This window comes from Frankia nepalensis (genome assembly GCF_016786325.1).
Lineage (GTDB): Bacteria > Actinomycetota > Actinomycetes > Frankiales > Frankiaceae > Pseudofrankia > Pseudofrankia nepalensis.
Map to the genome: position 1 here is coordinate 1 of NZ_JADWYU010000097.1, position 56641 is coordinate 56641.

General features: G+C 73.7%; 52 protein-coding genes (1 of these 52 cut by a window edge). 15 read left to right on the forward strand and 37 right to left on the reverse strand.

The features are described 5' to 3' along the window. Positions 1-58: 58 nt before the first annotated feature. Positions 59-556 carry a GNAT family N-acetyltransferase gene (locus tag I6A81_RS08895; RefSeq protein ID WP_203003125.1) on the reverse strand — a complete coding sequence of 166 codons (498 nt, stop codon included), beginning with the start codon at positions 554-556 and terminating at the stop codon, positions 59-61. 189 nt (positions 557-745) lie between these two features. Between I6A81_RS08895 and I6A81_RS08900 the strand changes: the two genes are divergently transcribed. Beyond that, a complete protein-coding gene (locus tag I6A81_RS08900; RefSeq protein WP_203003124.1) occupies positions 746-1876 on the forward strand; it encodes a glycosyltransferase in 1131 nt (376 codons plus the stop codon). Here I6A81_RS08900 and I6A81_RS08905 read toward each other — a convergent pair. The 12 genes from I6A81_RS08905 to I6A81_RS08960 form a co-directional block, all read right to left on the reverse strand. Continuing rightward, a complete protein-coding gene (locus I6A81_RS08905) occupies positions 1863-2984 on the reverse strand; it encodes an NDMA-dependent alcohol dehydrogenase (RefSeq protein ID WP_203003123.1) in 1122 nt (373 codons plus the stop codon). The two genes, I6A81_RS08900 and I6A81_RS08905, sit on opposite strands and share 14 nt — an antisense overlap. A 52-nt stretch (positions 2985-3036) precedes the next feature. Then, positions 3037-4161 carry an ABC transporter substrate-binding protein gene (locus tag I6A81_RS08910; RefSeq protein ID WP_203003122.1) on the reverse strand — a complete coding sequence of 375 codons (1125 nt, stop codon included), beginning with the start codon at positions 4159-4161 and terminating at the stop codon, positions 3037-3039. Continuing rightward, positions 4161-5300 (reverse strand): phosphotransferase family protein, encoded by a 1140-nt coding sequence (locus I6A81_RS08915; RefSeq protein ID WP_307874545.1) that lies wholly within the window; start codon positions 5298-5300, stop codon positions 4161-4163. Before I6A81_RS08915 ends, I6A81_RS08910 begins: the two co-directional genes overlap by 1 nt. A gap of 204 nt (positions 5301-5504) precedes the next feature. Next, positions 5505-6836, reverse strand: coding sequence for an ABC transporter substrate-binding protein (locus tag I6A81_RS08920; protein WP_307874546.1), 1332 nt, complete (start codon positions 6834-6836; stop codon positions 5505-5507). A gap of 77 nt (positions 6837-6913) precedes the next feature. Further along, positions 6914-8128, reverse strand: coding sequence for a CaiB/BaiF CoA transferase family protein (locus I6A81_RS08925; RefSeq protein WP_203003120.1), 1215 nt, complete (start codon positions 8126-8128; stop codon positions 6914-6916). Positions 8129-8191: 63 nt separating this feature from the next. Next, entirely contained in the window at positions 8192-9346 is a 1155-nt protein-coding gene (locus I6A81_RS08930; protein ID WP_203003119.1) for an amidohydrolase family protein, read from the reverse strand. A gap of 61 nt (positions 9347-9407) precedes the next feature. Further along, positions 9408-10568 carry a thiolase family protein gene (locus I6A81_RS08935; protein WP_203003118.1) on the reverse strand — a complete coding sequence of 387 codons (1161 nt, stop codon included), beginning with the start codon at positions 10566-10568 and terminating at the stop codon, positions 9408-9410. Beyond that, complete coding sequence (locus tag I6A81_RS08940) at positions 10555-11028, reverse strand: Zn-ribbon domain-containing OB-fold protein (protein WP_238429088.1); 474 nt, start codon at positions 11026-11028, stop codon at positions 10555-10557. The genes I6A81_RS08935 and I6A81_RS08940 overlap by 14 nt, the downstream gene beginning before the upstream one ends. Beyond that, the gene (locus I6A81_RS08945; RefSeq protein WP_203003117.1) at positions 11025-12284 is read right to left on the reverse strand and encodes a cytochrome P450; all 1260 of its coding nucleotides are present in this window, start codon (positions 12282-12284) and stop codon (positions 11025-11027) included. The genes I6A81_RS08940 and I6A81_RS08945 overlap by 4 nt, the downstream gene beginning before the upstream one ends. A 49-nt stretch (positions 12285-12333) precedes the next feature. Further along, entirely contained in the window at positions 12334-12816 is a 483-nt protein-coding gene (locus tag I6A81_RS08950; protein WP_203003116.1) for a nitroreductase family deazaflavin-dependent oxidoreductase, read from the reverse strand. Then, positions 12813-13034, reverse strand: coding sequence for a ferredoxin (locus I6A81_RS08955; RefSeq protein ID WP_203003115.1), 222 nt, complete (start codon positions 13032-13034; stop codon positions 12813-12815). Before I6A81_RS08955 ends, I6A81_RS08950 begins: the two co-directional genes overlap by 4 nt. Positions 13035-13053: 19 nt before the next feature. Beyond that, positions 13054-14541, reverse strand: coding sequence for an aldehyde dehydrogenase family protein (locus tag I6A81_RS08960; RefSeq protein WP_203003114.1), 1488 nt, complete (start codon positions 14539-14541; stop codon positions 13054-13056). Between the two features lie 257 nt (positions 14542-14798). On the opposite strand from I6A81_RS08960, the gene I6A81_RS08965 reads away from it, so the two are divergent. Beyond that, positions 14799-15491: a TetR/AcrR family transcriptional regulator gene (locus I6A81_RS08965; protein WP_203003113.1), complete on the forward strand. Its 693-nt coding sequence runs from the start codon at positions 14799-14801 to the stop codon at positions 15489-15491. 84 nt (positions 15492-15575) lie between these two features. Here I6A81_RS08965 and I6A81_RS08970 read toward each other — a convergent pair whose 3' ends face one another. The 4 genes from I6A81_RS08970 to I6A81_RS08985 all read right to left on the reverse strand — a co-directional run bounded on the left by I6A81_RS08970 (position 15576) and on the right by I6A81_RS08985 (position 18983). After that, positions 15576-16352: an SDR family NAD(P)-dependent oxidoreductase gene (locus I6A81_RS08970; RefSeq protein WP_203003112.1), complete on the reverse strand. Its 777-nt coding sequence runs from the start codon at positions 16350-16352 to the stop codon at positions 15576-15578. A 190-nt stretch (positions 16353-16542) separates the two neighbouring features. Next, positions 16543-17562 carry an LLM class flavin-dependent oxidoreductase gene (locus I6A81_RS08975; protein ID WP_203003111.1) on the reverse strand — a complete coding sequence of 340 codons (1020 nt, stop codon included), beginning with the start codon at positions 17560-17562 and terminating at the stop codon, positions 16543-16545. Next, positions 17559-18158, reverse strand: a complete 600-nt coding sequence (locus tag I6A81_RS08980) for a nuclear transport factor 2 family protein (protein WP_203003110.1) — start codon at positions 18156-18158, stop codon at positions 17559-17561. Before I6A81_RS08980 ends, I6A81_RS08975 begins: the two co-directional genes overlap by 4 nt. A gap of 45 nt (positions 18159-18203) precedes the next feature. After that, complete coding sequence (locus I6A81_RS08985; RefSeq protein WP_203003105.1) at positions 18204-18983, reverse strand: SDR family NAD(P)-dependent oxidoreductase; 780 nt, start codon at positions 18981-18983, stop codon at positions 18204-18206. 145 nt (positions 18984-19128) lie between these two features. Here I6A81_RS08985 and I6A81_RS08990 point away from each other — a divergent pair, with 145 nt between their 5' ends. The 4 genes from I6A81_RS08990 (at position 19129) to I6A81_RS09005 (ending at position 24131) form a co-directional block, all read left to right on the forward strand. Next, the gene (locus I6A81_RS08990; RefSeq protein WP_203003103.1) at positions 19129-20637 is read left to right on the forward strand and encodes an acyl-CoA carboxylase subunit beta; all 1509 of its coding nucleotides are present in this window, start codon (positions 19129-19131) and stop codon (positions 20635-20637) included. Further along, a complete protein-coding gene (locus I6A81_RS08995; protein WP_203003102.1) occupies positions 20634-21683 on the forward strand; it encodes an LLM class F420-dependent oxidoreductase in 1050 nt (349 codons plus the stop codon). The genes I6A81_RS08990 and I6A81_RS08995 overlap by 4 nt, the downstream gene beginning before the upstream one ends. 88 nt (positions 21684-21771) lie before the next feature. Continuing rightward, positions 21772-22662 (forward strand): enoyl-CoA hydratase-related protein, encoded by an 891-nt coding sequence (locus I6A81_RS09000; protein WP_203003100.1) that lies wholly within the window; start codon positions 21772-21774, stop codon positions 22660-22662. A gap of 95 nt (positions 22663-22757) precedes the next feature. Further along, the gene (locus tag I6A81_RS09005) at positions 22758-24131 is read left to right on the forward strand and encodes an ABC transporter substrate-binding protein (protein WP_203003098.1); all 1374 of its coding nucleotides are present in this window, start codon (positions 22758-22760) and stop codon (positions 24129-24131) included. A gap of 304 nt (positions 24132-24435) precedes the next feature. Here I6A81_RS09005 and I6A81_RS09010 read toward each other — a convergent pair whose 3' ends face one another. After that, positions 24436-24939 carry a MarR family winged helix-turn-helix transcriptional regulator gene (locus I6A81_RS09010; protein ID WP_203003096.1) on the reverse strand — a complete coding sequence of 168 codons (504 nt, stop codon included), beginning with the start codon at positions 24937-24939 and terminating at the stop codon, positions 24436-24438. A 186-nt stretch (positions 24940-25125) separates the two neighbouring features. Here I6A81_RS09010 and I6A81_RS09015 point away from each other — a divergent pair, with 186 nt between their 5' ends. Both I6A81_RS09015 and I6A81_RS09020 read left to right on the forward strand, forming a co-directional pair. Next, on the forward strand, positions 25126-25488 hold the full coding sequence (locus tag I6A81_RS09015) for an ArsR/SmtB family transcription factor (protein WP_203003094.1): 363 nt from the start codon (positions 25126-25128) through the stop codon (positions 25486-25488). Then, on the forward strand, positions 25485-26753 hold the full coding sequence (locus tag I6A81_RS09020) for a malic enzyme-like protein (RefSeq protein ID WP_203003092.1): 1269 nt from the start codon (positions 25485-25487) through the stop codon (positions 26751-26753). The genes I6A81_RS09015 and I6A81_RS09020 overlap by 4 nt, the downstream gene beginning before the upstream one ends. A 131-nt stretch (positions 26754-26884) precedes the next feature. Here I6A81_RS09020 and I6A81_RS09025 read toward each other — a convergent pair whose 3' ends face one another. The 9 genes from I6A81_RS09025 to I6A81_RS43125 form a co-directional block, all read right to left on the reverse strand. Further along, a complete protein-coding gene (locus I6A81_RS09025) occupies positions 26885-27322 on the reverse strand; it encodes a type II toxin-antitoxin system VapC family toxin (RefSeq protein ID WP_203003090.1) in 438 nt (145 codons plus the stop codon). Continuing rightward, entirely contained in the window at positions 27319-27582 is a 264-nt protein-coding gene (locus I6A81_RS09030; protein ID WP_203003089.1) for a hypothetical protein, read from the reverse strand. Before I6A81_RS09030 ends, I6A81_RS09025 begins: the two co-directional genes overlap by 4 nt. Before the next feature lie 283 nt (positions 27583-27865). Beyond that, the gene (locus tag I6A81_RS09035) at positions 27866-28639 is read right to left on the reverse strand and encodes an SDR family NAD(P)-dependent oxidoreductase (protein ID WP_203003088.1); all 774 of its coding nucleotides are present in this window, start codon (positions 28637-28639) and stop codon (positions 27866-27868) included. A 433-nt stretch (positions 28640-29072) separates the two neighbouring features. After that, positions 29073-30218: a thiolase C-terminal domain-containing protein gene (locus I6A81_RS09040; RefSeq protein ID WP_203003087.1), complete on the reverse strand. Its 1146-nt coding sequence runs from the start codon at positions 30216-30218 to the stop codon at positions 29073-29075. After that, positions 30218-30628, reverse strand: coding sequence for a Zn-ribbon domain-containing OB-fold protein (locus I6A81_RS09045; protein WP_203003085.1), 411 nt, complete (start codon positions 30626-30628; stop codon positions 30218-30220). The genes I6A81_RS09040 and I6A81_RS09045 overlap by 1 nt, the downstream gene beginning before the upstream one ends. Positions 30629-30883: 255 nt before the next feature. Further along, on the reverse strand, positions 30884-31405 hold the full coding sequence (locus I6A81_RS09050) for a nuclear transport factor 2 family protein (protein WP_307874547.1): 522 nt from the start codon (positions 31403-31405) through the stop codon (positions 30884-30886). After that, the gene (locus tag I6A81_RS09055) at positions 31396-32343 is read right to left on the reverse strand and encodes a TIGR03619 family F420-dependent LLM class oxidoreductase (RefSeq protein ID WP_203003076.1); all 948 of its coding nucleotides are present in this window, start codon (positions 32341-32343) and stop codon (positions 31396-31398) included. The genes I6A81_RS09050 and I6A81_RS09055 overlap by 10 nt, the downstream gene beginning before the upstream one ends. A gap of 22 nt (positions 32344-32365) precedes the next feature. Then, positions 32366-33412: an alpha/beta hydrolase gene (locus I6A81_RS09060; RefSeq protein WP_203003074.1), complete on the reverse strand. Its 1047-nt coding sequence runs from the start codon at positions 33410-33412 to the stop codon at positions 32366-32368. A gap of 214 nt (positions 33413-33626) precedes the next feature. Beyond that, a complete protein-coding gene (locus tag I6A81_RS43125) occupies positions 33627-35123 on the reverse strand; it encodes an ABC transporter substrate-binding protein (protein ID WP_285223055.1) in 1497 nt (498 codons plus the stop codon). Positions 35124-35243: 120 nt separating this feature from the next. Here I6A81_RS43125 and I6A81_RS09070 point away from each other — a divergent pair, with 120 nt between their 5' ends. Continuing rightward, positions 35244-35756, forward strand: a complete 513-nt coding sequence (locus tag I6A81_RS09070) for a hypothetical protein (RefSeq protein WP_238441474.1) — start codon at positions 35244-35246, stop codon at positions 35754-35756. A gap of 416 nt (positions 35757-36172) precedes the next feature. Here I6A81_RS09070 and I6A81_RS09075 read toward each other — a convergent pair whose 3' ends face one another. Together I6A81_RS09075 and I6A81_RS09080 are read right to left on the reverse strand one after the other, a co-directional pair. Beyond that, a complete protein-coding gene (locus I6A81_RS09075) occupies positions 36173-36979 on the reverse strand; it encodes a response regulator transcription factor (protein ID WP_203005446.1) in 807 nt (268 codons plus the stop codon). Positions 36980-37049: 70 nt separating this feature from the next. Continuing rightward, positions 37050-38405: a DUF5685 family protein gene (locus I6A81_RS09080; RefSeq protein ID WP_203005447.1), complete on the reverse strand. Its 1356-nt coding sequence runs from the start codon at positions 38403-38405 to the stop codon at positions 37050-37052. Between the two features lie 245 nt (positions 38406-38650). On the opposite strand from I6A81_RS09080, the gene I6A81_RS09085 reads away from it, so the two are divergent. Next, the gene (locus I6A81_RS09085) at positions 38651-39364 is read left to right on the forward strand and encodes an MBL fold metallo-hydrolase (RefSeq protein ID WP_203005448.1); all 714 of its coding nucleotides are present in this window, start codon (positions 38651-38653) and stop codon (positions 39362-39364) included. 98 nt (positions 39365-39462) lie between these two features. On the opposite strand, the gene I6A81_RS09090 is transcribed toward I6A81_RS09085, so the two are convergent. Both I6A81_RS09090 and I6A81_RS09095 read right to left on the reverse strand, forming a co-directional pair. Further along, positions 39463-40971, reverse strand: coding sequence for a M28 family metallopeptidase (locus tag I6A81_RS09090; protein ID WP_238429956.1), 1509 nt, complete (start codon positions 40969-40971; stop codon positions 39463-39465). 50 nt (positions 40972-41021) lie between these two features. Beyond that, positions 41022-42335: an aminotransferase class V-fold PLP-dependent enzyme gene (locus tag I6A81_RS09095; protein WP_203005449.1), complete on the reverse strand. Its 1314-nt coding sequence runs from the start codon at positions 42333-42335 to the stop codon at positions 41022-41024. Between the two features lie 175 nt (positions 42336-42510). On the opposite strand from I6A81_RS09095, the gene I6A81_RS09100 reads away from it, so the two are divergent. After that, positions 42511-43476, forward strand: coding sequence for a quinone oxidoreductase family protein (locus tag I6A81_RS09100; RefSeq protein WP_203005450.1), 966 nt, complete (start codon positions 42511-42513; stop codon positions 43474-43476). A gap of 224 nt (positions 43477-43700) precedes the next feature. Further along, positions 43701-44780, forward strand: a complete 1080-nt coding sequence (locus I6A81_RS09105) for a 2-dehydropantoate 2-reductase (protein WP_203005451.1) — start codon at positions 43701-43703, stop codon at positions 44778-44780. An 18-nt stretch (positions 44781-44798) separates the two neighbouring features. On the opposite strand, the gene I6A81_RS09110 is transcribed toward I6A81_RS09105, so the two are convergent. The 4 genes from I6A81_RS09110 to I6A81_RS09125 all read right to left on the reverse strand — a co-directional run bounded on the left by I6A81_RS09110 (position 44799) and on the right by I6A81_RS09125 (position 49077). Continuing rightward, positions 44799-46100, reverse strand: coding sequence for an L-2-hydroxyglutarate oxidase (locus I6A81_RS09110; protein ID WP_203005452.1), 1302 nt, complete (start codon positions 46098-46100; stop codon positions 44799-44801). Positions 46101-46438: 338 nt separating this feature from the next. Beyond that, positions 46439-47212 carry an enoyl-ACP reductase FabI gene (gene fabI, locus I6A81_RS09115; protein ID WP_203005453.1) on the reverse strand — a complete coding sequence of 258 codons (774 nt, stop codon included), beginning with the start codon at positions 47210-47212 and terminating at the stop codon, positions 46439-46441. A gap of 76 nt (positions 47213-47288) precedes the next feature. Beyond that, a complete protein-coding gene (locus I6A81_RS09120; RefSeq protein WP_203005454.1) occupies positions 47289-48581 on the reverse strand; it encodes a cation:proton antiporter in 1293 nt (430 codons plus the stop codon). 13 nt (positions 48582-48594) lie between these two features. Continuing rightward, positions 48595-49077, reverse strand: coding sequence for a cation:proton antiporter regulatory subunit (locus tag I6A81_RS09125; RefSeq protein WP_203005455.1), 483 nt, complete (start codon positions 49075-49077; stop codon positions 48595-48597). A gap of 467 nt (positions 49078-49544) precedes the next feature. Here I6A81_RS09125 and I6A81_RS09130 point away from each other — a divergent pair, with 467 nt between their 5' ends. Then, positions 49545-50057, forward strand: coding sequence for a PGPGW domain-containing protein (locus I6A81_RS09130; protein ID WP_203005456.1), 513 nt, complete (start codon positions 49545-49547; stop codon positions 50055-50057). 11 nt (positions 50058-50068) lie between these two features. Here the strand turns inward: I6A81_RS09130 and I6A81_RS09135 are convergent, their stop codons facing one another. Then, positions 50069-50593 (reverse strand): hypothetical protein, encoded by a 525-nt coding sequence (locus I6A81_RS09135; protein ID WP_307874548.1) that lies wholly within the window; start codon positions 50591-50593, stop codon positions 50069-50071. Between the two features lie 572 nt (positions 50594-51165). On the opposite strand from I6A81_RS09135, the gene I6A81_RS09140 reads away from it, so the two are divergent. Further along, positions 51166-52998 carry a glycoside hydrolase family 15 protein gene (locus I6A81_RS09140; RefSeq protein ID WP_203005457.1) on the forward strand — a complete coding sequence of 611 codons (1833 nt, stop codon included), beginning with the start codon at positions 51166-51168 and terminating at the stop codon, positions 52996-52998. Between the two features lie 285 nt (positions 52999-53283). Further along, complete coding sequence (locus I6A81_RS09145; protein ID WP_203005458.1) at positions 53284-54459, forward strand: hypothetical protein; 1176 nt, start codon at positions 53284-53286, stop codon at positions 54457-54459. A 79-nt stretch (positions 54460-54538) separates the two neighbouring features. Here the strand turns inward: I6A81_RS09145 and I6A81_RS09150 are convergent, their stop codons facing one another. Continuing rightward, a protein-coding gene (locus tag I6A81_RS09150) for a pyruvate dehydrogenase (protein WP_203010149.1) crosses the window boundary here: on the reverse strand, positions 54539-56641 show its 3' portion. The gene runs 825 nt beyond the window's last position; only the last 2103 of its 2928 coding nucleotides appear in the window; the start codon falls outside the window, past its right edge; it ends in the stop codon at positions 54539-54541.

The window sequence follows — 56641 nt, forward strand, 5'->3', positions numbered from 1 at the left end:
GCCCTGTGCCGACGGCGGCTTCACGGCTGTGTCGGCCAAACGCGGCCAGTGAATGGCGTCAGAGGCCCCGGGACATCCAGATGGACGGCTCGTCCTGGAAGCCGTGGCGACGGTAGAAACGACGGGCCGACTCGTTGGGGGCCTCGGTCTCCAGGAACACACCGAGGGCGCCGGCCGCGCGGCAGGCATCGAGAAGCTCGTGCATCGCGGCCGAGCCCACGCCACGGCCGCGGTCTCGGACGTAGAACTCGTCGATCAGGGCCTCGCGGCCGCCGGACTCCAGGCTGTAGCCCCAGCACACGACGGCATAGCCAAGCGGACCGGCACCGGCGGCGGCCGGCGCGCCCTCGGCCTCCTCGATCTCCACGGCCTCCCCAATCCCGACAGCCTTCTCGATCAGCCAGACCTGGCCATGCTCGTCGCCTTCGAGGAGCGGGCCGAGGGCGTGGGCGACCCGGGCGTCGTCGTGGTCGTGGCCGTCCACCGCGTTGAACTCCCGCGTCAGCTCAAGCAGATCCGCGAGGTCGTCCGGCCGGGCACGGCGTAGCAGCGGCATCGTGGCATTCTGCCGCCCGCGGCGCGCGGCCGGCTCGATCTGTGCCGACTCGCCAGCTTCTCCAATCTGCCGCCTTCGGCTATGGCGACACGTATGTGGAGAATGTCGCCAGAAGACCGACTTTCACGGGCCACCGTTGACCATCTGGGCTGGTCGGGACATCGGCCCGCGCTTCGCGAGGGGCGACGCATGTCAACCACCACGGGCAAGATCCTTGTCGTCACCTGGAACGGCGGCGGCAATGTCCCGCCCGCGCTGAGCCTCGCCGACGAGCTGCGCCGGCGCGGCCACGACGTCCGGGTCCTGGGCCACGGCCCCCAGCGCGCCACCGTCGAGGGCGCGGGCCTGCGGTTCGAGGCGTACCGGCACGCGGCCCCGCACTCGCCGCTGGACCGGGCGAGTTTCGCGAAGTTCGCGGCCGAGTACGTCCGCCTGTATGTCGATCCCGGCGCGGGTGTCGACCTGATGGCGTCCCTCGAGCGCGAAGGAGCCGACGTCGTGGTCGTCGACGCCCTGCTGCTCGACGCGCTGCGCGCCCTGCAGCGTCGGGGAACGCGGCACGTCGTGCTGCACCACACCCTGCTCGGCTACATGACGGGCGGCTTCGCGGCCGGGGCGGGGACGATCACCAGGACGCGCGGTCTCGCGCCCACCACCCTGTGGGGGCGGGCGGACCGGGTACTGGCGCCGGGCACCGCGTCGCTGGAGCGGCGGTCCACCCAACCCGCGAACGTGCGCCTGACCGGCCCGATGTGGCCCGTGGGGGTGTCACCCAGGCCGCACCGCGGGGAAGACCGAATCCTGGTCAGCCTCAGCTCGATCCACTACGGGGGGCAGCTCGCGGCCCTGCGCAGGATCATGGCGGCGGTGGCCGGCCTGCCGGTGCCGGTGGTGCTGACGACCGGCCGCGCCGTCGACCCGGCCGAGCTCGACGTGCCGCCGGGCGTCGAGGCGCACGGCTTCCTCCCGCACGGCGAGGTGCTGCCGAACGTGAGCATGGTCGTCGGCCACGGCGGGTTCAGCACCACCACGCAGGCGCTGGCCCACGACCTGCCGATGGTCGTGATGCCGATGTTCACCTTCGGCGACCAGCGGGTGGTCGGGGCGGCGGTGGCGCGCGCCGGCGCGGGGGTCATGGTGCGGCGCGGCGCGTCGGTCGCGGCGATCCGGGACGCCATCGTCCGGATGCTGGGCGACGGCCCGCACCGGGCCGCCGCCGCCCGCCTCGGCGCCGAGCTGCGCGCCGCGGGCGGTGCCGCCACCGCCGCCGACGAGATCGAGCTGCTTCTTCCGCGGGTGACCGCGGTCAGCCGAAGGTGACCACTCCTCGCAGGTTCCGGCCGGCGCGCAGGTCGGCGTAGCCGTCGTTGATGGTTTCCAGCGTGTACCGGTTGGTGATGAGCTCGTCGAGCTTGAGCCGGCCCTGTCGGTAGAGCGCGAGCATCGCCGGGATGTCCTTCGACGGGCTGGAGGCGCCGAACAGCGAGCCCTGGATCCGCTTCTGGTAGAGCACCAGGTGCCGCATCGACACCGGCAGGCCGAGGTCCTCGTCGGCGCGGCCCATGCCGACCAGCACGCACGTCCCCGCCTTGCGGATCGCCTCCACGCCTTCGGCGACGTGCTCGGGCTTCGCCACGCCGACGCAGACGATGGCGGAGTCGGCGCCCTGCCCGTTCGTGAAGCCCCGCGCCAGGTCGGTCGCCTCGGCCATGGTGGCGACGGCGTGGGTCGCCCCGAGCGCGAGCGCCGCCGTCCGCTTCATCTCGACCGGGTCGACGGCGATGACGACCGAGGCGCCCGCGTGCGCCGCGCCCTGCACCGCGTTGATGCCGATCCCGCCGACGCCCTGCACGATGATGACGTCACCGGGCTTGACCTCGGCGGAGCGGACGGCCGCGCCCCATCCCGTGCTCACCCCGCAGCTGGTCAGGCAGGCGGCCTCCAGCGGGACGTCCTCCGGGCAGCGCACCGCCGACTGCACCGAGACGGTGGTGAGCTCGCTGAACGTGGCGACACCGGCGGCCTGGCTCACCGGACGGCCGTCCAGGCTCATCCGGCGGCTGCCGTCGGCGCGCACCCCGGACAGCACCCGGGAGCCGTTGTCGCACAGGTTCTGCAGCCCGGCGGCGCACCACCGGCACAGCCCGCACATCGGCAGGAACGACAGGACGACCCGGTCGCCGACCTTCCAGCCGGGCGTGTGCGGGCCGACGGCCTCGACGATGCCGGCACCCTCGTGGCCGCCCGCCATCGGCAGCGACCCGTCCGCCACCGACAGGTCGCCGGTGGCGATGTGATCGTCGGAGTGGCACAGGCCCGCGGCCGCCACGCGGATCAGCAGCTCGTCCTGCCGCGGCGGCTCGAGCTCCACCTCGGTGATCTCCCACTTGCCGGGCTGTTCGAACAGCACGGCCGCCCTCGTCCGCACGGTGTTCCCTTCCTTTCCGCCGGTTCCCTGGTCGCGCTCGGGGCGTGGCCGCTCAGTAGTCGTCGGAAGGCGTGAAGAGGCCCTCGAACTCGAGCTTCCCGTCGCGGACCCGGCCGAAGTGCAGCCAGTCGCCCTTGAACAGCTGATGGTCGTGGGGCCCGCCGGCGATGTGGGTGTTGGGGCCGCCGGTGACCGCCGGCATGAACCGGATCCGCTCGAGGCCGACCTTCACGCCGGGGCCGGTGAGGACGGGCGCGCGGTGCAGCGCCTCGACGACGGCGGCGGCCATGTCGTACGCGAGGCCCGGGATGGCGTTCGGCCACATCCACGGGTCCTCGCCGTACCGGGCGACGAACCGCTCGTGGAACCGGTGCATCCGCGGGTTCTCCGGGCACCACTGGTCGATGCCGACCCAGCCCTCGAGCTGCTCGAAGCCCCAGATGTACTGCATGAACGCCGTGGTCATGATCCGCGGCGGGTCCCAGTCGATGTTCTCCAGCGCGGCCCGCACCGCTCCGGACACCACCAGGCCGCCGTAGCCGAGCCAGACCAGCGCGTCGGCGTTCGCGTCACGCAGGACCGCGAACTTTTCCGCCAGCTGGTCGGTGGTGGTCGCGTTGGTGATCTTCTCGATCGCGGCGATCGAGATGCCGAGCCGGCGGCACTCCTGGTGGAAGAACCGGACGTACTCCTCGCTGATCGGCGACCACGGCAGGACGACCGCCACCCGCCGGTGCCCGTTGCGCTTCAGCCAGTTGACCATCAGCGCCGGGTCGCCGCCGACGTCGCCGTTGCCCATCCGGAAGCAGTACTCGCCGTGGAACTGGTCGGTCCCGCACATGCTGACCAGCGGCACCTGGGCGGCGTTCGCGTGCTCGGTGAGCGCGATCGCCGAGTCGGTGTAGTTGGCGCCGACGACGGCGAGGCAGCCGGCGTCGACCAGCCGGTGGAACGCGTCGACGCCGCCCTTCGCCGTCCCCTGGGGCAGGCCCGCGTCGTCCTCGAACAGGAACTCGTAGCGGCGGTCGAGCACCCCGCGCTCGATCCCCTCGTCGAACGCCATCCGGATCTCGCGCTCGAAGCGCGCCCACTCCATGCCGAGCCAGCCGATCTTCGTGGGCTCGAGACGCAGCCAGCGGTCCTCGATCGACGGCGCCGCGGAACTCCCTGTCGTCATCACCACTCCTTGTCGTTGTCGTTCAGCACAGCGGTCAGGGCATCGTGGTCGGCGACCGCGGTCCCCAGGCGCGTCAGCAGCGCGCCGGTGATCGCCGGGTCGACCTTCAGGGTGATGCCCCACAGGAACAGGCCGTGGACGACGCCCCGGCGCACGCGCAGCCAGGCGTCGTCCCAGGCCGGCGCGTCGACGCCACCGGCGCGCAGGTGGTCCAGGTAGTGCCGGACCAGGTCCCTCTCGGCGCGGCGGCGGTCGTCGACGGTCAGCGCGGACGCGATGTGGTAGCCGACGTCGAGGTACCACGGCCCGCGCTGCGCCAGCTGCCAGTCGACGAACGACGGGCGGCCTTCGGCGTTCAGGTACACGTTGCCGACGTGCGCGTCACCGTGGATCACCGACCAGGGCGCCGCGGACGCCGCGTTCTCGGCGAGCCGCCGGTAGGCGTCGACGAGCCGGTCGGCGTCCCGGACCTCGACCGGCACGCCCGCGCCGATCGGGCCGGCGAAGTTGGCGCGGATCTCGGTCGCCCCGCGCTGCACGAGATAGGTCGACAGCCGGGGCGCGAGCCAGCGCGCGTCGGCGAGCGCCGGGGCGCACCAGGTGGCGGCGTGCAGCCTGGCGAGCTCGGCCAGGCTTTCGGCCGTCTGGTCCGGTGTGTAGGGGGTGAGCGCGTCGAGGAAGACGGCACCCTGGGTGGCGACGTCCTCGGTGAGGACGACGCCGTAGCGGGTCCGCGGGTCGAAGTCGGCGTACACGGCGCGCAGCGTGCGCATTCCGGCCCAGCCGGCCACGTCCCGGTAGAAGCAGGCCTCCGGCTCGCCCGCCTGCCGGAAGGCGCGGCCGGCGGCGGTGAAGTAGCCCTTGCCGCACAGGTCCAGCGGCAGCCCGTCCGGCGCGGTGCCGTCCGCGCAGGTGATCCGGAAACGGGCGTTCGTGGCGACCCGGCTGATGACCGGGCCGGGCGTGACCGCCGTGACCTGGACGCCGGGGAAGCGGCGGCCAAGCGCCGCGGTCAGCCAGGCCGGCGACAGCATCTCCTCGAGGGAGTCGGGCACCCGCGGCGCGGTGCCGGCGGACGCGGTGCCGGCGGGCGCGGCGGTGGCGGACGCGGCGGTGGTGTGGTCCCCGGCCGCGGTCACGGCGCGGCTCCGGTGCCGGCGGGCGGCGACGCGGCGCCGGGCGCGCGGCCGCCGGCGCGCGGCCGGGGCGCGAGATCGGTCAGGACCTGCGGAGGCATGTTGAGTTCTCCCTCTCGGGTCGCGGGCGCGGGCCGCCTGGCGGCCGCGCGTTCCGCTCCCGGTGGCGGACGGCGCGGTGGCCGTCCGCCACCGGGAGTGACCTCGCTAGTTGTTCGGGTACAGCGGCGTGCAGGCGAGCTTGACGGCCTCGGTGTACTTGCCGCCGGCAAGGTGGACGACGGAGGCGCACGGGGCGGCCGCGTTGTGGTTGACCGGCCACTGGGTCTCGCCGACGGCGCCGGGGACGTGGTAGCTGTAACTGCCCCCGTTGAGGGTCTTGAGCAGGTTCGCGACCGTGAGGTCGGGGCCGGTCTTCTCGATCGCGTCGAGGAAGAAGTCCGCCGACCAGTAGCCGGCCATCGCGGTCAGGGTGATCGGCTGGCCGGGGGCGTACTTGGCGAAGTCCGCCTCGAGCTGCTTGACGCCGGCCGAGCCGCTCTCCACGGGCGCCCACTGCACCAGGGTGTAGGTGTCCTCCAGGTCCTTGAAGCCTGTCAGCCGTGGGTCGTAGCCGAGCGGGGTGAGGATCTTGCCCTCGTAGCCGGCCGCGCGCAGCGCGGTGATGAGCTTGATGGCGGGCGCGAAGTCCACGATGGTGACGATCAGGTCCGGCGGGGCGCCCTTGTCGGCGGCCATCAGGTCGTTGACGAGTGCCGTGGGGTCGTTGAGCCCAGCCGCCGGCACGGGGTTCTCGGAATAAGGCACGGAGAACCCGGCGGCCTTGACGCCCTTCGCGGCCAGGTTGATGCCGTTGACCGCGGAGTCGATGTCGACGCCGACGAACGCCACGCTCTTGTCCGTGATGCCGCCGAGGATGCCACTGGCGGCCATCGCCCACGTCGTCGAGATCGTCGGCCCGTCCGGCTCGGCGACCAGGCAGCCGGTCACACCGAAGCCGATGGCGGTGTTGCAGTAGGGCGCGCTCACTCCCCAGCCGAAGAACGGCGTCCCGGACTTGCAGAACGTGTCGGCGAAGTTGCCGGTGCGGACGACGGCGGGCACGGCCGCGAAGACGCCGTCGGCGACCAGGGACTGGGCCTCGGTGAGGGTCCGGGCGGAGTCGGCGCCGTCGTCCCGGGTGCCGATGTAGTTGATCTTTCGGCCGTTGATGCCGCCCTCGTCGTTGGCCCGGCTGAACCGGGCCTTCGCGCCCACGTCCATCCCGGCGTTCACGGGCCCGCTCGTGCTGGACTGGGTGATCAGTCCGCCGATCTTGATCTCGGTGTCGGTGACGCCGCGGGCCGGCTCGCCGCCGGGCGCGGTGCAGTCGAGCTTGGCCGCGTCGACGGTGATGCCAGAGTTGCTCCAGCCCGAGTCCGGTCCCGCCTCGAACGCCTCCGGGCCGAGGGCCTGCGCCGACGCCGAGGGCTGCGCGCCACCGCCGGCTCCGTCGTCGTCCCCGCCGCCGCACGCGGCGACCAGTAAGAGCGCCGCCACGGCGGCGATGGGGACGAGTCTTCGGGAGCTATGCATTGCTGAACCTCCGTTGTGGTGCGGTGCGTGGTGGCGCGTCCTCAGAGGACGGCGCCGGATTCCTTGAGGCGCAAGATCTCGTCCCAGGTGAAGCCGTGCTCGAGCAGAACCTCGTCGGTGTGCTCGCCGTGGGCGGGGGCCGGGGTCAGGGCCGGGGGTGTGTCGTCGAACTGGGCGGGGCTGGCGACGAGTGGGTAGTCGTGGGAACCCTTCTGGACGGTCGTCACGAAGCTGTTCGACACCGCCTGCGGGTCGCCCGCTGCTTCTCGGGCGGTCTGCACGAGTGACCACGGCGTCGCGAGCCGCCCGAGCAGTTCGGTCCAGTAGGCGAGGTCGCGGCCCGCGAAGATCTCGTCGAGCGTCTCGATGCAGGCCGCCGCGTTGGCGGCCCGGGCCGCGGCCGTCGCGAACCGTGGGTCGTCCAGCAGCTCCGGCCGCTCCACCTCCCGGAAGAACTCCTCGACGTGCTTCTCCGTCTGGATTCCCGACAGGTAGATGAGCCGGTCGTCTCGGGTCAGGTAGGCGGCGACGAAGGGGTTCGGCAGCCGTCGGTGCCGGTTGCGCGGGATGGCGTCGACGTCGTAGAGCTGGCTCGCGACGACGGCGGGCGAGAACATCCACATCCCGGACGACAGGAGCGAGACGTCGACCACCGCCCCCTGGCCGGTCCGTTCCCGGCGGAAGAGCGCGGCGGCGATGCCGCCGGCGAGGAAGGCGCCGGAGGCGAGGTCGCCGAGGGCGGGTCCGGGTTGTGGGACGAACTCGTCGCTGACCTGGCTGGCGGCCTGTGCCATGCCGGTGCGGGCCCAGAAGTCGGTGTGGTCGAAGCCGCCCGCGTCGGCTTCCGGGCCGCGCGGCCCGTGCCCGCTCGCCCTGGCATAGATCAGGTTCGGTTTGACGGCGGTGAGGTCGCCGACGTCGACCCGGAACCGGCGCCGCGCGCTGGGCAGCAGGTTGGTGATGAACACGTCGGCCGAGCCGACCAGCGCGGCCATCACCCGCTGGCCCCCGTCGGTGCGCTGGTCGACCCCGACGCACCGCTTACCACGGTTGGTGATCTCCCACATGAAGGCGACGCCGACCTCGCGGTCGGGTAGTCCCGCGACCGGGTGGCCGTTCATCGGGTCCAGCGTCCCGGGTGGCACCACCTTGATGACGTCGGCGCCCCAGTCGGCGAGCACCGCCCCGGCTGACGGCGCGAAGGCGTACATCGACGCCTCGACGACGCGAACTCCGGCGAGCAGGTTGTAGGGCATGGCACTCCGTCGATCTCGTGTGGGTCGATTTCGTGTGGGTCGGGTGCGAACGGCCGGCGCCGGTCAGCTGCCGAGCAGCGCGCGCAGGTTCGTCTCGGCGATCTTGGAAGCGTCGCCGTCCGGGACGTCGGCGAGTGTCTTCTCGAGGTAGGCGCGGTTGTTGGGCCACAGGCCGTCGCCGTGCGGGTAGTCGCCCTCGAAGAGCAGGTTGTCGACGGGTACGTCGCCGAGGCTGCGCAGCGCGAACCGCTCGTCGACCAGGCAGGCGTACATGTGCCTGGCGAAGACCTCGCGTGGGGGGCGGGTGTCCTTGGCGCCGGCCTGGCCGATGGTGACGTCGGTGCTGATCCGGTTGTCGTGGAACGCCTTCTCGGCGCGTTCGAGGATGTAGGGCACCCAGCCGGCGCCGCCCTCGGAGAGGATCACCTTCAGCTTGGGGAATCGCTCCAGGATTCCGCTGAACAGCCAGTCGACGCAGGCCATCATCGAGTTGGCCCCGATGAGGGCGACCAGCACCGGCGGCGGGGCGTCGGGCGAGGTGGTCAGCAGCCGTGACGAGCTGCCGATGTGCATGCAGACGGGGATCTCGGCGTCGTTGGCGACGGCCCACAGCGGGTCCCAGTGGTCGGTGTGTACCGAGGGCAGGCCGAGCACGGTGGGGTTCTCGGAGAAGGCGATCGTGCGGGCGCCTTTGGCGAGGACGCGCTTGAGTTCGGCCACTGCCTGGTCGATGTCGTGCAACGGCAGGATCGCGGCGCCGAAGAGCCGGTCGCGGTCGGTCGCGCACCATTCGTCGAGCAGGTAGTCGTTGTAGGTGCGCAGGCAGGCGAGCGCCAGCTCGTGGTCGGCGACGTTCAGGAAGAACCGGTGGCCGGCGAACCGGGCGTAGTTCGGGAAGCACAGCTGCCCCCACACGCCGTCGATGTCCATGTCCTTGAGCCGCTCGTCCGGGTCGTAGCAGCCGGGGCGGATCTCGTCGAAGCGGGCGGTGCCGGGTGCCGGGGGGTAGCCGGCCTCGGGATGGCCCGGCAGCGCCCGACACGAGCCCATCGGGATGTAGGTGAGCTCGCCCTCGTAGAGCCAGGCCTGGCGGCCGTCGACCTCGACGATGCGCGGGCAGGCGTCGCGGAACCGCGCCGGCACCCGTTCGACCCACAGGTGCGCCGGCTCGATGAGATGGTCGTCAGCCGACATGATCTTCGTGGACTCGGGCAACATCAGCATTCCTCCTGTCGGGCGACGGTTCGGGCAAGGGCTCGGGTGAGGGCTCGGGCGGTGGTCATCGGGGCGCGCCGAGGAGCAGTGAGGAGGTGAACTGTTCGGCGCCGCTGGTCACGACAGCCACCTGGGGACCGGAATCGAGCTGGTGAGCGCCGGCCTCACCCCTTAGCTGCAGGCACGCCTCGAGCAGGCCCCCGTACCCGTGCATCCGGCCGCCCGAGAGCTGCCCGCCGCCCGTGTTCAGCGGCAGCTCTCCGCCGGGCGCGATCCGGGTGCCGCCGTCGACGAAGTCCGTGCCCTCGTACGGGCCGCAGAAGCCGAGCGCCTCCAGCCACCGGATCGCGTACACCGTGAACCCGTCGTAGACCTGGGCGACGTCGACGTCGACCGGCTTCAGGTCGGTGCGGGACCACATCATCGCCGCGGCCTCGTCGAAGCCGGACGCGCTGCCCAGCCCCTCGAAGGTGACCGCGCGGGCCGGATCGGGCACGCTCGCGGCGCGGGAGACGACGAACGCCACCGAGCCGTCCACCGGCACGTCGCAGTCGAACATGCAGACCGGATCGGAGATCATCCGGGCGTCCAGGTACGCCTGGAGCGTGAGCGGCTCGCGGTAGACCGCCGTCTCGGTGCGCGCGGCGTTGCTCCGGCTGACGAGCGCGACCTGGGCGAACTGCTCCCGGGTGGCGCCGGCGAGCTCCATGCGCCGCCGCATGTCCAGCGCGGCGTGGCACGGGTAGCCGATCCCGAACGGGGTGGTCCACTGCGCGAGCTCCCGGCCGAACCGGACCGGCCGGTCGGCCGTGCCCCCGCCGTCCAGCAAGGTAGCGGACCGGCTCCCGAAGCCCTGTTGCGCGGTGGACTCCCACACCGTCCGGAAGCACAGGACATGGGTCGCGAACCCGGCGGCGACGGCCAGGACGGCGTTGACGACGGAGCCCAGCTGCCCGGCGGTCTCGCCGCCGCCGCTGTGCCAGCGCAGCCGCAGCCCGAGCATCGCCCGCACGTCGTCGACACCGGCGCCGGTGATCCCCGGCGTCGACCAGAACGCCCCCGGATAGGTCGACACCCCGTCGATGTCGTCAGGGGTGAGCCCCGCGTCGGCGATCGCGGCGAGCGCCGCGTCCGCCGTCAGCACCCATGGGTCGATCCCGAGCCGGCGCCCGATCGGCGACCGCCCGACCCCGCTGATGACCGCCCGGCTCTCAGCCCGCTCCATCGCCGGCCTCCGGCCGGAAGAGCGGGATGTACGCCTCGCCGGCCCTGCTGAAGCACACCTTTACCGGGAGGCCGACGCGCAGCTCCTCCGGTGAGCAGTCGACGACGTTGGTGAGCAGCCGCAGGCCGGGCTGCTCGACGAGCTCGACGTCGGCGACCACGTACGGCGGCGGCATCGAGGGCACCCAGCCGTAGCGGTTCAACGTCCACGACCACACCGTGCCCCGGCCCGAGACCGGCGCGAACCCGACGTCGCGCCCCCGGCAGGCCGGGCAGACGGGCCGCGGCGGGTGCAGGTAGCGCCCGCAGCCGTGACAGCGGGCGATCCGCAGCACGCCGTCCGCGCCGGAGGTCCAGAACGCGGCCGTCCGCTCGGTCAGCGGCGGCGCCACCCGCTCGAACGCCTCGACGACCAGCGCCGAGCCGTCCGGTGGCGCGTCGGTCATCGGGTCCGCGGTCATCGGGCGTCCCACACGACCGGCACCGACGTCGGGCCGCGCTCGTACATCCCGACGATCCGCGGCGCCTCGGCGTCGGTGTCGAGGCGCAGGCCAGGCAGACGGTCGAGCAGCGCGTCGAGGGCGGTGTGGATCTCCGCCCGGGCGACGTGCATGCCCAGGCAGATGTGCGGCCCGCCGCCGAAGCCGAGGTGCGCGCCCGGCGGGCGGGTCGGGTCGAACTCGTCCGGGCGCTCCCAGCGGGCGGGGTCACGGTTGGCCGCGGCGAAGCACAGGTGCACCACCGAGCGGGCCGGGATCTCGACGCCGCCGAGCACCGTGTCCCTGATGGCGTAGCGGGCGAACATCGGGTCGGTCGGCAGCCAGCGCAGGGACTCCTCGATCGCCGGGCGCAGCAGCGCCCGGTCGGCGCGGACGGCCTCCAGCCAGCGCGGATGCGTCAGCAGCGCGAGCAGCGTGATGCCCATCTGCTTCCAGGTGGTGCCGGAGCCCGCGGCGAGCAGAAGGAGCGCGAAGCCCAGGATGTCGGTGTCGGACAGGGCCTCGCGGGTGCCGTCCTCGCCGGTGACCTCGGCCTGGACGAGCACGCTGATGATGTCGTCCCGCGGTTCGAGCCGGCGTGCCCTGATGATGGGCAGGAGGATCTCGGCCAGCACCGCGCGGTCACGGCCGTCGGAGGTCGCCGCCTCGCGGATGCGCAGCGCGTCGGCGGCTCCCACTCCGAAGCTGCCGCAGATCGTCAGCAGGGGGATCGCCGCGCAGAACTCGACGTTGAGGTCGGCCCGCCCGTTGCGCTCGAACGTGTTGATGAGGGCGTGTACGGTCGCGTGGATCCAGCGCTCGGTCCACCAGGCGCCGCGCTTGGGCACGAACGACCCCTGGACGAGCGCGCGGTAGCGGCGGTGCCGGTCGCCGTCGAAATAGAGCATGACCGAATCGCTCATGTCGAGCTCGGGGCCGGGCGCGGTCGGTTTCGAGACGAACGTGTCGCCGTCGCGCAGGACTTCCTGGCAGGTGGCGTAGTCGAAGACCGAGAAATGGGGCAGCTCGGGGTAGGGGAGGCCCTGGAAGAACGCCGCGCCGTGGTAGCCGACGAGCGGCCCGACGATGCCGGGGTGCACCGGTCCCGTTTCGCGGAGGCGGTGGAAGTCCGGGTACGGGTCCTTCTCGAAGGAACCGCCGCGGGTGGCGTACACGTCGCTGCGCAGGTCGAACAGTTCGCGGATCCGCTGGGGGTCCAGCGTCACGGTCTCGCTCATCTCATGCCAGCCCTTTTCCTGTCCCATTTCTTGTCAGGCGCGTTTCTCGTCAGGCGCGTTCGAGGACGACGACGGGAATGCGCCGGGACGTGCGCCGCACGTACTCGTCGTAGTTCGGCCAGCTCGCGGCCATGATCTTCCAGAGGCGCTCGCGCTCCTCGCCCTCGGCGACGCGCGCCCGCGCCTCGAACCGGTCGGCGAGCACCTGCGCCTCGACCCGGGGCTCGGCGACCAGGTTGTGGTACCAGCCCGGATGAGCGGGCAGCCCGCCCTGGGAGGCGATGACGACGTAGTTGTCGCCGTCGCGGCCGTAGATGAGAGGTGTCGCGCGGCGCTGGCCGGTTCGCCGGCCGACGGTCCACAGCACGAGGCAGGTGACGCCGTTCCAGGCATGGCCGACGGCGCCGCCGGTCTCCAGATAACGCCGGACGTGCTCGGCGCCCAGCAGCGCCAGGTCGGGTGACGTGTAGGCCGGCGAGTCCTTCCCACCGCCCTCTTCCGCGGCGTGCTCGTCCGATGCGTGCTCCGTCATGGCGTTTCCCTTCGTCTGAGCGCCCTCGACGGGCAGGAGTCGATGGCCGCGGCGACGGCGGCGGCGTCGTTGGTGTCGGCCGCCGCGTCGGCCTCGCCCAGCACGACGACCTTCATCTCGTCGTCGAGATCGAACGTTCCCGGCGCGTGGAACGCGCACGAGCCCGATCCGGTGCACAGCTCGCGGTCCACCTCGAAACCGAGGCCCGAACTCGCCATCTCGTCGCTCCCTGTGTCCCTAGCGGGCGCCGGCGACGACGACGTGCTTGAGCTCCTGGTACTCCCGGAAACCCGCGACGCCGCGTTCGCGGCCGATCCCGCTCTGCTTCACTCCACCCATCGGCGTATAGGCGTTCGCGATACCCCGGTTCACCTGCACGGTTCCCGAACGGATCCGTTCGGCCACGCTCAGGCCGAGCTTCAGGTCACCGGTGTAGATCCCGCCCGACAGGCCGTAGTCCGAGTCGTTCGCGATGTCGACGGCCTGGTCGAGGTCGTCGTAGCCCTGGATGGTGACCACCGGGCCGAACGCCTCGCGCTGGGCGGCCGGGTTGCGGTTGTCGTCGACCAGCAGGACGGTCGGCGCCACGTAGTAGCCGACGTCGAGATGCGCCGGCCGGTCGCCGCCCGCGACGAGCTTCCCGCCGGCGTCGACACCGGCCGCGACCAGCCGCTCGATCCGGTCGCGCTGCGCCGCCGAGATGACGGGCCCGACGGCCGTCTCGGGGTCGCGCGGGTGCCCGACGCGCAGCGACCGCGCCACGCCCGCCACCCGCTCGACGGCGTCCGCGAGGTTCTCCCGGGGCACCAGCACCCGGGTCTGCAGCGCGCAGCCCTGGCCGGCCATCGATCCGAAGACGGTCGCGACCCCGCTCTCCAGCCCGCCCGGCCCGAGCGCGTCCGGGAGGTACAGCGCCACCGACTTGCCGCCGAGCTCCAGCACGACCCGTTTCACCGTCGGCGCCGCCTGCGCGGCGATGCGCCGGCCGACGTCGGTCGAGCCGGTGAACGAGACGCAGTCGACCCGCCGGTCGGCGGTGAGCAGTTCCGCGCCGGCCGAACCGGCCTCGACGACGACGTTGAGCGTGCCGGGAGGCAGACCCGCCTCCCGCGCGGCGGCGCCGAGCGCCAGCGCGGTGATCGGCGTCAGCGGGCTCGGCCGCAGGACCACCGAACAGCCGGCGGCCAGCGCCGAGAACACCTTCCACACGCTCGTCTGCAGCGGGAAGTTGTACGGCGTGATCGCCGCGACGACTCCGCAGGGCTCGTAACGGCGGATGCTGAGCACCACGTCGCGGCCGGTCGGGTCGAGCGAGTCCGCCAGCGGCAGCTCGTTGTGCTCCCAGTCGGGCAACGTCGCGAACAGCTCCGGCAGCGCCCGGGCGTGCTCGAGCGCCATGTCCACCTGGGCCCACCGCGCGACCAGCGCCGTCGAGCCGGTCTCGCGGATCGCCGTCTCGACGAGCTCGGCGTGGCGCGCGGCCAGCGCGTCCGCCATCCGGGCGAGCGTGGCCGCCCGCTCGCGGGCGGGCTGCCGGCTCCATGGCCCCCGGTCGAACGCGCGCCTGGCCGCCTCGATCGCCGCGTCGACCTGCGCGAGCGACGCGGTGGGCACGGTGGTGAAGATCTCCTCGTGCGCCGGGTCCTCGACGCCAAGCGTCTCCGACGCCCCGTCGACGGGTAATCCATCGATATAGAGCTGCGCGAAACTGAGATGGTCTGCCAAGGTCGGACTCCGGTCCCTGAGCGTGGATCTGCCGCGAGGACGCGCCGGTGCACGGAGCAACCGACACGACGAATCGACGGCAGGCCGGCACGTATTTCTGGCGCGTGCCGCGCGGCGTGCCGAAAAGACTTTTCCTGGGATCGCCAACGGGGTCGTCGTCGTCTCTAGTCAACTGACTATAGCCATGTGACTAGAGCCACGCAAGGGGTCGCCGCGGACAGCGGCCGGGCGGCGGGCGAGCGGCTTACGATCCACGCGTGGCAGTTGCCGGCAACACCTCAGAACCCGCGGACACGGCTGCGCCGGAGGCATCCGGGGCGCCCGAGGCGGGCACCCCCGCGCGGCGGCCACGCGGCCGTCAGGAGGTCCGGGAGGCCCTGCTCGAGGCGGCGCAGCGACTGATCGCCGAGCAGGGGCCGGCAAATGTGCGGCTGCGTGAGATCGCGGACGCCGCCGGCGTGAACTTCGGCCTCGTCTACCAGTACCTCGGCACCAGAGAGGACCTGCTGCACGAGGTTTACCAACGGGTCGCGGTCCGGTCGGCGACCCGTTTCGAGCACATCGAGGCACTCGCCGATGTCGTCGACATCTTCCTGACGATCGCGGACGGCAGCATCGGCCGCATCATGGGCTGGGCGGCGCTCGAGGGCGGCTATTCCGTCGACGGAGTTTTCGGCCACTCGCCCGCGCAGGACCAGGTCGCCGGGATCATCTCCCGCGAGGCCCGCCAGCACGATCACGAGGTGCCGGACGAGGAGGCGCGGGTCTTCGCGGCCTTCCTGCAGGTGGTCGCCCTCGGCTGGCGGCTGTTCCGGCCGATCGGGCTGGCCACCGCGGGAGTCGACCCGGCCGCGGTCGACGCCGACGCGCTGGTCACGAAGTGGCTGCACCTGCTGTCCGACGCGGTGGTGCGCGGCGACCCGGCCACCCACACCGCTCCGCCCGCCTGACCGTCCTCCCGAAACCGGACGCCGGGCCAGGCCCTGCCGCGAGTCGGTCCTACCGCCAGTCGGTCCGGCGGATCCTGGTCGGAGTCAGACCTTGTATCCGCCGTCGACACTGATGACCTGGCCGGTGATGCCCGTCCCGTCCTCGCCGGCGAGCAGCGTCGCCATCCCCGTCAGCTCCTCCGGGGCGAGGACCCGGCGCTGCAGGTTCTCCTGACAGGCGCGTTCCTCCTCCTGCTCGGGTGTGGTCCCGCGCCGGCCCGCGATGCGCGCGAAGTCGAGCAGCGACGTGCGCGTCCAGCCGGGGCAGAGCAGGTTCACGTTGATGCCATGCGGCGCGACGTCCGCCGCCAGCTGCTTCGTCAGCCCGACGAGCCCGTGCTTGCCGGCGGTGTACGGAATGGAGCCACCAACGTGCTTCGACGCCCCGGAACCGATGTTGACGATCCGGCCGTACCGCTGGTCCCGCATGGTCGGCAGCGCGGCCGTCGTGGTCCACCAGGCCGACATCAGGCACAGGACCAGGGTCTTCTCGAAGGCGTCGTCATCCCCGTCACCGGCGAACGGGTCCACGCCGCCCACGGTCCCGCCGACGTTGTTCACCAGGATGTCGACCCGGCCGAAGCGCGCCACCGCCTCCCGGACCGGCCGGCGCGCGTCCGCGGGGTCCATCGCGTTCGCCACGACCGCCAGCCCGCGCGCCGCGCCAAGCCCGGCCGCCGCGAGAGTGGCCTCCAGGTCCTCCCTCGTCCGGGACGAGATGACGACGCTCGCGCCTTCCGCGGCGTACCGCAGGGCGATGGCCTGCCCGATACCGCGTCCGCCGCCCGTGACGACCGCGACCCGGTCATCCAGTCTCCCCATGGCAGTCTCCCTCACCCGTCCGTCCCGGCCGCGGCGACCAGCACCGGCCCCGCCAGGGTTCGCCCTGCCTCGAGGCCGGACATGATCGCCGTTCCTGCCCTGGGGAGGTCGTGACCTCGCCTTGTCCGCGACCTCCCCAGGGCACTATCGGCGATCATGTGTTGCGGGCCAACGTTCGTGGCCGCGGCGACTAGCTCTCGAGCCGGGCCGCCGGGCCGGTCGCGTCGGTGTCGCCGCCGGAGTTCCGGACCGCCTCGCGTACCGGGCCGCACCACAGCTCGACGTGGCGCTCGACCAGGTCGTCGGGCATGTCGGCGAGGCTCAGCCAGGCGAAGACATGGTGGGCCGGCAGGCCGTCGAGGCGCCGACGCAGTTCCGCTACCGCGCCCGCCACGTCGAGCACCTGGAGCGCGCCGAGCCGCCCGGTGGCGGCGAGCCGTTGGCGCACCTTGTCCTCGTCCAGCGGCGACGGGCGCGACCCGTCCGGACGGCGCATGAGCGCCCGGTAGGTGTTCTGCTGGTGCAGCCAGTGGGGGAGCAGCCGTTCGGCGGCGGCCGGGGGGTCGTCGGCCACCAGGATGTCGACGAGCCCGCCCATCCGCGCGTCGCCCGGATCGTGGCCACCCGCGGCCAGGCCCTGGCGGTAGGGCTCGAACAGGGCGCGGTCGAGGCTGAGCAGGCCCATACCGGCTCGCCCGGCCCGGTGGGCGCCCTTCGGTCCCTGGTAACCCAGCCAGAGCGGAAGCGGCCGTTGGACGGGGCCGGGGGTCACGTCGCCGGAGCCGAGCAGCCGTCTGACCTCCAGCGCGACGGAGTCGGTCCTGTCGAACCGCCGGGCCATGTCGACGTCGAAGGCGTCGTACTCGGCTTGCGCGTAGCCGGCGCCGAGGCCCAGCTCGACGCGGCCCGAGGAGATCACGTCGACCAGCGCGGCCTCCTCGGCGATGTGCCGGGGATGGCGCAGCGGCGCGAGCACGACCGCCGTGCCCAGCCGCAGGTTCGTCGTCCGCGCGGCCACGGCCGCGGCCAGCACGAGCGGCTGGGGCAGGTAGCCGTCGGCGAAGCCATGGTGCTCGGTGAACCAGGCGGCGTCGCATCCGAGTGCCTCGGCGCCCGCGAGCAGCTCCAGGGTGCGCGCGCCGTGCGCGGCCGCCGACCTGCCCGACGAGTCCAGCCGGCGGAAGTCGACGAAGAGCCCGAAGGTCGTCACGAGCCGTCCCTGGTGTGCTGAGAGCCGCCCTGCCCGGTACCGCCGTCCCGCGCGCCGCCGTACTGGGGGTCCGCGCATTCGGCCCAGAAGGCGCGCCAGGAGGGTTCGTCATACGGCACGGTGCCCACGCCGTCATGATGCTCCGGCCACCGCGCGGCGCGCTGGCCCAGCGGGCGCTCGGCCGTCTCGACCCCGAACCACAGCTCGTGGCCGCGCGAGACGAACCGCCACGCGCCGTCCACCCGGCGGTAGCTGTCCCGGTAGAGGATCGCCTGCTCGACGAAGCGCCCCGGGTGGGGACCGTCCCGGGTCTCGATGTACCCGCGGCAGTAGACGAGCCCGTGCGCCTCGTCGTCGTCGTCGAAGTCGATGAGGTGGTTGCCGACGAAGAGGACCGTGACGCCCACCTCGCTCATCGACCGGCGGAACCGCCGTTTCATCGCCTCGACGGCGGACGGTATCCACAGCTCGGCGACCGCGTCCGTGTCCCGGCTGTCGAGCCCCCAGGCATACCGATAGGCGAGCTGGCGGATCTCGTCCCGGTCCCCGACCCGCCGTAAGCGCCGCAGGTCCTCCGTGGTCAGGTCAGTGGTCATGACAGCCGTATCCCTCCGGTAGCCGGATCGCCGCGGTAGGGCGGCCTACTTGGGCTGGAGGCGGGCGCCGCCGTCGATGCGGATGACCTCGGCGTTCAGGTAGCTGTTGGTGATCAGTTCGACGGCGAGCGTGGCGAACTCGTCGGCGGTGCCGAGCCGATGCGGGAAGAGGACGTCCCGCTTGAGCTTCTCCTTGAACGCCTCGGAGCCGGGGCCCTCGCCGTAGATCGGGGTGTCGATCATGCCGGGGGCGATGCAGTTGACCCGTACCCCGATGACGGACAGGTCGCGGGCGACCGGCAGCGTCATGCCGACGACCCCGCCCTTGGAGGTGGAATAGGCGGCCTGGCCGATCTGGCCGTCGAAGGCCGCCAGCGACGCGGTGTTGACGATCGCGCCGCGCTCCCCGTCGGCCGTCAGCGGGTCGGTGGCCGCCATCGCGGTCGCGACGATCCGGATGGCGTCGAACGTGCCGATCGTGTTGACCTCGATGACCCGGCGGAACGCGTCGAGGCTGTGGGCCGAGTCGTAGGTGCCGTCCCTGCCGATGGTGCGCCCGGCCCAGCCGATGCCGGCGCAGTTCACCAGGGCGCGCACCGGCCCCAGACCCTTGGCCACCTCGGTCGCGGCGATGATGGCCTCGGTCGAGGTGACGTCGACGTGCGCGAACACGCCGCCGACCTCCTCCGCGACGGCCGCGCCCTTCGCGTCGTCCCGGTCGGCGACCACGACGCGCGCGCCCCGCGCCGCCAGCAGCCGCGCGACCGCCGCGCCCAGCCCCGACGCCCCGCCGGTGACGATCGCCACCGAGTCCCTGATGTCCACGCCGTCCTCCGGTCCATCCCGTCCGACCCGCTGGATTCCGCTGGAACTGCATTCTAGGGATGGCGGGTCCGAGAGAAGCGGAACCGGCCCGGCGCGGCACGCTGACCTCTTGCGGCGGAGAAACAGGGTTCCATACTGTGGTCGGGTGGCGGACGACTTGCACGGGTGGGGCCCGGCGCTGGCCGAGATCGGCGGCCGCAAGGCGGTGGCCGCCGCCATGGGTGGCGAGGGCCGCCTCGTCCGGCAGGCCGCGCGCGGCCGGCTGAACGCCCGCGAGCGGCTGGCCGCCCTGTTCGACAAGGACACCTTCTACGAGATCGGCGCTCTCGTCGGCGCCACGGACGACCCGCCGGCGCCCGCCGACGCGTTCGTCGCCGGTGCCGGGCGGATCGACGGGCGCCCGGCGCTCGCCGGGGCCGAGGACGTCACCGTGCTCGGCGGCTCGATCGGCACCGGCGCCGCCGACAAGCGCTACCGCCTGACCCAGCTCGCCCGCCAGGAGCGGGTGCCGCTGGTGATGATGCTCGAGGGCGCGGGCCACCGGGTCACCGGACACGCGACCGGCCGCCGTCCTGGCGACCTCGGCGGACTGGTCGAGCTGTCCGGCCTGGTGCCGATGGTCTGCCTGGTGCTGGGCGCCTCCGCCGGCCACGGCGCGCTGACCGCCCCGATCTGCGACTTCGTCGCGATGACCGCGACCGCGTCGATCTTCTCCGCGGGCCCGCCGCTGGTCCGCTCGGCGACCGGTGAACAGATCAGCAAGGAGGACCTCGGCGGGCCTGACGTCGCCGCCGCCACCGGTGGCGTCGTGCACAACGTCGTCGCCGACGACGCCGAGGCGATCGCGCTCGCCCGCCGCTACCTGCGCTACTTCCCGCTCAATTCCGTCGAGCCACCACCGCGGCGGCTCGACGGCCCGGACGTCGGGCCGCGCCGGGTCGACGAGCTGCTCGAACTGATCCCGCCTGATCCCCGCCGGCCTTACGCCATCCGGCCGGTGCTCGAGGCCGTCGTCGACGACGGCGAGCTGCTGGAGGTGCAGCCGCACTTCGGCTCCTCGCTGGTGACCGCGCTCGCCCACCTCGGCGGGCACGCCGTCGCGATCGTCGCCAACGACCCGAGCGTGCTCGCCGGCGCCATCGACTCGGACGCCGCCGACAAGGCGGCTCACTTCCTGCAGGTGGCCGGGGCGTTCGGCCTGCCGTGCGTGTTCCTCGCCGACAACCCCGGGGTGCTCGCCGGCAGCGCCGCCGAGCGGGCCGGCATCCTGCGCCACGCCGCCCGGATGTACGCCGTCCAGCACCGGCTGACGGTCCCGAAGCTGCATGTGACGCTGCGCAAGGCGTTCGGGTTCGGGTCGTCGGTGATGGCGATGAACCCCTTCGACGGCCAGACGCTCACGCTGGCCTTCCCGTCGATCACGCTGGGCGCGCTGCCGGCCGGCTCCACCGCGAGCAGGATCGAGGATCCCGAGGAGCGGGCGCGGGTGGCCGCCGAGCAGGCGAGGGCGTCCGTCACCGGCGGCGCGAGGCTCTCCTACGACGACGTCATCGACCCGCGCGAGCTGCGCAACGCCCTGCTCGCCGGACTGATGCTCAGCGAGGGCCGCGAGTGGGGTGGCTCTTCCCAGGCGCCCGCCGGGATCCTCCCGTGACGGCGACCGGAGTCGCGCTCAAGCTGGGACTGCGGCTGAGCCTCTACCGGGCGGCGCGGCTCGCGGTGCCCGTCGACGAGGTCCGGCACGCCGAGAGCCTCGGCTACCACTCGGTCTGGACCGCCGAGGCCTACGGCAGCGACGCGCTCACCCCGCTGGCCTACCTCGCCGCGCACACCGAGCGGATCCGGCTTGGCACGGCGGTCGTCCAGCTAGCCGCCCGGCCGCCGGCCACGCTCGCGATGCAGGCGATGACGATCGACGCGCTGGCCGGCGGCAACCGGGTGATCCTCGGGGTCGGACTGTCCGGCCCGCAGATCGTCGAGGGCTGGTACGGCCAGCCGTGGGGCCGGCCGAACGCGCGGCTGCGGGACTACGTGACGATCGTGCGCAAGGTGCTGGCGCGCGAGGAGCCCGTCGCCCACGACGGCCGGGAGATCCGGCTGCCCTACACCGGGCCGGGCGCGCTCGGCCAGGGCAAGCCGCTCAAGTCGATCATGCATCCGGTGGCGCCGGTCCCGATCTGGCTCGGCGCCGGCGGGCCGCGCAACACCGCGCTCGCCGCCGAGCTGTGCGACGGCTGGCTGCCGATGGGGCTGCCCGCCGACGGCGTGCCCGCCCCGGCGCGGGAACGGGTCGAGCACGGCGGTTTCGAGATCTTCACCGGCGCTTCCGTCACCATCACCGACGACGTGCGCGGCACGCTCGACGCGATGCGCCCGCTCACCGCGATGTACGTGGGCGGGATGGGCAGCGAGACGCACAACTACCACCGCGACGCGATGGCACGCCGCGGCTTCCCGGAGGCGGCGGACCGGGTCGTCGAGCTGTGGCGCTCGGGGCGCAGGACCGAGGCGATGGCGGCCGTCCCCGACGACTACCTGGAGCAGAGCGCCCTCGTCGGCTCGCCGGCCAGGATCCGGCGGCGCTGGGCGGCGGGGTACGTCCCGCCGGGGGTCACCGGCCTGATCGTCGACGCCCGCCAGCCGGAGGCGCTGGAGCTGATGGCCGACCTGGCCGGTACCAGGGAGGGCACCGCGCCATGAGTGACCGCGGCACGGACGACGGCGAGAAGAGCGACGGCGACATGAGTACCTACGACATCGAGTGCCTACGACATCGAGTGCCCACGAGATGAGTGACTACGAGCACCTGCTGGTCGACGCGCCCGCGGCCGGGGTCCGGCGGATCACGCTGAACCGGCCGGAGAAGCGCAACGCCATCTCCACCCCGTTGCGGACCGAGCTGCTCGACGCGCTGCGGGCCCATGACGTCGACCCGGACGTGCGGGTGAGCATCATCCGGGGCGCGGGGCCGTGCTTCTCGGCCGGCTACGACCTGGGCTCACCGCTGATGGCCGACCCGCCGTTCTACTCGGCGCCCGGCCCTGGGCAGTGGGCCCGCCAGGTGGGCGACACCTGGTTCAGCCTCTGGGACCTGGCCAAGCCGGTGATCGCCCAGATCCACGGCTACGCGATCGCCGGCGCCACCGAGCTCGCCTCCGCCTGCGACCTGGTCTACGTCGCCGAGGACGCGATGATCAGCTACCCGGTGGTCCGGGTGGCGAGCCCCCCGGACTGGCAGTACCACACGGTGCTGCTCGGCCTGCGCCGCGCGATGGAGCTGATGCTGACCGGCGACGGCATCGACGGTGTCGAGGCCGCCCGGATCGGCTTCGCCAACCGGGCCTACCCGGCGGACCGGCTCGCCGACGAGGTACTCGCCATCGCGGTCCGCGTCGCCGGCGTGCCCAGCGACCTCACCCAGATCAACAAACGGTCGGTGCATCGCGCGTTCGACGTCTGGGGCGCCCGCGCGGCGATCCGCGCCGGCACGGAGCTCGCGGCGCTCGCCACCCACACCGACTCGGCGGCGCATTTCCGCCGTGACGCGCTGGGCGCCGTGAAGTCCGCCGTCGCCGATGGCGCCGGCGGTGGCGGCGGCGTTACTGGCGCCGCCAGCGCCGCTGGCGCCGCTGGCGCCGCTGGCGCCGAGAAGAATGGAAAGGATAACAACACGGACTGACTTGTGTCGCGTTGTGGGCTGTGTCACCCTCGAATTCGAAAAGGCGTGCGCGGATTGACGCGCATGTTCCCCAGTTGCGAGGGTGAGGTATTCCTGTGCGATTACATCGCATTGCCGCCGTGGCGGCGGCCGGGTTGCTGTGCGTCGCCGCGTGCGGCGGCGGTGGCGACGGCGCCGGCGCGAGTGGTGGTGGCGGGTCGGCGGCGACGCCGACGGTCGACCCGAATGCCTTCCGGCCGGGCGCGACGACCGGCTGGTCCGACGGCGGGGTGACGGTCGACGCGGCGGGCCTGCGCTGCGCGGACGCCCCCACGGACCCGGCGCGTGGTCTCACCGCGACCGAGATCAGGGTGGGTGGCCTGGCGAGCCTCACCGCCCCGGGCGGCGCCGCCCTGGCCGGCGCGGAGCTGGGCGCCGAGGTCCGCTTCAAACGGGCCAACGACTCGGGCGGCGTGCACGGTCGAAAGATCAACTATCTGGGCACGAAGGACGACGGGACCGACCCCGGCCGTTCCGTGCAACTGGCACAGAGTATTGCCGAGCGTGACCAGGTCTTCGCTGTCGTCCCGGCTATCTCCGCGTTCCCGAACTTCCTCGACCCGCTGTGTCAGGCAGGTATCCCGTTCTTCGGGTGGGGCACGAACACCGCGATGTGCGAGAACGCGCTCGGTTTCGCCTTCACCGGCTGCCTGTTGCAGACCGACGACAAGTCCGTCCCGAGTTCCACCGGAATGCTCACGAACACCGTGCTCGGTGGTGACCTCGCGGGCAAGACCGCCGCGGTGCTCGGCTCCGACAACGACTCCGCCCGCCAGGGCGTCGAGGTCTTCAAACGCACCCTGGGGCTCGCCGGCCTGAAGGTGACGTACGCCGAGGCGGCGGCGCCGACCAGCGGCGTGAACGACGCGACCCCGATCGTCAACGCCATCATGACGTCCAACAAGGGTGCCCCTCCGGAAATCATGATCCTCAGCCTGTCGTTCCCCGCCACACTGAAGATCACGGAGGCGTTGCGCGCCGCCGGCTTCACCGGCGAGATCGTCAACCAGGTCGGCTACGACCCGCGGCTCGCCAACTTCGCGTCGTTCAAGGACTCGCTCACCTATCTGCAGTGGGCGCCGCTGGAGTCGGCCGCGTCCTCGCCAGCCCTCGACCAGCTGAAGAAGGACTTCGCCGAGTACGCCCCGGACCAGACGATCAGCCTGACCGCGATGGCCGGCTACTGGTCAGCCGACTTCTTCCTCGCGGCGGTCGAGAAGGCCGGCCCTGACCTGACCGCCGCCTCGCTGCTCGAGTTGCTCAACGGCGGCGGTTACACCTATGAGGTTCCCGGCGCCGTCGCCGAGAGCCGCTGGCCGCTCAACCACAACGTCCCCACTCCCTGCGGCTCCGCGGTCCGGCTGGCCGACGGCCGCTTCGAGGTCGTCCAGCCCCTGGCCTGCGGCGCCACCATCCCCACCCGCGGCTGACCCCACCCGCCGCCGACCTCGCTCCGAAGGCGGGCTGGCGCCCGTCCGGCCTCGCCGCGCCGGCGCCAGCCCGTCGTCCCCGGCCGCGAGCCGCGCGGCGGCCGGGCGGCAAGTGCCGTACCCAGCGACGTTCGCTCGGCCCGCTGGCCACTCATCCCGTGAGTGGCGGGCTCGAAGTGTCCGCCAGAACGCGAGCCAGGGACCGCGCTACCGCGGACACTTCACCGGCGCCGGCACCGGCCCACGGCGCGGGCAAACTTCGCTGATGCGGCACTGGGCGGCGGGGTGGCGGGGCGCTACTCGCCTACGAGCCGCGGGGCCAGCGGCGGCCGGGGCCCTGGCCCTTTTCCATGGACATGTTGAACCGGGTGAGCAGGTGGGCGAGGGTCGCGAGGTCGGCCTGGTCCCAGTCGTGGACGTACTTGGTGATGCCGTTGACGGCCCAGGCGCGGTCGGCGCCCAACCGGTCCAACCCGTGCTCGGTGATTCGCAGCTTGCGGGCGATCCCGCCGTCCGGGTCCGGGATGCGCTCGACCAGACCGGCTCGTAACATCGCCGCGGTCTGTCGGTTGATCGTCGACGTGTCCAGGCCGAAGGCCTCGGAAAGCTGTCCGATGGACATCGGCCCCCCGGCCTCGATTCGGCTGAGCAGCAGATAGGCACTGCGGTCCAGCCGCTGCTCGGCCCCAGGAGCGGCGGCGCGCGCTGCCGCCGTCATGACCACGTATCTGCTGATCAGCATCAGCTCGCGCTCGATGTCCGCGACCTCGGCTAGCCCAATCGTGTCCGCGGTGGCTTGAGGCTTCATCCGACGCTCCTCCCGCGTCCCCTTGGCCGACTTCCAGCGTACCTGCGATGTGCGTAGTGCACATTCTGTGCATGATGCACATGGAAGTGGTCAAACTCTCGCTCGAGGGTCGACGGCGCCGATGGTGCCGAGGCCGCCAGCGGTTGCCGACTTGATAACTTCTTCAAGTCGATAAGGGGTGACGCCGTGGCGGTCCCGCTCTACCAGGCAAAGGCCGAGTTCTTTCGCATGCTTGGTCATCCGGTTCGGATCCGGGTGCTGGAGCTGCTGCAGGACGGCCCCAGGCCGGTGCGTGACCTCTTGGTCGCCACCGGCGTGGAACCTTCCAGTCTCTCCCAGCAGTTGGCCGTGCTGCGCCGCGCCGGGATCGTCCGGGCGACGAGAGAGGGAGGAACAGTCGTCTACGAGCTCGCCGGCAGCGACGTAGCCGAACTGTTGCGCGCCGCCCGCCGGATCCTCGCCGAACTTCTCGCCGGCCAGGAGGACCTGCTCGCCGAGCTGCGTGACGCCGAGATGGGCTCCGGCACGCGCTCGCGGCGAAGCGCATGACGCGAGGCCAGCTCCAGGTGAACCCGGCGTTCAGCCTCGCGGTGCGGGTGCCGACGACGGCGGTCGAGCGGGTCCGGCGGGTCGTGGCCGAGGCACCGGGCGCCGCGGCCTGCCTGGTCGACCACCCGCGCGATGACAGCCATCCGCGCGACGACAGCCACTCAGATGGCGACACCGGTTTCACGGTGGTCACCGTCGAGGCAGACGGCGCCGACACGCTGAACTGGCTGGACGCGACCCTGCGGGCGCGACTCGGCACGGACCTGCTCGACGTCACCGACCTGGCCTTCAGCGTCGCCGCCGGCGGCAAGCTCGGGCTGTTGCCGCTGGCGCGGATCGTCACCGACCTGGACATCGCCCAGCTCGACGCCGACGCGGACCGCCGCGTCGTCACCCATCTGGCCGCGAATCCGCGCGCCGCCGACCGCTACACCGGCCGCGCCCGCCGGGTCGCGCTGCTCTCCGACGGCACCGCCGTGCTCGACCTGGAACCGATCGCGGCGTCGACCGCGCTGCCCGCGCTGGAGTCGCAGGCGCTGCTGCTGCACCGCGCGAGCGGCCTGGACGTGATCCCGATGCCGGTCGCCGCCCCGCGCGCCGCCGACGTCGTCTCGGCGATCTCCCTGCTCGCGCCCGGCTTCGGCGCGACGGTGCTCGTCCACACCGACCTCGCCCGGGTCGCCGTGATCCGCGACGGCCTCGCCGACGCCGGCCTGGTCGTTCTCGACGCGGTCAACGACGGCCTCGCCGTCGCCGCGGCCGCCGCCGTGCTCTCCACGCTGCGCGCCCAGGGCACCCAGCCGCCGGCCGCGCGGGTGGTCATCGTCGACCCGTCGCGTGGAGGCGAGCTCGCCGGTCTGCTCGTCGCCGCCGGCGTCGGAGACATAACGCTCTACGATCCGGTCCGCTATGGCATCGCGGCGCTGCATCAGCTCACAGCGGAGGCGGGCGCGGTGGATCTCGTCATCGACCTGATCGGCCTGGCCGCGCCACCGACGACGGTCCAGGTGCTGCGCACCCGCCCGCAGACTCCGCCCCGCTTCGCGGCGGCGACCACCGCGCCGCGCCCGCTGCACGCTCTGCCGGGCCTGCTCACCGCCGCGCTCGCCGCCCACCGGCCGCCGACGACCGCCGCCCGCCTTGCCGCCGCCCGTGCCCTGTCGGACCTGGCGGCCTCCGGCGACCTCCTTCCGCCGCTGGACCACCCCGACCTGACGACGAAGATCGCCGCCGCCGCGGCGGCCGCCCTGCCAGCCGACGGTTAGGCCCATTTACCCGGCCGGCGCCGGCCGGGAGAACCTCGAACAAGGCTTGCGTGTCAGCGGGCGGCGACGAGGCCGCCGTCGACGAGGAGACCTGGCTGGTTGTGAAGCCGTCGGCGTCGGGCGCCGTCCGGTCAGACCGATACGACCCTGACGGCCGACGGGGGTGCCTCGCGGCCGGGCCCGGTGCGGTCGAGGTGGTCGGCGAGCAGGGCCGAGAGGTCGTCCGGGTCCGACGTCAGGACGGTCGCCGGCTTGTCCTCCGCGTCGAGGGCGGTGGCGGCGACCATCGCGTCGATCGCGTGCTCGTGGCCGTGCCTGTCCGCGTCCTTGAGCAGGCTCGATGCGGAGCGCGCGAGATCCTGGCTCAGCGGGACGACTGTCAGCCGCGACAGCACCCAGTCCAGCCGGGCCCGGTGAACGCCCGCGTGATCCGCCTCGACGATGGTGGCGGCCGTGATTGCGATGCGGACGTCTTCCCGCAGGGCGGCTGTGAGTCTCGCGGCCATCTTTCGGTCGGCGCGCAGGTGCAGCGACAGTGCCTCGCTGTCGAGGATCAGAGTGCCGCTCATGCCTTCTCGCTCCGTGTGCCTGATCCGAAGAGCTCCTGGCGCGCGGCCTGGGTTTCCTCCTCGGTGATCTTTCCGTGGATGGCCTCGCTGGCCTCGATGAGCTCGCGGAGGTTGTCGCGTTCGATCTGGCGCCGGACGGCGCGCTCGATGTACGCGGAGACGCCGCGCTTGCCGACCCGCTCCCGGACGGACGCGATCACACTGGCGTGCAGTGACACTGACACCGAGACCGTCGGATCCGGATCTCCGTCGTCGCCCACGATGAGGAGACTAGCAAAAGGATTGCCAGAAGGAAGAATCATGATCGTGCCAGGTGGCTGCCACTCGATTGGAGTCGTCGGGCGCTCCATGGTGATGGCCAGATTGGCTGGGGGTGGTGCATGCGTGGTAGCGAGCACTGGGACCGCAGAAGTCGATGTGATGGGTCAGACACTGCCTGGGTAGACAGTAGCTCCTCCGGTCGAAAACGGTCAAACCGGCCGGTCTGGCCCTGGCTGGGGCGCCGGCCAGCGGCTGGGCCGTCGTCCAGTCGGCGGTTCGGGGTCAGCGGGCGACGACGAGGCCGCCGTCGGCGAGGACGACCTGGCCGGTCATGAAGCTGCCGGCGTCGGAGGCCATGAGCAGGGCGGGGCCGACCATCTCGTCGGGGTGGGCGGCGCGGGCGAGGTGGCTGGCCCTGGCCATCCGCTCCTGGGCCTCGGGGGTGGTGGCGCGGACCATGTCCGTGTCGACCGTGCCAGGCGCCAGGGCATTCACCCGGATGCCGCGGCTGGCGTATTCGGCGGCCATGGAGCGGGTGAAGGCGACCAGAGCGGCCTTGGCCGCGGCGTACATCGAGACGGCGGGGGAGTGCAGGAAGGCGCCGGCCGAGACGACGTTGATGACCGAGGCGGCCGGGCTTTCGGTGAGATAGGGGAGGGCTTCCTGGACGAGGAAGACGGGGCCGCGCAGGTTGACGTCGAACGACTTGGCCCAGGCGTCGGCGGTCATGGCGCCGAGGGGTTGGGCGAGGCCGGTGGCGGCGTCGTTGACGACGATGTCGATGCGGCCGAAGGTCTGCGCGGCGCGGTCGACCAGAGCATGGAGCGCGTCGAGGTCGCCGACGTGGGTGGGAACGCCGAGCGCCTCGCCGCCCATGGCCCTGAGGTGGGCTTCGGTCTCGGCGCAGGCGGCTGGTTTGCGGCTGGCGACGACGACGGTGGCGCCGGCGGCGACGAAGCCTTCGGCGATCGCGCGGCCGATGCCACGGGTGCCTCCGGTGATGATCGCGACCCGGCCGGTCAGGTCGAACAGCGACCGCAGCTTCTCAGCGTCCATGCGGGCATCGTGTGATCGGTAGAACCCGGTGTCAACCGATGAGCGTGACCGGAGGAGGGAGGCCGCCGATCAGCATCCTGGCCGAGCCAGCGAGCTAGAACGAAGTTCTCGTCGATGGGCGACGACCAGGGCCATGCCTGGCGACGTTCGCCCTGTGCCCGCGTGCGGCGGTGTGCCCGTCTTGTCCGGCGTCACGGGGAATCGTGTCCGACACCAGAGCCAGGACCAGCGCCGTTTCGTGGCCCTGATGTCCGACAGGACGGCCGGGATCCCTCGGTGTCTGCCACGGCGCGGGAGAGGAGTGGCGGGGCGCCGCTCTGTCTGTCCGCCGGCAGGCAGACATTGCCCGCGCGGCACCAGGTCGCCGTTGACGAGGACGACCTGGCCGGTCACGAAGCCGTCCGCGTCGTGCCGTCCTGAGCGTCGCGTTGCCCTAGGCGCCGCGGCCCAGGATGATCGCGCTGCGGCCGGCGGCGGCCAGGACGTGCCGGACGTCGCTCACCTGGTTGGCGGCGGTGCCGCGCAGCTGGCGGACCGCCTCCAGGATGTTGTTCACCCCGTGGATGTAGGCCTCGCCGAGCAGGCCGCCGTGAGTGTTCACGGGAATGGTGCCGTCGAGGTCGATGTGGCCGTCGGCGATGAAGTCGCGGGCCTCGCCCGGCTTGCAGAAGCCGTACGCCTCCAGCTGGTAGAAGACGACGGGGGAGAAGTTCTCGTAGAGCATCGCGACGTCGATGTCGGCGGGGCCGAGGCCGGTCGTCTCGTACAGGATCCGCGCGCCCATCTCCGCCTCGGGGAAACGGGCGATGTCCGGGTGGTAGTAGTTGAACAGCACGTCGCCGTCGATCACGTTGCCCTGCGTCGCCGCCTCGACGGTGACGAGTGGCTGGCGCAGGTCCCGGGCGCGCTCGGCCGTGGTGACGACGAGCGCGACGCCGCCGTCGCTTTCCTGGCAGCAGTCGAGCAGGCGCAGGATCGGCTCGACGATCCACCGCGAGTTCTGGTGGTCGGCGAGTGTGATCGGCTTGCCGTGGAACCAGGCGTTCGGGTTCGTCGCCGCGTGGCGGCGCGCGACCACCGAGTAGAGACCGAAGTCGGCGTTGGTCAGCCCGTAAACGTGCATGTACCGCTGGAACCAGAGCGAGTACATCTTGGTGGGCGCGTCGAGGCCGTACGGCAGATAGAAGTTGAAGCCGGCGGAACGTGCCTGTTGGGCGGGTTGGCCGAACCGGTGGCCGGAGCGCTCGTTGAACGCCCGGTACACCACGACGACGTTCGCCATTCCCGAGATCACCGCGGCGGCCGCGTGCTCGACGGTCGCGGACGCGCCGCCGCCCCCGAACGGGGTGCGCGACGCCCAGCGGATCTCCTCGATGCCGACCGCGCGGGCCAGCGCCAGCTCGTCGTTCGTGTCCTGGGTGAAGGTGACCGTGCCGTCGACGTCGCGCCCGGACAGCCCGGCGTCGGCGAGCGCGGCGCGCACGGCCTCCGCCGCCAGTTGCAGCTCGCTACGCCCGGAGTTCTTGGAGAACTCGGTCTGCCCGATCCCGACGATCGCGGCTTTCGCGCTGGCCGCCATCAGACGCTCACCTCCTGGGCCGCCGCCGGGCGGAACTGGGGCAGCCTGAAGCCGTCGACCTCGTCGAAGAACACCTCGACCGGCATTTCGTTCGACACGTCGGCCGCGTCGACCTCTCGCAGGTTCGACACGAGCCGAATGCCCTCCTCGAGGTCGACGAGGATGACGATGCGCGGCGCGTCGTCGGGCTGGGACGGGTGGCGCGACACGATCCAGCTGTGGATCGTGCCGCGGCCGGACAGCTCGCGTTCCGTCCAGTCGACCGAGCCGCAAGCCGGGCACATCGGCGACGGCGGGTGCGCGATCCGGCCGCAGCCGGCGCAGGCGCGCGTGACCAGCCTGCCGTCCCGCGCGGCCTCCCAGAAGAAGGCGTCGTCGAGGTCGGGGACCGGGCGGATGACGCGTGGCATGAATCCTCCAGCCTTGTTTGGTCGCGAAGAGCGGCCTCATGTCGGGGAAGGCGCGCGGCGTGTGCCCGCCGTCGACGCTGATGCGCTGACCGGTGACCCAGCTCGACTCCTGGCCGGCGAGGAAACGGCCCGCCGCCGGCGAGCGGCAGCGCGCTCGCGAACCCCGGCCCGCCGCCGCCCACGACCAGGGCACGCAGCCCGTCGAGCGGTCCCTAGGGCATCGTCTGCCTCCTGAACAGCCGAGAAAACGGAGGGTCAGCGGTGCGACTGGCTGCCGGTGACCGGCTCGACCCGTTGCCAGAGGACGTTCACGGCGCGCCGGGCGAACCGCCAGACGCCGTCCGTGCCGCGGGCGTAGGCGTCCGCGTAGCGGATCGCCATCCGCAGGTCGACCGGCGTGCCGCCCTCGTCGAGGTGCAGGTGATGCGCCTCGCAGTAGGTCTCGCCGACGGCTGTGTCCCCGTCGACCTGGCAGCGGTGGTTGCCGACGAAGTGGAACGTCTCGGTGAACCGGGCGCGCAGCGCCCGGGGGATCCCGGCCAGCGCGGCGGGACCGACGACCGGGCGGTTCGGCTCGGCCTGGTCCGCGTAGCTGACCCGCAGCACGCCCTCGTCGGTGAACAGCGAGGCGAACAGCTCCCCGTCGCCGGCGTCCGCCGCGGCGGCGTAGCTCGCGGCCAGGTCGCGCAGGGCGAGCCGGTCGGCCGCGTCGCCGGACGAGCGGCCCGCGGCGAGCAGGCCCGCGGGTCGGGGCTTGCCGTCGGTCGTCAGCTCCACAGCTTCTCCCACCGCTGGCCGAGGTCGGCGATCCAGGCGGTCGCCTCGGCGCCGTCGCGCACGAACGCGGAGATCGGGACCGAGACCTCGGTGACGCCGAGATCGGCGAGCGCCGGCGCGCCGGCGAGCGTGCGGTCCAGGTCCAGCGACCCGTCGTCGTCGCGGGCGATCGGCAGGCTGTGACGCACCCGCGGGGTCTCGTCGCCCCGGCCGGCGGCCGCCCAGGCCTCGCGGATCTTCGCGAGGCCGGCGGCGACGCCCTCCACGGTCTCACCCATGATCGGGATCCAGCCGTCGCCCAGCTCGGTGATCCGGCGCAGGTTGCGTCGCGTCAGCGGGCCGCTGAACAGGATGGCCGGGCCGTTCGGCTGGGTCGGCTTCGGGTCGCACCAGATCTTCTCGAAGCGGGCGGTCGGCAGGTCGACGGCGGCGGGCCCAGGCGCCCACAGCGCCCGGCACGCCGCGATCGTGTCGTCGAGGATCTGGGCGCGGTTGGCGAAGTCCAGGTCCAGCGTCTCGTACTCCTCCGGCTGCCAGCCGGTGCCGACACCCAGCTCCAGGCGGCCCCGCGAGAGCGCGTCCAGGGTGGCCGCCTGCTTGGCGAGCAGCGGGGCGCGGCGCAGGCCGGCGATCAGGATGCCGGTGGACAGGCGCACCCGCGCCGTCGCCCCGGCGATGACCGACAGCAGCGTGACGGGCTCGAGCCAGGGCGAGCCGTAGGGGTAGCGGAAGGGGCCCCACGGATACCGGTCGAGCCGCTCGCCCATGATCACATGGTCGCTCTGCACCAGGGTGTCGACGCCCGCCTCGTCGGCGGCGCGGGCCAAGTCGATGATCTTGTGTTGCTCGTCGGACCTGTACATGGACTCGCCGACGGGCAGGCCGAGCGCGAGACGGGGTCGCGCCGTCGGGCCAGCAGCGGGTTGGGTCGCCGTCATACCTGAGCCTCCTTCAGCAACATCATGTATATTGTCTACCATTTGCCGACGGGGCGGGCGATGGTCGGTGGACGCGCAGGTCCGTGACCCGGTCGACGATGGCCCAGTCCACGATCCGGTCCCAGAGCTCGGCGCGTCCTGGGGCGACGTTGCTGTTGTGGTACGCCCCCGCGAGGACGTGCAGCGTGACGTCGGGGCAGCCGGGCAGGTAGCCCGGTGCCTCGCGCGGCGGACCGGCGATGTCGTGCTCGGCGAGACCGATCAGCACCGGGACGTCGATCGCCGCGAGAGCGTCACGGTGGCTGCCGGGAATCATCGACGCGAGCCCGCACGGGGTGATCAGGCTGTCGGCGCAGCCGGCCAGCGCGGCGGCCGCCGCCGGCGGCAGGCCTGGCCCGACGAGCAGCTCCAGCACTCCTGACGAGCTCGGCACCAGCGCCCGGCCGAACCGGGCCCGCGCCAGGTCGGCGACCGACGCCCGCGCCCTGACCGGGTCGCCGGCGACCGCGAGCTCGCCGGGGCCGAGCATCTCGGGCCACCCGCGGCCGGAGTGACCCAGCAGCACCAGCCCGGCGTAGGGCCGGTGGCGGGCCTGCGCCAGCGCGACCAGCATCCCGCCCATCGAGTGGCCCAGGCCCAGCACCACCGGGTCGACCAGCCCGAGGCCGGCGACGGCGCGCGCCGCGGCGGCCGCGTCGACGTCGGCGACCGTCTCCGGCACGAGTGCCCACGGGTCGGCCGGGGTGTCGCTCCCGCCGGTGGCCAGGTGATCGACGAGCACGACGACCAGCCCGGCGGCGGCCAGGTACGCGGCCATGTCATAGCCGGGCTGGGCATGGCCAGGCTGGGCATGGCCAGGCTCGGCATGGGCGGGCTCGTCGCGGGTGGCACGGCCGGCGCCGGCGAGCTCGAAGTATCGCGCCGACATGCCGCCGCCGGCGAAGCAGCACAGCACGACGGGTCGCTCCGGAGTCCGGTCCGGGTCTCGGACGATCCGGACCGACACCTCCGCCGCCCCGGCGGGCGCGACGTCGTCGACCCGGACCCGCGCGCTGGTTCCTTCGAGCACGGCTGTCCTTCCTCGTGGTGCTGGCGCCCCCCGCGGCGTCGGCGCCGCAGGGGTGACCAGTCCTGGCAATGGCCGTGATCCCGGCCTCGCGGGCCCGGCGGCTCGGGCGCCGGCTGGGGACGGTGGCTCACCCCAACCGGCTGTTCCGGTCTGATCGCGAGGCGCGGCTGGCGGTGCCGCCACCGGCGGCGGCCGGTGGCAGCGCCGGTGGCGGTTACTTCCTGACGAGCAGCGAGCCGCAGGACAGCTCGGTGACGGGATGCCAGGCGCCGTCCTTCAGCTGGCTGATCGAGCTGCACGGTGTCGTGGCGAAGTGGTTGAGCGGCCACCGGGTCTCGGGTACCGCGCCCTCGCCGCCGTGCACCCAGTCCTTGTTCAGGAAGTCGACGAACGTGTCCACCGTCAGGTCCCTGCCGGCGGCCGAGAGGGCATCGACGAACAGGTCGGCCGACCAGTAGCCGGCGAGTGCCGAGATGCTGATCCGCTGGTCGGGCGCGTACTTCTTGAAGTCCGCGACCATCTTGGTTGCCTTCACGTTCGTGTCGTCGATGCCGGGCAGCCAGCTGCTGGTGGCGTACATGCCGTCGAAGTCCTTCAGGCCGACCAGCGCGGGGTCGTAGAACGGGCTGAGAAACTTGCCGGGATAGCCGGCGGCTTTCAACGCCTGCACGAGCTTCTGGCCGGACGCGAAGTCGGTGATGAAGTAGACGACGTCCGGCGGCGCGCCAGCGTTCGAGCTCATGACCGCCTGGACGAGCGCGGTCGTGTCGGCCAGCCCGCTCGCGGGAATCGGCGACTCCGCGTAGGTGACCTTGACCCCACCCGCCTCGGCGTATTTCTTGAGGTTGCCGAGCGCGGCGCGGCTCGAGTCGAGGTCGATGCCGACGAGGGCCAGGGTGTGGTTCCGGTCGTCCTCGAACAGCGAGTTGACCATGCCGGCCAGGTTGTTGGCCAGGACCCCGTCGTTGTACTGGCAGCCGGTGATGCCGAAGCCGACCGCGGTTTCGCAGAAGCCTTCGTTGGTGCCCCAGCCGAAGAAGGGAACCTTCTCCTGGCAGAACGTGTCGGCGTAGCCGGCCTGGCTGGTGATGACCGGCACGGCGGCGAACGCCCGGGTCTGGGTGGCGATCACCTTGGCCTGCGCGATGTTACGGCTGGAGTCCTGCCCGTCGTCGAGTACGCCCGTGAAGTTGATCCGCCGACCGTTGACGCCGCCCGCGTCGTTGGCGGCGTCGAACCGGACCTTCGCGCCGACGTCGGCGCCCTGCATGGTGGAACCGCCGGGGCTGGTCAGATACGCGAGGCCCTCGACGGTGATCTCGGTGTCGGTGACGCCACGGGTCGGGTCGGCCGCCGGCTGGGTGCATTTCAGTGTGCTGGCGTCGACGGTGAGGCCGCCGTCGCTCCAGCCGGTGGACGGGCCGCTGGTCGGGCCGACCTTGACCCAGGCGGACTCGTCGGTGAGCTGGGCGACGGGCGCGCCGTCGCCGCCGCCCGGCGCGCCCCCGGCCCCCGGGCCGCCGAACGGGAACGAGAACGGGAACGGGCCAGGCTCGAGGCGGCCCGGGCCGCCTGGCGGGCCGCCTCGGCCGCCACCGCGGATCCCCGCTGGGCCCGGCCGGGCGCGGCCACGGCCGGTGGAGAGATCGCCGCGCCCGAGCCCCCGGACGCCGGGCCGCCGAATGGCTGGCCGGAGGGCGGTGGTACCCAGCCGCGTTCCGGGAGCGCGCCGCCCACGGAGCCGGGCGACGCGCCCACCGGGCGGGAGCCCGACGCGGCGGGCCCGGGCGCGGCGACGGTTCCGACGCGGCGCGAGCGGCCCGCCCGGCCGGTGCTGGTCCTGCCGGCGGCGCTCGCCGCCGTGGGGGCGGCGCTGACGATCGTCGCGTCGACGATGACCTGGGCGACGGTGCGCGCCTGGGGACTGGTCGAGTACTCGGTCGCCGGGCTCGACCCGACCCAGCACGGCCGGCTCACGCTGGGGCTCGGGATGATGGCCGGGCTCGCGGCCCTGGGCCTGGCGACCCGCCCGCGCGGGCACGCCGCCCGGCTGGCCGCCGGCGTCACCGGCGTCGCCGGGCTGACGACGGCTCTGGTCGCGCTCATCGACATCGGCTACCTGCGAGGCGGCGGCCTGATGACGGGGTCGACCACGGCGGCGGTCACGATCATCGGCCCTGGGCTGTGGCTCGCGCTCCTCGGTGGCCTGCTCGGCCTCGTCGCCGCGCTGCTCGTCCGGCCGGGCCAGCCCGGCGCCTCGGGCCAACGACGCCGGGCGGCGCCACGCGGGCCTGGCGGGCGTCGCGGCCGGGGAGGGCGTCGCGGCCGTGGCGGCGCGGGATGACCGGACGAACGGCGGTGACGGACCGGCTGGCGTCATCCGCCAGATCCGGTAGGCGCCGGGGCCGGCGTGGTCCCGGCGCCTACCGGAGACCCGCGGGGACGGACCGCGGTGTCGCCGGCGCCTCTCCGGGCGGCAGCTGTCCTGCCGGCTCGGTGCCGGGTGGCCGCTCACGTCCCCCATTCGGGGCACGTGAGATTGGGACCAAAGTGCTGGTGACCGAACTGTCCGTTTCCGGCAGACTCGGTCACGCCAGTCGGTTCGGGGAGACCGGACCAGCCTTGGGGGAGGAGGTCCAGGTCGCCGACTGGGGCGTCACGTTGCTACGCGGGGTACGACGTGACGCATCCTGACGGGTGCCGGCAGCCCGCGAGCCTGCCGGCACCCGTCCCCCGCGGCGGGAGGCCCGTGCCGTCCGCTCAGGACGACGCGGTGGATGAGTCCTTGGCCGAGCCGAGGAGATGGCCGTCCTCCTCCGCGCGGTGGAGAAGATCGATCTTCGTGCTGGCCGGCCGGCCCACGTCGCGGTACTTCTTCCGGACTCGGTCGATGTACTGCTTGGCGGTCTCCGGCGCGACGCCCATCTTCTCGGCGACCATCCGGATGGACAGGCCCGCCGCGTAGAGCCGGAGCGCGTGTTTCTCCTGCGGCGACAGCGCCGGCCGGTCCGGGGCGTCGTCGGTGAGCAGCATGAACGCGACCGGTGGCGAGATCCACCCGACGCCACTGGCGGTGGCCCGCACCGCCCGCGCCACGTCATCCAGGTGGTCGGTCTTCGCGACGTATGCCGCCGCTCCTGCTCGCAGGGCCGCCCGTACCGTCTCCGCGTCCGCGGACGCGCTGTACACCGCGACCGCCCTGCCCAGGCCGATCAGCCGCCGGATCGTCTCGGCCGGATCGGTTCCGTCCCCGAGATCCAGGTCCAGGAGCACGACGTCGGCCTCCAGGCCTGGGCCCGCGAGCAGCTCGGCGACCGAGGTCGCCGTCGCCGTGAGCGTGAGCCCGGGCAGCTGCCCGAGCGCGGTGGCGAGGCCTTCCAGCACGATCGGGTGGTCGTCGACCGCGGCGAAGCTGACCGGCGGCTCCTGACCGCCGCTCCAGCCCGCGGCCGCGCCGTCTTCGCTGGCCTGGACAGGGTCCGTGGTGGGGCCGGGCTCCCGGGCGGGGCCCGGCGGGGGATGGGTGTCGTCTGGAGCGCCGGCCGGGGAATCGGGGGGAGGACTCACGGGACCATTTCAGCAGACGTGCCCACCCGCCGGATCTCCATCCCGCCCGGCGACGACCCGCCGCGAGGCGTCAGCAGTTGCAGTCGCAGCAGCCGCAGCAGTCGCCGCAGCAGTCGCACCCGTCACAGCAGTCACAGCAGTCACCGCGGGAGCAGAACCCTTCTTTGCGCTGGCCGTCGTAGGGCGAGGTGTACTCGCCGCACATCTGGCAGGTGCAGAACATTCCTGTCGCGGCGAGGCAGGTTCCGAGGGCCAGGCCACGTCCCGGCCGGCCCGGGCCGCCGGGGCCGCCCGGACCACCGGGACCGGGGTGGGGCGGATGCCCGGGCCCGGGCTGTGGTCCGTACCCAGGCCCGGTGGGACCGGGCCCACCGGGCGGCGGCCAGGCGGAACGGAACGCCGTGTCGACGGCCCGCTCCAGCTCGTGGACCAGCAGCAGATGCGCCAGCCGGGCGTTCGGGTCGCGGCTGGCCCGCTCCCGTTCCGAAACGCCCGTCACCGTCGCGCCCGTCTCGGGGGTGGCCGGGTCGTGCCTGGCGGGGCACGCGCCGCCCTGATGCCGCTCGCCCCTTTTCGCGGACCGCCGCGCGCCCGGCGGCCCGGTGCGCGGCGTGCCGGGGTGCGCCGGCTCGTCCCGGCCCGGCGCGAACTCGACGTCGCGCAGGGCCAGCCGGATCCCCATGAGCGCGTCGTCGCACAGCGCTCGCGCCTCGGCGAGGGTCGTCCCGGTCGCGGTCAGCGGGTTCCAGGCCCGGTTGGCATCGTCGGCCGCCTGGTCGGCGACGGCGTCCACCAGGTGCGCCACCCGGCCGAACAGCCGGCCGATCTCGGCAAGCGGCTCGGCGTTGCCCGGCAGCCCGGCAAGCACGGCGGTGTGCGCGAACGCGGCCGCCGCGGCCTCCTCGGCTGGAGCCGTGACCACGGTCAGCGCCGTTCCCGGGCCCGCCGCCGCCTCAAGGGCGCGCTGCCGGCCGGCGGCACGTTCCATCACCTCGACGTCGAAGCCCAGCTCGGCGCCGGTGCGCGCGCCGCCGCGCGCCGCCGCGCCGGCGAACCTGCCGGCGAGCGCCGCGACCGGGCGGCGGGCGAACGGTCCGTCACCGTCGGCGACGTGGTCGTCCACGTTGGCCGCGGCGGCGGTCAGCGACACGGCGGCGGCGAGCAGCGCGCCCCCGTCGTTCGAGGCGCGGACCTCGGCGGGCCGTAGGCCGCGCAGCGCGCACGGCCCCGCCCGTCTGGTCGCCCCCTCGCCCGACTGCGCCGCGACCAGCACCGACAGCACGAGCCCGTCGACGTTGGTCGCGGCCCGCGCCCACTGCCCATGCCGGTCCCGCAGGGCCAGGCACATCCCGCACAGGTGGGACATCCAGGTGGACGTCAGCTCATCGCCCATCCGGTGGCGACACGGACGAAGGATGCCAAACATGGCCGTACCCTCTCAGATGGCGGCGGCCGGGACCCGTGTTTCGGGTTGGGAAAGTGCAGGTCGCCACGTCCGGGCCCCGTCTCCCACCGCCCACGGACGATCCCCGCCCACGACGCCCGCGCCCGCCTGGCCGGGCCCGTGGCAACCGCCCCGCGCGGCGCCTCCGCCGGTTCCGGCCGCGGCCCTCGCGGCCGGGACCGCGACCCGGCAGCCTGATCGCCTCCCGGTTGGCTAGCCTGGCGAGCATGGCCGACCGACTGTATTTCCGCCAGCTGCTGTCGGGGCGGGACTTCGCCGTCGATGATCCCATCGCGCGGCAGATGGTCAACTTCTGCTACTTCATCGGGGACCGGGAGACCGGCGAAGCCGTCATCGTCGACCCCGCCTACGCCGCCGACGACCTGCTCGGGCTTCTCGAAGCCGACGGGATGCGGCTGGTCGGCATGCTGGCCACGCACCATCACCCGGACCACGTCGGTGGCTCGATGATGGGCTTCTCCCTGGCCGGGATCCAGGACGTGCTGGCGAAGGCGCCGGCGCCGGTGCACGTCCACCGGAACGAGGCCGAGTTCGTCCGCCGGGTCACCGGCGTCTCCGAGACCGACCTGGTCTCCCACGACCACGACGACACGGTCGACGTCGGCGCGATCCCGATCCGGCTGCTGCACACCCCCGGCCACACCCCGGGCAGCCAGTGCTTCCTGGTGGACAACCGGCTCGTCGCCGGCGACACGCTGTTTCTCGACGGCTGTGGTCGCACCGACTTCCCCGGCGGCAGCCCGGCCGAGATGTACGACAGCCTGCAGCGCCTCGCCGCGCTCCCCGACGACCCGGTCGTCTACCCGGGCCACTTCTACTCGCCGCCTCGCGCGAGCGCGCCGATGGCGGACGTGCGGGAGTCCAACATGGTCTACCGCCCGCGCACCCGTGAGCAGTGGCTCCTCTACTTCGGCGGCTGACACGCTCGTACGCCGGCGGCTGGCACGGCCGTACGTCGGTGGCTGACGTGGCCGATGGCTGAGACGGCCGGTGGCTGAGACGGCCGGGCGCCGGCCGCCTACCGGGTGACGAGGCCGGCGCGCAGCTGGGCGGCGGTGACGCCCCGGGTGGACTCGATGATCCTCGCGGCGGCGCGGCCGATCGGGAGCAGGCTGTCGGGGTCCACCTTGTCGAGCGTGTCGGCCTCGTCGAACAGGTACCAGGGGGCGGCGAGGAACTGGACCACCGGCACGCCGGCCGTGTGGTAGTGGGCGCCGTCGGACATCGGCATGTCCCCGAAGGCGTTCGGGGCCAGCAGCATCGACCGGCCCAGCCGCTCAGCCTCGATGGCGTCGTAGACGGACTTCTCCAGCGTCGGGATCGTCGACGTGAAGAACCAGCGCGGCGTGGGGCGCCCGGTCGGCGCCAGCCGGCCGTCGCGGGCGGCCACGTCGCGGGCCGCGTGTTCCAGATGCACCTCGAGCACCACCTTGTCGAGCTCGGCGCGGTGCCTGTCGACATAGTCGATGAGCCCGGCGCCGCCGCACATGTGCCCACCCTGCAGGATGAAGCGCATCCGGTGCGGCCGCTCGGCCGCGGGCACCCCGGCCCAGTAGGCGGCCTGGGCGAGCACCATCGCGATCCCGGTGCCGTCCTCGACCGCCGACGCCCAGGGCCCGTCGTGGTGCGACCCGACCAGCACGAGCTCGTCGTCGCCCGGCGGGCCGGGCAGGTCCCCGACGATGTTGTCACTGCGCGCCGGGGCGCTGCTGGTGGCGACGTCGAGGCGGACCTGGACGGGCCCGCGGGCGAGCCGCTCGCTCAGCCAGCGCCCGTCGCTGCCCTTGATCCACACTCCGGGGATGTCGGTCGTCCGGCCGTGGTAGGGGAAGTAGTACCGGCATCCGTCGCCCGGGTAGTCGTGCAGCGCGCCGATGAAGGCGGCGCCGCGGGCCTCGACCACCTTGTCGATGAGGCCCTCGGAGCCGGCCACGAGCGGCACGAGGTGCGTCTCACCGGTGAACGTGCCGTCGGGGTCGTACACCCGTGGCGTGCCGTCCTTCGGCGCGCTCCCGAACTCGGCGGGCAGCGCCGGCGGCAGCCCGATGATCTTCGCGTCGACCAGCGCTGCCCGCCCGGCGACCGCGGCCAGGTCGGCCTCGTCGAAGCGGGCGAGCGGCACCTCCAGCCCGTCGGCCGGCACGGCGAACGGCAGCGGGAAGCACTCGAGCTCCACCGGCGCCTCGCCCGCCGGCGTGGCCACCAGCGAGTACCGCAGCGGCTCCCAGCGGGTCACCGTGACCGGCTCGGCATGGACGTCGGTCAGGCCGAACTCCCGGAACTTCGCCGTGACGAACTCCTGCGCCCACTGGTCCGCGGCGTATCCGGGCCGGCGCACGCCGCGCGCAACCACCTGCTCGACCCAGTCCATCATCGTGTCGGTGTCGGGCAGCGCGGCCTTGGCCGTCGGGGTCGCCGCGGGCGCCGGGGTGGCGCCTCCCGACCCGCAACCGGCGAGCCCGCCGGTCGTGACGGCCGCCGCGGCGGCAAGCGTCCCTCCGAGGAACTCCCGGCGCCCCAGCATCATGATCCAGACAATGATGCGTGCCGGCGGTCCTGTCCACCCCACAACGGGGGCTAGCGGGTGGCGCGGTCGAGTGCCTCGGCGAGCCGGTCGAGATCGGCCAGGGTGCTGTGGACGTGCGGGCTCACCCGCAGCGCCGGCACGGCGTCGCGGGCCCGGGTCCGGTCGATCGCCGAGGTGAGGATGCCCGACTCGCGGCGCAGCCGCTCCCGCGCCACCGCCGGGTCGACGCCGGCGGGCGGCGTGAGCGTGACGATCCCGCACGGGGAGGCGACGTCCTCGCCGAGCCGCCAGCCCGCGACCCCGTCGAGCCGGCGGCGGGCCGCGGCGGCCAGGGCCTGGACGCGGGCGCGCACCGCCTCCGGGCCGGCCTCGACGTGCTCGGCCAGCGCCGCCGCCAGCCCCACCCGGGCCGCCATCGCCGCCTCGCCGACGTCGAACCTGCCGACGCCCTCGAACGCGACGAGGCGGCCGCCGCCGGCCGCCGCCGGATCGGGCTCCCAGCGGGCCGTGTAGCCGGTCGGCGCGGGCACGCCGAGCCGCTCGACGAAGTCGGGCCGCACGGCGAGGAAGCCGACGCCGCGCGGGCCGCACAGCCACTTGCGGGACGTGCCGACGCAGGCCGTCACGCCGCCGGTGGCGCCGCCCGCCGCCACGTCGACCTGACCGAGGGACTGGGCGGCGTCGAGCAGCAGCGGCACTCCCGCGTCCCGGCACAGCGTGGCCACCGCCGCGGTCGGCTGGACGACGCCGCGCTGGCTCGGCACCTCGGGGAACGTCACCAGGTCCAGGCGGTCCAGCGCCGCCGGTCCCTCGCCGCGGCCGAGCCGGTCGACGTCGACGCGTCCGTCGGGCAGCAGCGGCAGGTCGACGAGCTCCAGGCCGTCGCGCGCCGCGCGGGCGCGCAGCGTCAGCAGGTTCGAGGAGAAGTCGCTCGGCACGATCCCGACCCGCCCGCCGGGCGGCAGTGGCCAGGCGCCCACCAGCGCGGCGAACGCCGAGGTCGCGCTGTGGTGGAAGGCGACGTCGGCGCCGGTCAGCGCCGGGCCGAGCAGCCCGGCGAGCGCGGCCCGCGCCGCGTCGAGGCGCTCGGCGGCCAGCTCCTGGGCGGCGTACGAGCCGAGCCTCGCCTCGGCGGCCAGGTGCGCCACCTGCGCGTCGACCACGGCGCCGCTCGCCGCGCCCGCCGCCGCCGCGTCCAGGTGGACGACCGCCAGTCCCGCGCGCGCGGCGCGCCACCGCGCCCCGAGCTCCTCGGCCGGCGGCTGGGAGCCGCCCGGCGACGGCTGCCTGGACGCCGGTGGCGCCGGAGCCGCGGCGTCGTCGCAAGGGCCAGCCTTCTCCAGATGCTCCACCGCGTCGGCCATGCTGGCAGCGTCGCATCCGGCGGCGCCCGCGCGAAGGGCTCGGTGACCTCTTCCGTCGCCTTCCCGCCAGCCCGCCGGCCGCCTCCGGTGGGCTGGCGGGAATTCGGCGGAGACCGGTCGCGGTTGCCTGCCGACGGGTGGTGACCGGCGCCTGTGGGGGAAGGGGTACTCGACGATGAGCGGTCCGACGGTGACCAGAGCGGTCCGGCTGGCGGCGGCCGGCGAGCCGCCGCGGCTGGACGAGCAGGCCGAACTGCCCGTGCCGGGCGACGACGAGGTGCTCGTCGAGCTCGACCACGCCGGGGTCAACCCGATCGACGGCTATGCCGCCGCTGGGCAGATCGGCGACCTCAGCCACCTGCCGCGCACCCTCGGCGTCGAGGGGACCGGGATTCTCGCCGGCACTGGCACGCGCGTCGTCCTCGCCGGATCAGGGCTGGGGCTCACCCGCGATGGCACCTGGGCGGGCGCGGTCGTCGTGCCGCGAGACGCGGTCGTCGAGGTGCCGGGCGAGCTCGACCCGGCGCAGGCCGGCGCGATCGGCACCGCGGCGGTCACCGCCTACAACGCGCTGCACGTACTCGGCCGGATCGAGCCCGACGACCGGGTGCTGGTGCTCGGCGCCGGTGGCGGGGTCGGCGTGGTCGCCGTGCAGCTCGCGAAGCTCGCCGGGGCGAGCGTCGTGGGCCAGGTCGGATCGCCGGCCAAGCGGGCCGCGGTGGCGGGGCTCGGCGCGGACCGGGTCGTGGTGGCGGGCGTGGGGAACCTGGCGGCCGAGGTCGGCGACTTCCGCCCGACGCTGGTCGTCGACCCGCTGGGCGGCGGCTTCACTCCGAGCGCGGTCGAGTTCGCCGCGGTCGGCGGCCGGATCGTCATCGTCGGCGTCTCCGCGGGCCAGGACATCTCCTTGCCCGGGCGGACCTTCTACCGCAAGGGGCTGAGCCTGCTCGGCTATGCGGGGCTCGTCGTCACCCCCGAGGGCCGCGCCACCGCGACGCGCGCCCTCGCGGCCGACGTAGTCGCCGGCCGGCTGCGGATCCCGGTCGACGAGGTCGTCCCGCTCGACCGCTTCGACGAAGCCTTCGCCCGTCTGCGCGACCGCTCCGTCCTCGGCAAGGTCGTCCTCGCCACCCAGCGGTAGGCGCGCCGCGCCCGCGTCGCTGGAGCGCGTCGGCCAGGCTGGCCCGGCCCCCGGCCCCCGGCCCCCGGCCCCCGGCCCTCGGCCCTCGGGGCCCGAACGGGCCGGAGCGGCCGGACAGGCGTGGAACGCTCCACCTGCGTATATATGGGTGGAATGGGCTGGAACACCCCGAGTTGGCCCCGGGCCGGTGGCCGGTGGGGCTGGGGGTCGGGCAGTCTCGTCGCATGGCCGATTCGGCGGCGGGCTCGGCGTTGCCCGCCTACCACGACGCTCCGGGCGTGACCAGGCCGGGCGAGCGGTCCTCCCGCGCCCGGTCGGGGATCGTGGCGCCGCCGGGGCCGGAGATGGACTTCGTCACCGGCCGGATCGTCCGGCCGGCCTCGCCGCGCGCGGGTACGCCGCCCGCCAGGGTCGCCGTCATCGGTGCCGGGGCGGTCGGCGGCTACTTCGCGGCCAGAGCCGCCGCGACCGGTGCCGAGGTGTGGCTGTGCGTCCGCCGGCCCTTCGACCGGCTGGTCGTGGTCTCCACCGGTCAGGACGGCCGCGACGTCGAGGCCGAGGTGCCGGCCGAGGTGGTCGCGGACCCGGCTCTGCTGCCCACCTACGGGTTCGACTGGGTGCTGCTCGCCACCAAGGCGCATCAGGTACCCGCCGTCACCGGCTGGCTGCGGGCGACCGTCGGCCCCGGCACCGGCGTCGTCGTGCTGCAGAACGGGGTCCGGCACGCCGAGCGGGTCGCCGCGGTCGCCCGCCCGGACCAGGTGCTGCCCGCCGTCGTCTACATCAACGCCGAGGCCGAGGGGCCCGGAATGATCCGCCACCGGGCAGGCGGGGTCATCCAGGTCCCGGACGTCCCGCTGGCCGAGCGGCTCGCCGAACGGGCGCTCACCGCCGGCGAGGTGCGGCTGATCGACGACTTCGCCACCGCGGCCTGGACGAAGCTGTGCGTCAACAGCGCCGCCAACACCGTCACGGCGCTGACCGGCCGCCGCCTGGAGGTGCTGCGGCGCGACGACGTCGCCCACCTGGCGCTCGCCATCATGGCCGAGACGGTCGCGGTCTCCGCCGCCGAGGGCGCCGAGATCCCCGAGGGCCTGCCCGAGTTCACCGTCCGCCGGCTGCGTGGCCAGCCGCCGGGCGCCGGCACGTCGATGCTCTACGACCGCCTCGCCGGCCGCCGCCTCGAGCACGAGGCCCTGATCGGCGCGGTCGTCCGCATCGGCGCCGAGCACGGGATCGCCACCCCGACCTGCGCGACCGTCCTTCCCCTGCTGGCCGCGATCAGCGACAGCCCGGCCGGCTGACGGGCGCCTGGGCCCCGGTCAGGAGGTGGGGTCGGCCTGGGGCTCGGGGACGAGCTTGGCGACGATGTACTCGGCGATCGCCAGGGACGCGGTGGCACCGGGCGACGGGGCGTTGCGGACGTGCAGGACCCGGCCGCGGTGGGCCAGCACGAAGTCGTCGACCAGGCTGCCGTCGCGGGCGACGGCCTGCGCCCGCACGCCCGCGGGGCCGCGCACCACGTCTGCGGCGGTCAGCTCGGGCACGTAGCGGCGGGCCTCGGCGACGAACGCCCGCTTGCTGGCGGTGCGCAGCATCTCCTTCGCCCCGGTCTTCCAGTGCGCCTTCGCGAGCTTGCGCATGCCCGGCCAGGCGAGTGTCTCCCGCAGGTCGCCGCCCTTGAGAGTGCCGAGCGTGTAGCCCTCGCGGGCGCCGGCGAGCACCGCGTTCGGGCCGACGAGTATCTCGCCGTCGACCCGCTTGGTCAGGTGGATCCCGAGGAACGGGTAGCGCGGGTCGGGCACCGGGTAGATCAGGCCGCGGACCAGGTCGCGCCGCTCCGGGCGCAGCAGCCAGTAGTCGCCCCGGAACGGGATGATCCGCGGTGACGGGTCCTCGCCGGTGAACGCGGCGACCTGGTCGGAGTGCAGCCCGGCGCACGAGACGAGCAGGTCGAACGGGCCGACCAGCTCGGTCACCTCGCGCACCTCGGCCTTCGCGGCGGCGCTCGCGCCGTCCGGATGGTGCCCGTTCGGCGCCACCGGAGCGGTGCCGCGCGCCCGCAGCCGCAGCCACACCCCGTCGGCCTTCTCCTCGATCCCGACGACCTGCGCGCCGGTGCGCACCGCGCCACCGGCGTCGAGGACGTCCGCGCGCAGCGCCCGGCAGACCGCCGGATAGTCGACGATCGCCGTCGTGGGGGAGTGCAGCGCGGCGACGCCGCGCGCGTGCGGCTCGATCGCGCGCAGCTCGGCGGCGTCGAGCCACCGGCAGTCCGGCACGCCGTTGGCCTCGGCCCGCCGGGCGATCTCCTTGAGACGGTCGATCTCGGTGTCATCGACCGCGACGACGACCTTGCCGCACTCCTCGTACCGGATGCCGCGCGCGTCGACGTACTCGCGCAGCAGGCCCACGCCGCGCCGGCACAGCGTCGCCTTCAGCGAGCCCGGCGTGTAGTACAGCCCGGCGTGCACCACGCCGCTGTTGCGGCCGGTCTGATGGCGGGCGATGTCCTGTTCCTTCTCGAAGACGGTCACCGCGGCCGACGGGTCCACCTGCCCCAGGCGCCTGGCGACCGCCAGTCCCAGAATGCCGCCTCCGACGACCGCGATTCGCCCTGCCACGGATGTTGCCTCCCGCTTCGTCTACCCCCATGCCGTCGTCCAGTATCCAAGCTCGCCGGTTGGCCTGGTCCGCCGGTCCCGGGCGCCTGGCGCCCGCCGCGTGACCTTGGTGACGTCTTCGGCCACTTCGGCGGCCGTCGCCACCCGCGCGCCGCCCGCGCGCCGTCCGCGAGCACCCGGCTCCAGACGCGTTCGGCCCGGCCACGGTGAGCGCGGCCGGGCCGAACGCGCCCATGGCCACGAGCCCAGCCGTGCCCGCGGGCGTGGCCGGGTCTCGCGCCCGCGGCGGGACCTCGCTGGTCCTACCTGGTTCCCACCTACCTGGTTCCCACCGGCTCCTACACGCCGACGGCGTGGAAGCCGCCGTCGACATGGATGATCTCGCCGCTGGTGGCCGGGAACCAGTCGGACATCAGGGCGACGCAGGCGCGGGCGGCCGGCTCCGTGTTCTGGACGTCCCAGCCGAGCGGGGCACGCTCGTCCCAGACCTCCTCGAACTTCTCGAAGCCGGGGATGCTCTTGGCCGCCATGGTGCGCAGCGGGCCGGCGGAGATCAGGTTGACCCGCACCCCGCGCGGCCCGAGGTCGCGGGCCAGATACCGGGTGGCTGAGGCAAGACCGGCCTTCGCCACCCCCATCCAGTCGTAGGACGGCCAGGCGACGGAGGCGTCGAAGTCGAGGCCGACGACGCTCGCGCGCTCGCCGAACAGCGGCAGCGACGCCCGGGTGAGCGCCGCCAGCGACCACGTCGACACCTGCAACGCGGTGCCCACCTCCGGCCAGGCGGCCTCGACGAACGGCTTGCCGCCAAGCACCGACTCGGGCGCGAAGCCGATCGCGTGCAGCACGGCGTCGAGGCCGTCGACGTGCTCGAGCACCTTGTCGGCGAGGCCACCGAGGTGCTCCTCGTTGGTCACATCCAGTTCGAGGACGGGCGCCTCGGTCGGCAACCGCCGCGAGATCCGGCGGGTAAGCGAGAGCCCGCGGCCGAAGCCGGTGAGTATGACCGTCGCGCCCTGCTCCTGCGCGATCCGGGCCACGGCGAACGCGATCGACGCGTCGGTCAGGACGCCGGTGACGAGGACCCGCTTGCCTTCGAGAAGTCCGCTCATGGTTGGCATCCTGCCAAAGGCAGGTTCTATGTCGACACACATCCGGTGCGCGCGCCGCCGCCGCCCAGCGGCCGGGTCAGCCGGCCGGCGCCGCGTCGCCGGCGGCGGTCGTGGCGGGGGCGGTCGTGGCGGGGGCGGTCGCGGTGGGGGCGGTCGGGGTGGGAACCGTGGTGGTCGCGGCGGTGGGTGGCTTGCGGTCCCGGCGGCGCAGGGCTGCCCGGGTCACCGGCTCGACGAACCGGGCGGCCAGCGGGCCGAGCACGGCCATCAGCAGGACGTAGCTGGCGGCGAGCGGGCCCAGCCGGGGGTTGATCCCGGCGGCGACCGCGAGACCCGCGATGACGATCGAGAACTCGCCGCGGGCCACCAGCGCCGCTCCGGCGCGGAACCGTCCGAGCGTCCCGATCCCGGCCCGCCGGGCGGCCCACCAGCCGGTGATCATCTTCGTCGCGACCCCGGCGATCGCGAGCAGCGACGCCGCGAGCAGGACGGGCGGGATGTCGGCCGGGTCCGTGCTCAGCCCGAAGAACACGAAGAACACGGTGGCGAACAGGTCACGCAGCGGGGCCAGCACCTCGCGCGCGCCCTCGGCCACCGGCCCGGACAGCGCGATGCCGACCAGGAAGGCGCCGACCGCCGCGGACACCTGCAGCTGCTGGGCGACGCCCGCGACCAGCAGGGTGAGCCCGAGCGCGCGCAGCAGGATGATCTCGTCGTTGCGGTCCGAGGCCGGGTTGAAGACCAGCCGGGTGACCTTCGAGCTGTGCCGCAGCGCGATGTACAGCACGGCGACGAGCGCGCCAAGCGCCACGGCGAGCGTCAGCGACCCGCGCGCGATCGTCATGTTCGCCAGCAGCGCGGTGAGGATCGGCAGGTAGACGGCCATCGCGAGGTCCTCGAGGACCAGCACCGAGAGCACCACCGGCGTCTCCCGGTTACCGAGCCTGCCCAGGTCGCCGAGGACCTTCGCGATGATCCCGGACGACGAGATCGCGGTGACGCCGCCCATCACCACGGCGGCCTGCCAGCCCCAGCCGAGGATGAGGGCCGCCGCGACCCCTGGCGCGGCGTTGAGCGGCAGGTCGAGGGCGCCCGCCGGCGCCTGCCGGCGAAGCTCGTGGACCAGTTCGTCGGCGGTGTACTCGAGCCCCAGGGTCAGCAACAGCAGGACGACGCCGATCTCGGCGCCGGTCTCGATGAACTCCTCGCTCGCGCCGAGCGGGAGCAGCCCGCCGTGGCCGAACGCGAGGCCCGCGATGAGGTAGAAGGGGATCGGGGAGATGCCGATCCAGTTGGCGATGTGCCCGAGCACCCCCAGGGTGAACAGGACGGCGCCGAGCTCCAGGAAGATCGATGCAGTGTGTTCCACGCTGGCGCCGCCGTCAGCCTGTGCTGAACAGGTCCGCGACAGCCGCGGTGTTCTCGGGCGTCCCGACGACGACGACCACGTCGTCCGGGTGGAACCGGAAGTCGGGCCTCGGGGAGGCGAGGACCTCCTGGTCGCGGACGACGGCGACGATCGACGCGCCGGTGCGGGTCCGCGCCTGCGTGTCCCCGAGCAGCCGGTTGGCGTACGGCGAGTCCGGCGTGATCCTGATCCGTTCGCCGACCAGGCCGGCGAACGCGGCGCTCAGGTCAGCCAGCTTCTCCACGATGTGCGGCGCGCCGAGCAGCTCGGACAGGGCGTCGCTCTCCTCGGCGGTGAGCGCGAGCGACTCGGCGACGGAGTCCGGGTCGTGGGCGTCGTAGATCACCAGTTCGCGCCGTCCCTTGTGGTGCGACACGACGCCGATCCGCCGTCCGGAGCGCGTCTGGAACTCGTGCCGTAGGCCGATTCCGGGAAGCGCGGTCTCCTCGATGTCCACGATGGGGCCTTTCGGGCTGTCGGCGATCAGGAGCAGATGACGGTCGGGGCGCGCGTTCGACGGCCTCCGGCGGCGTGCGCGAACGCCGGGCGCGCCCGCGCGGCCGGTGGCCGGCGGTCCAGCCCACCACTGGGCCCACAGTAGACGTTGCTGCCGTCCTGCCTGGTTGGTACAGGTTGGTGCCCCACCGGCGGGACCGCGCGGCCTCGCCGGCGAGGAGCAGGTACCCGCCGCGGGGTGGCGGAAGCCGGCGACGGCCTGGCCCCGGGCGCGGTCGCGCATAGTCACCAATGGGAGCCCACGGGTCGACGCGCCCACCCGCCGGCGGCGAGGGCTGGCTCACGTATCGGGTTTCCGACCTGCTTCTACGGGACAAACGAGCGGCGAGCGCCGCCGTCGCCAGGCACCATGGAACGTGGCGCTCGGGGGGGCGGACGCGTCGGCGAACCAGGGAGGAGCCGCCAGCCGTGCTCAGGTCACCTGCCCGCCTGCTTCGGCGGATCGTGCTGACGGTGCTGGGGGTCGCCATCCTCGGCCTGGGGGCCGCGATGCTGGTGCTGCCCGGCCCGGGCTTCCTCGTCGTCGCTCTCGGTTTCTTCGTCCTGGGCCTCGAGTACGACTGGGCCAGAGAACGCTTCGAGGCGGCGCGGCAGAAGGCCGCGGACCTCGCCGACCTCGCCGCCGCGCGGGTCTGGTCGACGGCCGGCTCGATCGTGTTCGGCCTCGGCATGGTGGCCGCCGGCGTGCTGTGGATCATCTACGACGACCTGCCCGGGTCGTCGGCCTGGAGCGGCGGTAGCGTGATCTTCGGCGGCCTGGCGGTGCTGGCCACGATCTTCGTCAGCCTCTGGCAGGCGCGCCAGGCGCGCAGGGCCGGCCAGCCCACGCCGGCCGAGGTGCTGGAGGCCCGTCGCCACGACGAGGAGGACGCCGACGAGGCCGCGCCGACGCCCGCCGGCTCCCAGTCGGCTCGCGGCTAGCGCTGCCGCGGCTACTGGCCCTGGGTCTGAGTGGTGATCCCCTCCACGCCGGGCCGCCCCTGGACGCAGGCGAACACCTTCGCGCGGTCGCCGGTGGAGGCGTCCGTCAGGTTGTAACGCAGCGGGTAGACGCGGGTGATCGCGAGGTCGTTGCGGTCCGGTGGCTCCTGAACCGCCCCGCCGACAGTCGGGCAGGCGGCGCGGACCGCGTCCTTCTGCGCCTCGGTCGCCTGTGCCGTGAAGACGACGACCGCCTCGACTCGCGGCGGCGGGCCCTCGAGGACGGCGTACACCCCGAACACCAGGATTCCGACCAGGCAGATCAGCCCGAACACGACCGGCACCCGGCGGCGCGGGTCGCGCAGGTAACGCGCCGCCTCGGCGAGTGGCGAGGGCTTCGAGCGTGTCGGCGGCGTCGCGCGCGCGCCCGCGCCCGCCGGCTGACCGGCGGCCGTGTCGGAAAGGGGACCCGGCCGCGCGGGGTCACCCGGTGATGGTGCACGCTGTAGGGCCGTCGGGGCACCGAGATCCAGCACGGGGGGAGGAGACGGCTCCGGCGGGGGAGTGGTAGCGGTCACTTCGGAAGATCCCTGTCGGGTCGGGGCATGACATCGGCTCCGGCTCACGCGGGGACCACCCGGATGGGCCGAACTCCCAAACTAGTCCGCTGTCCGGGCTCATAATCTGTACCGCCTTGACCAACACGGCTGGCCGAACGCCAGCCGCGGAGGTCTCGGGGAGACATGGCTGTGGGCTGGCCGCGGCGGCTCCGGACGTCTGAGGTGACGAGGCCTTCAGACGGCGCCCGGTGTCGCCGGCACGGCTGTGACCCGACCCGGCCGGCGCCGACGCCGGCCATGGTGGCGGAGCGGCCACCGGGACAGGGCGGCCACGGTGGCGGAGCGGCCACGGTGGTGGGGCACGGCGCGCCGACACCCGGCGCGACACCGTGCCCGGACAGGCAACGCGGACGGCGACGAGCCGGTGTGGCGTCTCGCGCCGTTCGTCGGCGCGTCCGCGCCGCCGGGCGTCGTGGCTCGAGCGGCATCAGAACTTCCAACAATCCTCCGGCGAAGCCCGCCGGCTCATCATCGTGCTAGGAGCAACGGTGGCATCCCTCATCGAGGACTACGCGCTGATCGGGGACACCCATTCGGCCGCGCTCGTCGCCCGGGACGGTTCGATCGACTGGTTGTGCCTGCCCCGCATCGACTCTCCGGCGTGCTTCGCGGCGCTGCTCGGCGACGAGAACGCCGGGCGCTGGCGGATCGCGCCGACCGAACCCGTCCTCGGCGTCACCCGCCGCTACCGCGGCGACACCCTCGTCCTCGAGACGGACATGACCACGGCGACCGGGACCGTCCGGATCACCGACGCCATGCTCCCGCGGGCCGGGACGCATGCCGTGCTTCGGCTGGTGGAGGGCCTGGCCGGCAGGGTGCGGATGCGCAGCGAGGCCCGGTTCCGGTTCGACTATGGCTCGATCGTGCCATGGGTGCGCCGGCGGGACGAGCACACGATGACGGCGACCGCCGGGCCCGACGCCGTCACGTTGCGTACCACGGCGCCGATGGAGGGCCGCGACTCCGCCACCTTCGCCGAGTTCGAGGTGGCCGCGGGCCAGTCCGTCCCGTTCTCGCTGACCTGGTACCCGTCGCACCAGCCCACGCCGCCCGCCCCCGCCGTCCGGCAGATGATCGCCCAGACCGAGGCGTGGTGGAACGACTGGATGGCCGGCTGCTCCTATGACGGCCTCTACCAGGCCGCCGTGCGTCGCTCGCTGATCACGCTGAAGGCGCTCACGTTCGCCCCGACCGGCGGGATCGTCGCCGCCGTCACCACGTCGCTGCCCGAGCACATCGGCGGCGTCCGTAACTGGGACTACCGGTACTGCTGGCTGCGCGACGCCACCATCACGCTGCTGGCGCTGCTCGACGCCGGGTTCACCAGCGAGGCGCTGGCCTGGCGGGAGTGGCTGCTGCGGGCCGTGGCCGGCGACCCCTCGCGCGTCCAGATCATGTACGGGGTGGCGGGCGAGCGCCGGCTGCCCGAGTACGAGGTCCCGTGGCTGCCCGGCTACGAGAACTCGGCTCCGGTGCGGGTCGGCAACGCCGCCGTCGACCAGTTCCAGCTCGACGTCTACGGCGAGGTCCTGGACGCGCTGCACGTCGCCAGGATGGCCACCCAGGTCGACGGCCGCGACGACTCCTGGCCCCTGCAGACCAAGCTGATGGAGTTCCTCGAGACCGGCTGGCGCAAGCCGGACGAGGGCATCTGGGAGGTGCGCGGCCCGCGCCGGCATTTCACCCACTCCAAGGTGATGGCCTGGGTCGCCGCCGACCGCGCGGTCAAGGGCATCGTCGAGTCGGGCCTGCCCGGCCCGGTGGAGCGCTGGGCGGCGCTGCGCGACGAGGTGCACCGCGAGGTGTGCGCCCGTGGCTTCGACCAGGAGCGCAACACCTTCACCCAGTTCTACGGCTCCTCCGAGCTCGACGCGGCGCTGCTCTACATGCCGCTGGTCGGCTTCCTGCCCGCGACCGACCCGCGGGTGGTCGGCACGGTGGCCGCGATCGAGCGCGAGCTGCTGGAGGACGGCTTCGTCAACCGTTACCCGACGGCCGAGGACGGCGCGGTCGACGGCCTGCCAGCCGGCGAGGGCGCGTTCCTGGCGTGCACGTTCTGGCTGGCGGACAACTACGCCCTGTCGGGCCGGGTGCGCGAGGCCCAGGAGCTGTTCGAGCGGCTCCTGGCCCTGCGCAACGACGTCGGGCTGCTCGCCGAGGAGTACGACCCGCGGCTGGGCCGGATGACCGGCAACTTCCCGCAGGCGTTCAGCCACGTCCCGCTGGTGAACACCGCCCGGACGCTGACCGACGCCCTGCGCGGCATGCCCCGCTCCCGCACCGACCGCGCCTACCCGCCCGGCCACTTCTTCGGCTAGCCCCAGGACGCCCGCCCGCCCGTGGCCCTGTGGTGGAGACCACCCGGTCCTGACCACGGGCGGGTGCCGCCCCGCGGCCGGACGCCGGGGGCCACCCCGGCACCACCGGGCGCGCGACGGGCGGTGGCGGGCGGTGGCGGCATGCCTGGCCCGCGGCCGGCGCGAGCGTGGGTGGTGACGGGGCGCGACACAGGCTGCGCGTCGCGTGGCCAAGGTCGCGACTTATCCGAACTGGAGCGGCAAGCGGCGGTGTGGCCGGGCCGGAGGGCTACTACTCTTCCGGATATGGACGACCACGCAGGTCAGGTCGCGGCCACCGGACAGCAGCTGACCCCGCAGAATCTCGAGCGGCTGGCCCGGCTCGCCCGGGAGCGTGGCGACCTCGACACCCTGCTGACCGCGCTCGACGCGCTGGTGTCGGTCAGCAGGGAGCGGGTTGCCTCGGCTACCAGCGGAGTCGCCGACCTGGCGCATCTGGCCGCCGTGCTGATCGAGCACGGCGACGCGCTGCTTGACCACGGCCGGGCGGCGCCGGCGCAGGAGAACTACGAGGAAGCGCTACGGATCAACCGGCACCTGGCGACCGCCGACCGCACGCCCGAGTCCGAGCACCGCCTCGGCGTCAGCCTGGAGCGCGCCGGCGCCGCCCGCGCCGCGCTCGGGGATCTCGTCGGCGCGCTCGACATCCAGACCGAGTGCCTGGCGCTCGCCCACCGGATGATCGCGGACGGGGCGTCGGCGCCGCAGGCCCGGCAGCGGCTCGCCAACACCCTCGAGAAGATCGGCGACCTGCGTCAGCAGCAGGGAGACACCAAGGCCGCGCTGGACGCCTACACCGACGCGCTGGAGGTGCGCCGCGGGCTGCTCACCGTCTACGGCGAGGTCGCGCCGCTGCTGCGCGACATCTCCCGCGGCCTGCTCGACGTGGGCGACATGCTGCGGCTGCGCGGCGACGTCGCCGGCGCGCTGGCCCGCTACGGGGAGGCCGTGACGACGGCCCGGCGCGCGCTCGCCGCCGCCGGCGCCACCGAGATCGACCCGACCGTGCCGCGTGCCCTGTTCCACTCGCTGAGCCTGGTGGGCAACATGCGCTACGACCAGGGGGACGTCGCCGGCGCGCTGGAGTCGTACGCGGAGTCGCTCGCGCTGGTGCGCTGGCTGCGGACCGAGTACGGCGAGCACCCGACCGTGCTGCGCGACCTGTCCGTCGGGCTGGACAAGGTCGCCGGGGCCAGGGAGGCCCTCGGAGACCTGGACGCGGCGCTGGAGGGTTTCGAGGAGGCGCTGGCCGTCGAACGCCGCCGCCGCCAGATCGTCGGTGACCGGCCGGAGATCCTGCGCGACCTGGTGTGGGCCCTGGAGCAGGTCGCCCGCGTCCGCGCCGCCGGCGGTGACACCTCCGGCGCCCAGGCGGCCGGCCGCGAGGCCCTCGCGCTGCGCGACGCGGCCGTCGCCCTCTAGCTCCCCGCGCGGTCGGGGGACGGGCGCCCCCGGGTCCGGGCAGTGCGCCGCGGGTCCGGGCCGTGATCCCCCGATTCCGTCACGGGGTGGTGAGGGAGAGCTTCAGGGCCGCCTCGACGACGGCGGCCACCTCGACCGGGGGCCGTCGGCCCGTCCCCGCGGCGGGGCCCGACGGCATGGCGGGCCCGACGGCGGCGAGGCGGTCGCCGTGGATGCCGGCCAGGAAGGCGAGCTGGCTGGGGTCGCCGGCGGTCACGGTGACCAGCGGCCCGCGCAGGTGCGCCGGGAACATCTCGTCCAGTACCGACACGGCGCCCGCGTCCGCGTCGGCCAGGCTGTCGCGGGCACGCAGCGCGTCGAAGAGCAGGTCGGCCGACGTCACGACGACCACACCCACCTCACGGCCCAGCCGGGCCGTCAGCTCGTCGGCCGCGGCCAGCACCTCCGGCAGGCAGTCCCCCATGCCGACCAGCGTCGGCGCCGGTGCCGGGCCGCCGGCGCGCAGCCGGTAACCGCCCGCGAGCACGCCCGCGCGCCGCCCGGCCCGCTCGTCCCCGCCGGCCGGCACGGCCGCCAGGCGCTGGTCGACGGGCCGCGCGGACAGCCGCAGCAGGGTCGACGAGCCTCCTGCCCGCCCCAGCCGTCCCAGCGCCGCCAGCAGGCACCAGGACAGGTCCTCGGCGAAGGCCGGCTCGAAGCGGGTCACCCCGGGCAGCCCGGCGGCCCCGGCGGCGGCCAGCGCGAGTGCCGGGCCGATGAACGGCCCGTCGGCGCCCGTGTCGGCGACGGCGAGCACGGAGCGTCCGTCCGCGGCGCAGCCGGCGGCCCACGCCGGCAGCACCCGGCCGGCCACGGCCTCGTCGGTCACCCCGATCGGCAGCAGCGGCAGGCCCTGCCGGTTCCAGGCGACCGCCAGGTTGCCGAGCGCCCCGGCGAACGCGCCAGGCGAGAGCGCCCCGGCGACGTGGCGCCGCCCGGTCGCCGAGGCGAGCACCCCCGCCGGCTGACCTCCCGGCTGACCTCCCGGAGGTGGCGCGGGCGGCGCGGTGGCGGGGCCGCCGGCCGGTCCCGCCGGGTCGAGCCAGCCGGCGACGACGGGGTCGGCGTCCCGGGTCGAGACGGTGACGACCACGCTGACCACCTCCGGGGCGAGCGCGGCGAGGCCGCGCAGCAGACCGCCGAACGCCGCCTGGGTGGAGGTCACCGCCCCGCCGCTCCCACCCGCCCGGGCGGCGGCGGGGCCGAGATCGATCGGCACGGCCGGTGGAGACGGTGCCCGCCGCGGCGCCCGGTCCAGGTAGGAGGCCACGTGGGCCGCCAGCCGCGCGCCGCGGGTCCCCGCCGAGGGCGCGAGCCCGGTGCCCTCCGGCGTGTCCCCTCCCGGTGGCAGCACGACGGCGCCCGCGCCCATCGGCCGGATCGACGTGATCCCGACCGGCGGGGATCCCCGCCGCGCGGCGGGGGACTCGCGGCCGTCCGGGCCACGGGTCGAGGCGTCGTGGGTGTGCGCGAACAGCACCGTCGGCCGGTCCGCGGCCACGTCGTCGAAGGCGTCGATCAGCAGCGCCAGGTCGTGACCGCCGAGGTCACGCAGCGCGTCGTGGATCTCGTCGTCGGTCATCGGCTCCAGCAGCCCCGCCACGCCGGCCCCCGCCGCGCCCGGCCCGGCGAGCCGGCGGCGCAGCTCGGGCCCATGGGCGGCCAGCAGTTCGTGGTACTCGTCCTGGCGCATCCGGCCCAGCCGGGCGCGCAGCGCCTGGCCACCGGGGCGGCGGAACAGCGCCTCCAGCCGCCGGCCGTAGCGCAGGGTGAGCACCTGCCAGCCGGCGGCCTCGAACATCCGGGCGGCCCGTTCCGGCCCGCCCGGCCCGGCCAGGCCGGCCCGGGGGTCGCCGTCGGCCTCGCTCCCGACCGCGGCGCCTGTGACCAGCACGACCCAGAACAGCTCGCCCAGGTAGGGCGTCCGCTCGTCGGTGACGGCCTCCCAGACCGCCGCGTCGCGCAGCTCCGCGTACTCCAGGAGGCAGATGGACCGCCCGCCGGGGATGTGATCGAAGCGGGTGCCGGCGAACCGGCGGGCGAGCGCACCCCAGACCGTGCCGCTCGGCCCGACGAGGCCGGCGCCGGTCGCCCGCAGCGTCCGCGCCGAACGGCCCGCGGGCGCGGGCAGCCGGGCGTCTGC

Excerpts from the sequence above, each read along its gene's own strand:
- I6A81_RS08895 (WP_203003125.1), bottom strand. The coding sequence starts at position 556 with ATGCCGCTGCTACGCCGTGCCCGGCCGGACGACCTCGCGGATCTGCTT.
- I6A81_RS08900 (WP_203003124.1), top strand. The coding sequence starts at position 746 with ATGTCAACCACCACGGGCAAGATCCTTGTCGTCACCTGGAACGGCGGC.
- I6A81_RS08910 (WP_203003122.1), bottom strand. The coding sequence starts at position 4,161 with ATGACGACAGGGAGTTCCGCGGCGCCGTCGATCGAGGACCGCTGGCTG.
- I6A81_RS08925 (WP_203003120.1), bottom strand. The coding sequence starts at position 8,128 with ATGCCCTACAACCTGCTCGCCGGAGTTCGCGTCGTCGAGGCGTCGATG.
- I6A81_RS08930 (WP_203003119.1), bottom strand. The coding sequence starts at position 9,346 with ATGTTGCCCGAGTCCACGAAGATCATGTCGGCTGACGACCATCTCATC.
- I6A81_RS08935 (WP_203003118.1), bottom strand. The coding sequence starts at position 10,568 with ATGGAGCGGGCTGAGAGCCGGGCGGTCATCAGCGGGGTCGGGCGGTCG.
- I6A81_RS08940 (WP_238429088.1), bottom strand. The coding sequence starts at position 11,028 with ATGACCGCGGACCCGATGACCGACGCGCCACCGGACGGCTCGGCGCTG.
- I6A81_RS08945 (WP_203003117.1), bottom strand. The coding sequence starts at position 12,284 with ATGAGCGAGACCGTGACGCTGGACCCCCAGCGGATCCGCGAACTGTTC.
- I6A81_RS08950 (WP_203003116.1), bottom strand. The coding sequence starts at position 12,816 with ATGACGGAGCACGCATCGGACGAGCACGCCGCGGAAGAGGGCGGTGGG.
- I6A81_RS08955 (WP_203003115.1), bottom strand. The coding sequence starts at position 13,034 with ATGGCGAGTTCGGGCCTCGGTTTCGAGGTGGACCGCGAGCTGTGCACC.
- I6A81_RS08970 (WP_203003112.1), bottom strand. The coding sequence starts at position 16,352 with ATGGGGAGACTGGATGACCGGGTCGCGGTCGTCACGGGCGGCGGACGC.
- I6A81_RS08980 (WP_203003110.1), bottom strand. The coding sequence starts at position 18,158 with ATGACCACTGACCTGACCACGGAGGACCTGCGGCGCTTACGGCGGGTC.
- I6A81_RS09000 (WP_203003100.1), top strand. The coding sequence starts at position 21,772 with ATGAGTGACTACGAGCACCTGCTGGTCGACGCGCCCGCGGCCGGGGTC.
- I6A81_RS09010 (WP_203003096.1), bottom strand. The coding sequence starts at position 24,939 with ATGAAGCCTCAAGCCACCGCGGACACGATTGGGCTAGCCGAGGTCGCG.
- I6A81_RS09020 (WP_203003092.1), top strand. The coding sequence starts at position 25,485 with ATGACGCGAGGCCAGCTCCAGGTGAACCCGGCGTTCAGCCTCGCGGTG.
- I6A81_RS09025 (WP_203003090.1), bottom strand. The coding sequence starts at position 27,322 with ATGAGCGGCACTCTGATCCTCGACAGCGAGGCACTGTCGCTGCACCTG.
- I6A81_RS09035 (WP_203003088.1), bottom strand. The coding sequence starts at position 28,639 with ATGGACGCTGAGAAGCTGCGGTCGCTGTTCGACCTGACCGGCCGGGTC.
- I6A81_RS09040 (WP_203003087.1), bottom strand. The coding sequence starts at position 30,218 with ATGGCGGCCAGCGCGAAAGCCGCGATCGTCGGGATCGGGCAGACCGAG.
- I6A81_RS09045 (WP_203003085.1), bottom strand. The coding sequence starts at position 30,628 with ATGCCACGCGTCATCCGCCCGGTCCCCGACCTCGACGACGCCTTCTTC.
- I6A81_RS09055 (WP_203003076.1), bottom strand. The coding sequence starts at position 32,343 with ATGACGGCGACCCAACCCGCTGCTGGCCCGACGGCGCGACCCCGTCTC.
- I6A81_RS09080 (WP_203005447.1), bottom strand. The coding sequence starts at position 38,405 with ATGTTTGGCATCCTTCGTCCGTGTCGCCACCGGATGGGCGATGAGCTG.
- I6A81_RS09085 (WP_203005448.1), top strand. The coding sequence starts at position 38,651 with ATGGCCGACCGACTGTATTTCCGCCAGCTGCTGTCGGGGCGGGACTTC.
- I6A81_RS09090 (WP_238429956.1), bottom strand. The coding sequence starts at position 40,971 with ATGATGCTGGGGCGCCGGGAGTTCCTCGGAGGGACGCTTGCCGCCGCG.
- I6A81_RS09095 (WP_203005449.1), bottom strand. The coding sequence starts at position 42,335 with ATGGCCGACGCGGTGGAGCATCTGGAGAAGGCTGGCCCTTGCGACGAC.
- I6A81_RS09100 (WP_203005450.1), top strand. The coding sequence starts at position 42,511 with ATGAGCGGTCCGACGGTGACCAGAGCGGTCCGGCTGGCGGCGGCCGGC.
- I6A81_RS09105 (WP_203005451.1), top strand. The coding sequence starts at position 43,701 with ATGGCCGATTCGGCGGCGGGCTCGGCGTTGCCCGCCTACCACGACGCT.
- fabI (WP_203005453.1), bottom strand. The coding sequence starts at position 47,212 with ATGAGCGGACTTCTCGAAGGCAAGCGGGTCCTCGTCACCGGCGTCCTG.
- I6A81_RS09145 (WP_203005458.1), top strand. The coding sequence starts at position 53,284 with ATGGACGACCACGCAGGTCAGGTCGCGGCCACCGGACAGCAGCTGACC.